At 47.6% G+C, this 57,671-nt stretch carries 49 protein-coding genes, 1 pseudogene and 1 other annotated feature (2 of these 51 cut by a window edge); of the genes and pseudogenes, 11 read left to right on the top strand and 39 right to left on the bottom strand.

Translation table 11 applies throughout. From position 1 onward, the window contains the following. From IEY46_RS26685 to IEY46_RS26675, 3 genes are all read right to left on the bottom strand, one after another. A protein-coding gene (locus IEY46_RS26685; RefSeq protein WP_188996914.1) for a LacI family DNA-binding transcriptional regulator crosses the window boundary here: on the bottom strand, positions 1-651 show its 5' portion. Its footprint begins 411 nt before the window's first position; the window shows 651 of its 1,062 coding nt (coding positions 1-651); its start codon is at positions 649-651; its stop codon lies beyond the left edge, outside the window. A 534-nt stretch (positions 652-1,185) separates the two neighbouring features. Beyond that, positions 1,186-1,524, bottom strand: coding sequence for a VOC family protein (locus IEY46_RS26680; RefSeq protein WP_188996912.1), 339 nt, complete (start codon positions 1,522-1,524; stop codon positions 1,186-1,188). 293 nt (positions 1,525-1,817) lie between these two features. Then, the gene (locus IEY46_RS26675; RefSeq protein WP_268239547.1) at positions 1,818-2,090 is read right to left on the bottom strand and encodes a group II intron maturase-specific domain-containing protein; all 273 of its coding nucleotides are present in this window, start codon (positions 2,088-2,090) and stop codon (positions 1,818-1,820) included. Positions 2,091-2,907: 817 nt separating this feature from the next. Here IEY46_RS26675 and IEY46_RS26670 point away from each other — a divergent pair. The 4 genes and pseudogenes from IEY46_RS26670 (at position 2,908) to IEY46_RS26655 (ending at position 9,117) form a co-directional block, all read left to right on the top strand. Next, positions 2,908-4,281: an extracellular solute-binding protein gene (locus tag IEY46_RS26670; RefSeq protein WP_188996908.1), complete on the top strand. Its 1,374-nt coding sequence runs from the start codon at positions 2,908-2,910 to the stop codon at positions 4,279-4,281. 200 nt (positions 4,282-4,481) lie between these two features. After that, positions 4,482-4,772 (top strand): annotated as a pseudogene (locus IEY46_RS37140) (Ig-like domain-containing protein); the annotation flags it as partial. 162 nt (positions 4,773-4,934) lie between these two features. Further along, a complete protein-coding gene (locus tag IEY46_RS36530) occupies positions 4,935-8,669 on the top strand; it encodes an Ig-like domain-containing protein (RefSeq protein WP_229750560.1) in 3,735 nt (1,244 codons plus the stop codon). A gap of 205 nt (positions 8,670-8,874) precedes the next feature. Next, positions 8,875-9,117: a hypothetical protein gene (locus tag IEY46_RS26655; RefSeq protein WP_188996906.1), complete on the top strand. Its 243-nt coding sequence runs from the start codon at positions 8,875-8,877 to the stop codon at positions 9,115-9,117. 7 nt (positions 9,118-9,124) lie between these two features. On the opposite strand, the gene IEY46_RS26650 is transcribed toward IEY46_RS26655, so the two are convergent. Together IEY46_RS26650 and IEY46_RS26645 are read right to left on the bottom strand one after the other, a co-directional pair. Further along, positions 9,125-9,319 (bottom strand): hypothetical protein, encoded by a 195-nt coding sequence (locus tag IEY46_RS26650; RefSeq protein ID WP_229750559.1) that lies wholly within the window; start codon positions 9,317-9,319, stop codon positions 9,125-9,127. 408 nt (positions 9,320-9,727) lie between these two features. Next, complete coding sequence (locus IEY46_RS26645) at positions 9,728-9,904, bottom strand: hypothetical protein (protein WP_188996902.1); 177 nt, start codon at positions 9,902-9,904, stop codon at positions 9,728-9,730. Between the two features lie 208 nt (positions 9,905-10,112). Here IEY46_RS26645 and IEY46_RS26640 point away from each other — a divergent pair, with 208 nt between their 5' ends. The 4 genes from IEY46_RS26640 to IEY46_RS26625 all read left to right on the top strand — a co-directional run bounded on the left by IEY46_RS26640 (position 10,113) and on the right by IEY46_RS26625 (position 16,178). Next, positions 10,113-12,404 carry a helix-turn-helix domain-containing protein gene (locus tag IEY46_RS26640; protein ID WP_188996900.1) on the top strand — a complete coding sequence of 764 codons (2,292 nt, stop codon included), beginning with the start codon at positions 10,113-10,115 and terminating at the stop codon, positions 12,402-12,404. Positions 12,405-12,681: 277 nt separating this feature from the next. Next, positions 12,682-13,584 carry an ABC transporter permease gene (locus IEY46_RS26635; RefSeq protein WP_188997225.1) on the top strand — a complete coding sequence of 301 codons (903 nt, stop codon included), beginning with the start codon at positions 12,682-12,684 and terminating at the stop codon, positions 13,582-13,584. A gap of 41 nt (positions 13,585-13,625) precedes the next feature. Then, positions 13,626-14,498: a carbohydrate ABC transporter permease gene (locus IEY46_RS26630; protein WP_188996897.1), complete on the top strand. Its 873-nt coding sequence runs from the start codon at positions 13,626-13,628 to the stop codon at positions 14,496-14,498. A gap of 93 nt (positions 14,499-14,591) precedes the next feature. Continuing rightward, positions 14,592-16,178, top strand: a complete 1,587-nt coding sequence (locus IEY46_RS26625; protein WP_188996895.1) for a type 2 periplasmic-binding domain-containing protein — start codon at positions 14,592-14,594, stop codon at positions 16,176-16,178. Between the two features lie 243 nt (positions 16,179-16,421). Here the strand turns inward: IEY46_RS26625 and IEY46_RS26620 are convergent, their stop codons facing one another. The 17 genes from IEY46_RS26620 to IEY46_RS26540 form a co-directional block, all read right to left on the bottom strand. Then, on the bottom strand, positions 16,422-17,120 hold the full coding sequence (locus IEY46_RS26620) for an amino acid ABC transporter permease (protein ID WP_188996893.1): 699 nt from the start codon (positions 17,118-17,120) through the stop codon (positions 16,422-16,424). Positions 17,121-17,153: 33 nt separating this feature from the next. After that, on the bottom strand, positions 17,154-17,855 hold the full coding sequence (locus IEY46_RS26615) for an amino acid ABC transporter permease (protein ID WP_188996891.1): 702 nt from the start codon (positions 17,853-17,855) through the stop codon (positions 17,154-17,156). 25 nt (positions 17,856-17,880) lie between these two features. After that, a complete protein-coding gene (locus IEY46_RS26610; protein ID WP_188996890.1) occupies positions 17,881-18,756 on the bottom strand; it encodes a transporter substrate-binding domain-containing protein in 876 nt (291 codons plus the stop codon). Positions 18,757-18,783: 27 nt separating this feature from the next. Further along, on the bottom strand, positions 18,784-19,536 hold the full coding sequence (locus IEY46_RS26605; protein ID WP_188996889.1) for an amino acid ABC transporter ATP-binding protein: 753 nt from the start codon (positions 19,534-19,536) through the stop codon (positions 18,784-18,786). Positions 19,537-19,586: 50 nt separating this feature from the next. Beyond that, positions 19,587-20,909, bottom strand: a complete 1,323-nt coding sequence (locus IEY46_RS26600) for an LLM class flavin-dependent oxidoreductase (protein WP_188996888.1) — start codon at positions 20,907-20,909, stop codon at positions 19,587-19,589. A 22-nt stretch (positions 20,910-20,931) separates the two neighbouring features. Beyond that, positions 20,932-21,915: an MBL fold metallo-hydrolase gene (locus IEY46_RS26595; RefSeq protein ID WP_188996887.1), complete on the bottom strand. Its 984-nt coding sequence runs from the start codon at positions 21,913-21,915 to the stop codon at positions 20,932-20,934. A gap of 27 nt (positions 21,916-21,942) precedes the next feature. Beyond that, positions 21,943-23,127 carry an aminotransferase-like domain-containing protein gene (locus IEY46_RS26590; RefSeq protein ID WP_188996886.1) on the bottom strand — a complete coding sequence of 395 codons (1,185 nt, stop codon included), beginning with the start codon at positions 23,125-23,127 and terminating at the stop codon, positions 21,943-21,945. 13 nt (positions 23,128-23,140) lie between these two features. After that, positions 23,141-23,413, bottom strand: a complete 273-nt coding sequence (locus IEY46_RS26585) for a YciI family protein (RefSeq protein ID WP_188996884.1) — start codon at positions 23,411-23,413, stop codon at positions 23,141-23,143. A gap of 227 nt (positions 23,414-23,640) precedes the next feature. Further along, positions 23,641-25,872 (bottom strand): helix-turn-helix domain-containing protein, encoded by a 2,232-nt coding sequence (locus tag IEY46_RS26580; protein ID WP_188996883.1) that lies wholly within the window; start codon positions 25,870-25,872, stop codon positions 23,641-23,643. A gap of 209 nt (positions 25,873-26,081) precedes the next feature. Continuing rightward, entirely contained in the window at positions 26,082-26,894 is an 813-nt protein-coding gene (locus IEY46_RS26575; RefSeq protein WP_188996881.1) for a carbohydrate ABC transporter permease, read from the bottom strand. A 14-nt stretch (positions 26,895-26,908) separates the two neighbouring features. Continuing rightward, the gene (locus tag IEY46_RS26570) at positions 26,909-27,805 is read right to left on the bottom strand and encodes a carbohydrate ABC transporter permease (RefSeq protein WP_229750558.1); all 897 of its coding nucleotides are present in this window, start codon (positions 27,803-27,805) and stop codon (positions 26,909-26,911) included. A 26-nt stretch (positions 27,806-27,831) separates the two neighbouring features. After that, complete coding sequence (locus IEY46_RS26565; RefSeq protein WP_188996879.1) at positions 27,832-29,130, bottom strand: ABC transporter substrate-binding protein; 1,299 nt, start codon at positions 29,128-29,130, stop codon at positions 27,832-27,834. A gap of 511 nt (positions 29,131-29,641) precedes the next feature. Then, on the bottom strand, positions 29,642-30,247 hold the full coding sequence (locus tag IEY46_RS26560; protein ID WP_188996877.1) for a sugar O-acetyltransferase: 606 nt from the start codon (positions 30,245-30,247) through the stop codon (positions 29,642-29,644). 276 nt (positions 30,248-30,523) lie between these two features. Further along, positions 30,524-31,348, bottom strand: a complete 825-nt coding sequence (locus IEY46_RS26555) for an ABC transporter permease (RefSeq protein WP_229750557.1) — start codon at positions 31,346-31,348, stop codon at positions 30,524-30,526. Beyond that, a complete protein-coding gene (locus IEY46_RS26550) occupies positions 31,345-32,298 on the bottom strand; it encodes an ATP-binding cassette domain-containing protein (protein ID WP_188996875.1) in 954 nt (317 codons plus the stop codon). The genes IEY46_RS26555 and IEY46_RS26550 overlap by 4 nt, the downstream gene beginning before the upstream one ends. A gap of 77 nt (positions 32,299-32,375) precedes the next feature. Beyond that, positions 32,376-33,197, bottom strand: a complete 822-nt coding sequence (locus IEY46_RS26545) for an NAD(P)H-binding protein (protein WP_188996873.1) — start codon at positions 33,195-33,197, stop codon at positions 32,376-32,378. After that, positions 33,194-34,108: a helix-turn-helix transcriptional regulator gene (locus tag IEY46_RS26540; RefSeq protein ID WP_188996871.1), complete on the bottom strand. Its 915-nt coding sequence runs from the start codon at positions 34,106-34,108 to the stop codon at positions 33,194-33,196. Before IEY46_RS26540 ends, IEY46_RS26545 begins: the two co-directional genes overlap by 4 nt. 308 nt (positions 34,109-34,416) lie before the next feature. Here IEY46_RS26540 and IEY46_RS26535 point away from each other — a divergent pair, with 308 nt between their 5' ends. From IEY46_RS26535 to IEY46_RS26525, 3 genes are all read left to right on the top strand, one after another. Next, positions 34,417-35,115: a response regulator transcription factor gene (locus tag IEY46_RS26535; RefSeq protein ID WP_188996870.1), complete on the top strand. Its 699-nt coding sequence runs from the start codon at positions 34,417-34,419 to the stop codon at positions 35,113-35,115. Next, on the top strand, positions 35,099-36,196 hold the full coding sequence (locus tag IEY46_RS26530; RefSeq protein ID WP_188996868.1) for a sensor histidine kinase: 1,098 nt from the start codon (positions 35,099-35,101) through the stop codon (positions 36,194-36,196). Before IEY46_RS26535 ends, IEY46_RS26530 begins: the two co-directional genes overlap by 17 nt. Positions 36,197-36,257: 61 nt before the next feature. After that, positions 36,258-37,775, top strand: a complete 1,518-nt coding sequence (locus IEY46_RS26525) for a DUF1349 domain-containing protein (RefSeq protein WP_188996867.1) — start codon at positions 36,258-36,260, stop codon at positions 37,773-37,775. Positions 37,776-37,885: 110 nt separating this feature from the next. Here the strand turns inward: IEY46_RS26525 and IEY46_RS26520 are convergent, their stop codons facing one another. From IEY46_RS26520 to IEY46_RS26440, 17 genes are all read right to left on the bottom strand, one after another. Next, complete coding sequence (locus tag IEY46_RS26520) at positions 37,886-38,692, bottom strand: class I SAM-dependent methyltransferase (RefSeq protein WP_188996865.1); 807 nt, start codon at positions 38,690-38,692, stop codon at positions 37,886-37,888. A gap of 65 nt (positions 38,693-38,757) precedes the next feature. Then, positions 38,758-38,983 (bottom strand) — a binding site (T-box leader). Between the two features lie 117 nt (positions 38,984-39,100). Further along, positions 39,101-40,615 carry an MDR family MFS transporter gene (locus IEY46_RS26515; RefSeq protein ID WP_188996863.1) on the bottom strand — a complete coding sequence of 505 codons (1,515 nt, stop codon included), beginning with the start codon at positions 40,613-40,615 and terminating at the stop codon, positions 39,101-39,103. Between the two features lie 117 nt (positions 40,616-40,732). Beyond that, on the bottom strand, positions 40,733-41,158 hold the full coding sequence (locus tag IEY46_RS26510) for a MarR family winged helix-turn-helix transcriptional regulator (protein WP_188996861.1): 426 nt from the start codon (positions 41,156-41,158) through the stop codon (positions 40,733-40,735). A gap of 328 nt (positions 41,159-41,486) precedes the next feature. Next, complete coding sequence (locus IEY46_RS26505) at positions 41,487-42,080, bottom strand: TetR/AcrR family transcriptional regulator (protein ID WP_188996860.1); 594 nt, start codon at positions 42,078-42,080, stop codon at positions 41,487-41,489. A gap of 160 nt (positions 42,081-42,240) precedes the next feature. After that, the gene (locus tag IEY46_RS26500) at positions 42,241-43,212 is read right to left on the bottom strand and encodes an SDR family NAD(P)-dependent oxidoreductase (RefSeq protein ID WP_188996859.1); all 972 of its coding nucleotides are present in this window, start codon (positions 43,210-43,212) and stop codon (positions 42,241-42,243) included. Between the two features lie 525 nt (positions 43,213-43,737). Next, positions 43,738-44,133, bottom strand: a complete 396-nt coding sequence (locus IEY46_RS26495; protein ID WP_188996858.1) for a VOC family protein — start codon at positions 44,131-44,133, stop codon at positions 43,738-43,740. Between the two features lie 90 nt (positions 44,134-44,223). Continuing rightward, positions 44,224-44,844 carry a DUF998 domain-containing protein gene (locus IEY46_RS26490; protein WP_229750556.1) on the bottom strand — a complete coding sequence of 207 codons (621 nt, stop codon included), beginning with the start codon at positions 44,842-44,844 and terminating at the stop codon, positions 44,224-44,226. Between the two features lie 127 nt (positions 44,845-44,971). Further along, positions 44,972-45,301 (bottom strand): ArsR/SmtB family transcription factor, encoded by a 330-nt coding sequence (locus IEY46_RS26485; RefSeq protein WP_188996856.1) that lies wholly within the window; start codon positions 45,299-45,301, stop codon positions 44,972-44,974. Continuing rightward, positions 45,298-45,939, bottom strand: coding sequence for an SRPBCC family protein (locus tag IEY46_RS26480; RefSeq protein ID WP_188996855.1), 642 nt, complete (start codon positions 45,937-45,939; stop codon positions 45,298-45,300). Before IEY46_RS26480 ends, IEY46_RS26485 begins: the two co-directional genes overlap by 4 nt. Before the next feature lie 341 nt (positions 45,940-46,280). After that, a complete protein-coding gene (locus IEY46_RS26475; protein ID WP_188996854.1) occupies positions 46,281-47,288 on the bottom strand; it encodes a Gfo/Idh/MocA family protein in 1,008 nt (335 codons plus the stop codon). A gap of 63 nt (positions 47,289-47,351) precedes the next feature. Further along, positions 47,352-48,341 carry a Gfo/Idh/MocA family protein gene (locus IEY46_RS26470; protein ID WP_188996853.1) on the bottom strand — a complete coding sequence of 330 codons (990 nt, stop codon included), beginning with the start codon at positions 48,339-48,341 and terminating at the stop codon, positions 47,352-47,354. A 1-nt stretch (position 48,342) separates the two neighbouring features. Further along, positions 48,343-49,365 (bottom strand): Gfo/Idh/MocA family protein, encoded by a 1,023-nt coding sequence (locus tag IEY46_RS26465; RefSeq protein WP_188996852.1) that lies wholly within the window; start codon positions 49,363-49,365, stop codon positions 48,343-48,345. Positions 49,366-49,400: 35 nt separating this feature from the next. Beyond that, the gene (locus IEY46_RS26460; protein WP_188996851.1) at positions 49,401-50,264 is read right to left on the bottom strand and encodes a sugar phosphate isomerase/epimerase family protein; all 864 of its coding nucleotides are present in this window, start codon (positions 50,262-50,264) and stop codon (positions 49,401-49,403) included. 32 nt (positions 50,265-50,296) lie between these two features. After that, positions 50,297-54,541, bottom strand: coding sequence for a discoidin domain-containing protein (locus IEY46_RS26455; protein ID WP_188996850.1), 4,245 nt, complete (start codon positions 54,539-54,541; stop codon positions 50,297-50,299). Positions 54,542-54,666: 125 nt separating this feature from the next. Continuing rightward, positions 54,667-55,674: a Gfo/Idh/MocA family protein gene (locus IEY46_RS26450; protein WP_188996849.1), complete on the bottom strand. Its 1,008-nt coding sequence runs from the start codon at positions 55,672-55,674 to the stop codon at positions 54,667-54,669. Between the two features lie 115 nt (positions 55,675-55,789). Then, the gene (locus IEY46_RS26445; protein WP_188996848.1) at positions 55,790-57,475 is read right to left on the bottom strand and encodes an extracellular solute-binding protein; all 1,686 of its coding nucleotides are present in this window, start codon (positions 57,473-57,475) and stop codon (positions 55,790-55,792) included. Between the two features lie 123 nt (positions 57,476-57,598). Continuing rightward, positions 57,599-57,671, bottom strand: partial view of a carbohydrate ABC transporter permease gene (locus tag IEY46_RS26440; protein WP_188996847.1) — the end only. The gene runs 803 nt beyond the window's last position; 73 of the gene's 876 nt are visible here — the last part of the coding sequence; its start codon lies beyond the right edge, outside the window; it ends in the stop codon at positions 57,599-57,601.

The raw sequence follows: 57,671 nt of genomic DNA, 5'->3' as shown, positions 1-57,671 counted from the left end.
GATTCCATATTTAGCAAGCGCCCTTTGAAAGGGAAATAGTCTGGCTTTCTTCGACAGACTCTCGCCAACGAATCCAATTGACTTATGTCCAAGCTCTGCAAGATAAGCGACCATTAATGTAATACCATGTTCATCATCGAACATAATACATTCTTGCCCGATGTCTTCACCTGCGCTGCTAAGAAAAACAATCGGAATATCATTTGTTTCATTTCTTTTGTTAATCACGTTTTTTAATTTTTGATTATATTTACTGACATTCACACCTTCATAGTCAAATCCGTCACCATATATGACTCCGTCCACTGCTCTTCCGATTAGTAGTTCTAGGTTTCCAATCGCCTTAGACGGATCAAAATCAGAAGTGACTACAATTAGCGCATACCCTTTAGCATTAAGCCTGCTCTCCACATGATTAATGACCTGCGCAAAGTAATTGCTCTTAATTTCAGGAATGATTAAGCCAATTAACTTGGTACCTTTACCAGTCAACGCCCTGGCGGATAAATTAGGTGTGTAATTCAATTCTTTTGCAATTGCCTGTATCCGCTCAATGGTCTTCGAACTGATCTTCTTGTTATTCGACAAAGCTCTCGATACTGTTGAAGCGCTTACTCCGGCAATTTTAGCGATTTCATCTAAAGTATACATATGCCACCATTTTTTTACCTTTCACTGTTTATTGGTACGATATCACTCATAATTAAGGCAAGCGCTTGCACAAACAGATTATATAATCATTTTTTTTAGAAGTCAATAACAAATTTAATGCAAATTTCATGAAATAAACCGCTAGGAATCGACTTTTAACATTAAGGCAAGCGATTGCCCTAAATATGGAGGATATTGCATAGATGCGCCATGGTTTCAGACGCATCTTACTTGGAGCGTTTAAACTTCCGTCCTTTTTCTGGCACAAAAAGTGCACCCTCTAGAATCTCATTGGTTAGGGTTTAAACCAATGTCCATTCTAAGGGGTGCACTTCAGTTCCAGCTTGAGCTATTTCATTTGCCGCAACTCAACTTGCCATAGACGCTGCCGTCCGTTGCGGATAGACACAATCAACGCCTTCATATTACCCCTTCCCTTCTGCACGAGCAGCAGTTTATAGTCCACGTATATTTCGTGCATCCGTCAAATTAATGATCATTCCATCCTTATGAAAAGTTTTTTCTTCCCTTTCCCTAACAGAGCACTTCGACAGTAAATCCTCCAGGCGCTATAACATAAAACGTATAGCCATGGGCGTGTTGCGGAGGCTTAACATCATAGCCATCTTCTTTTAGTTGTTGATTGATTTTGTCCACCTGCTCTTCATTTTCCTGAGGAAACCCGATATGGAAGGTTTTTGGATAATGGACCTCGCTCCCCTTCATTAATGTAAGTATGAATCCATCATCATCGAACATTGCCGCAAAGTTATCCTTTCGGCTTCCTGCACATACCATATTAAAATAGATTTCCAAAAACCTGCGAGCAGCCGGAACATCTGTCACCGTCAGATTAAGGTGATTGAGTTTCATTCTTTATTCCACCCTTTCTGCATTTGTTATTGATTAAAAAAAACTGTTCATACTCATTATATAACATTTATGCAAGTGAGAAGGTTCTGGAATAATTGGATTGATATGTATTCACAAAAACTTAATCATCCGTCATATAGCTTTAAGGTTTTAGTTAAATCTTTGGAGTGAAGGAATACGTGATGCATGTACTCTAGAGTAAAGGGCAGAGAAATCTGCCCCTCCTCATCAAACCGTACGTGAGGTTTTCCCTCATACGGCTTTCCGATGTTCGTCATTCATGTGCATGCAGATTACAAGAGCGTCTCGAGTCCATAATGTTTGGCCATGTGCTTCACTTCTTGAAACGAACCCATCCACCTTGCGCGTTGCCTCTTCCTGGCATACCATCTCGTAAGCCTCTGCAAAATGTACCCGTCCAACTTTGCCAGCTTTAATTGGCTGTAGGCCGTGTAGTAATAGTTCCTCCACCCCTGAATCTTGGGATTCAGCCATTCTACCTGTTCGAGAAATGATTTATGCCTCATGTTCGGCGGAGCCAGACGTTCTTTTACTGCCTCCCGGATTCGATCTTCCGCTTTCCGAGCCAGCCATTGTTGGGCTCCTTCCCTCCCGCAGGTTGTGTTGTCCTGCGATTCTTTGGTAGTATGAGCCCCTCGGACTCCCTTCCTGCAGACGGCTCACTTCACCTTCCGGGCTTATAGAGCGCCTCTTTACGGGTTCAAAAAAAACCGTGCAGGGGAGGGTCTCCCCAGTTCACTGCATCCTCTTTCATGCCATGCCGATCCCCATACGCCGGAGGATTCCTCGCTGTCGCTCCAAGTTCCTAACAGCTTCCATGGCCTTCGTCCAGTTTAGCGAGACTCGGCTTCCTCTTTTCCTTCTTGCGAGGCCTTTTTGACGACGCGGCAGGATTCACTTCATGTTACGGCCTGGCATGTTGCTCGCCCTGTCTCTGACAGGTACTTTTGTCGATACGCTTTTGCGCACAGATTTCGCCATACGCAAGTATCCTAGCTACGCGGGGGCTTGGCCCCTCCCGCGACCGGATTTCCACCGGCTAGAAGATGCGTGCCTCTGGGCAAGCCCATACAAAAAAAGCGGCACCTGATCCGGATTTTCCCGATCAGGTGCCGCTTTTTGTAGTTCTTACTACAACTGGGTGTAGCAGCCTGAACCTGCCGGGTGCCATTTGTCGGAGCTTCCCAAGCCGAATCATCGACAGCTAGGCACGATACAGCCAAAAATTCCATAGGCAACATTCGATAAAGACATAAGCCGTCCCCCTGTCCCGCTCCAATACCCCGATTGGCTAAATCCGTGTATCACGTTATAATTTGATTGATTAGCAGAACTTGGTTTAAGCCGCAGGGGGATGGGAATATGAAAAGAGACGATTTCCGTTACGTGGAGATGGCTGGGTTGCTGAGAACCGAAATTATGTCGGGGTATCTGCGACCTGGTCAGTATTTGCTTCCGGAGAAGGAGCTGTGCCAGAAATACGCCATCAGCCGCAATTCCCTGAGGCAAGCGCTCGAGCTGCTGACCGAGGAAGGGCTGTTGGTAAAAATGAGGGGGCGCGGCAATAAGGTGGCGGATCAGCTCCCTGCCGAACCGTATGGGACGAATACGTTGGTGGTGTTGAGTCCCTACCGCTCTGCCTTTGCCGAGGACGCCCTGCCGATCCTGATCTCCCTGTTCAAGCAACAATTCCCGAAAGTAGAAGTGAAATTGCTGTATACCGGCTACTTGATCGAAAACATCATGCATGACCTAACCGGATTGGGACTGAAGCCGGATATCGTGCTCGCCTGGGATCGGCATTTCGCCGAGTTTGAATCGCGGGATTTCGTGCCTGTGGACGATCTGATCTCCGAGCTAAGCGACATTCCCGAGAAATTGATCGGAACCTTCCGTAAGAATGAGCAGCTCTATGCCGTACCCGCCACCTACTCCCCCATCTTCCTGGCCTGCAACCCGAGGCTCTTCGAGTCGGCCGGCATCCATATGCCGATTGAGGGCTGGAGCCTGGAGCAGTTCGTCCAAGCGGCCAAGGAGTTGACCCGCGATGACGACCGGGATGGGATGAACGAAACGTATGGGTTCGGGTTGTCCAGCTCGATTATCCGGTGGCCGGTACTCGCGATGAAATACAGCTACAACAAGCGGTCCCATGCGAACCGCTCAGTCTATTTGCCGGCGGATGGCCTTAGGGATGCCCTAGATTTCATGCGGAATTTAATCTACAAGGAACGCATCTGCCCTGTAACGGAAGTGGGCGATTGGGCTTTCCTGAACGAGCTGTTCGAAGACGGCCAACTCGCGATGATTCTCACCACGACGCTCGCCACCAACATGAAGCGGCAGCAATTCCCGGTTCGAATGCTCCCGCTGCCCAAGCGTTCCGGCGGCTCGAAAGGAAGCTTGCTGATCGCCAACGGACTGATGATCTCCAGATTAAGCCCCAACATGGACTTGGCCAAGCGCTTTCTCCGGTTCGCGGCGGATATCGAATTCCAGAAGCGCATGGCCCGGGAGACCGGGTTCCTCTCGATCTACGACAGCGTGAATCGTGCGGTCTGGTCCCCCTATGAGCGAAACGCGCTCGGGATTCATGCGGATCACCTCGAGGAATCCCACTTCATCTTCGATTTGTTCCCGAACCTGGGGAAGCCTCAGGAAATGGAGCGGAGCATGAAGAAGTTCTGGGCCGGTCTGGAAAGCTCTGAACAGTTGGTGAACCGCTTGTTCCAATGAATCTAAGTACCGAAAAGCCGACCGGCCCGTTGTGCCGCCGGCTTTTATTTTTTTTATTGACAGATGGCGGAAAGGAAATCTAAACTACGAGTATAAGTACCATAGTTGTTCCTATTTTTAATATTATTGTAATCGTTTTCATCAAGTGAAAGGAGGTCAGTCCGCAGAACGGCTAACACCTATTCGAATGGAGGAAAACCATGACCATGCAGGCTTTCAGACCGCGTTTTATTAGGATAAGTGTTCTTATGGCTCTCTTGTTGCTGCTTCAAGCGCTCGTGAGCGGAATTGGAATGGCGGCTACGGACAGTCCGTCCGGCCAGCCATCGATTCCGGTCGGCAATGTGAAGCTCGATAAGGACAAGCTTTCCCTGGTCGTAAGCGAATCCGGCCAATTGACGGCAACGGTGAAGCCGTCCCAGGCTACCAATTCGGAGATTATTTGGTCGAGCAGCGCCCCTTCTATCGCAACCGTTAGCGAGTCCGGGCTCGTCACCGGGATCGCTCCAGGAACGGCGACGATTACGGCAACCTCGGCCGATAGAGCCAAGAAATCAGACCAAGCCCTCGTCACCGTAGTGGCTCCCGCGAACGCGCAATTGCGCATCGATTTCCCAGCCACACCGGGCGTCGGTACATACATGACGGTTCCCATGACAGCGATCGGCTCCGCCGCGACGGCCGCCGGCCCCGTGCACTATGTCGTGGAGAAGCTGTCGGGGCCTGGCGACGTTTTCCTGTCGGCATTGGACGCGAACGGGATGCCCTTCAGTATTCTGAATAGCGGCAGCTACTTGGCCGAAGGCTTCCCGTTGGCCGCCGGCGCCGTCCACAGTACGGAATGGACCGTGAAATTCTCCAAGATAGGCGACTACTTACTCTCCATCCGCCTCGTCGGTGCCCAGGGGCAGCCGTTGTCCAGCTGGGAGAAGCAGCTGTCCGTCACGCCGTCCGTCATGAATCTCGGCCATCAGGTGTTCCAGGACGGCATCTATCGCGGAGCGTTTGGGGTAGAGAACGGCCGCGCGGTCGGGTACACCATCGTCACCGGCAAGCCGGACGCCAAGTTCGTCGTCCTGGACGTGACGACCGAACGCGTCCTGAAGGTGTTCGACCTGCCTGAGGCCGAAGGCGCTTGGGGCATCAAGACCGCGTCCGACGGCAAAGTCTATATCGGCACGTACACGAAAGCCACGTTGTTCCAATATGATCCTGTCACGGACCGCGTCGAGGATATGGGCAGCCCTCAATCCACGATCCCCGGCGCCCTCCTGTATGAGATGGCGGAGGACAAGGACGGGAACCTCTATTACGGCACTTATCCGGACAGCAAGTTGTACAAATTCGATCCCGTCACCAAGCAAACGACCGACCTGGGCTCAATGGTCGCCGACCAGCCCTACTCGCGCAGCATCGCGTACGACGCGGAGCAGAACGCCCTCTTCGTCGGTGTCGGCGGCAGCAAAGCTTCCTTGATCAAATACGATCTCGCCACCGGCAACAAAACGGAGATGCTGCCGGACTCTATCCGCAATCAATACAAACTCACGTATGATATGAACCTGGTCGGGAACAAGCTGTTCCTGAAGATGGACTCGAACTTCGGGCTTATCGTGCTCGACAAGAACACCGGATTGGTCGTGAAGGATTTCGGCACGCTGGCGATCCATTCTCGGGGGATTTCCGAGAAGTCGCCTTACGGCGATATCGTCTACTTGACCTTCGGCGGTATTCTGAAAGCGTATGACCTGCAGACGAACACGATCACCGACTTGACGACGGCGGCCAGCAAGATCGACTTCAAGGCGAATACGATCGGCTGGGGCATCCTGCAGCTGGACGATCCGAACTACCCCGGCTACACGCTCGTCGGCTTCAACGGCAATACGGGCGGCGGGTTCTTCAAATACAACCTGCAGAACAAAGCGCTGCGGATCACGAACGTCCCCTTGCCCAAAGTCGCGATCAAGCTGCATACGCTCGGGCGCGCCACGGACGGCAAAATCTATTCGGCCGGCTTCCTTCCGGGCGGCATGGGCATCTTCAACCCGGTCGACGGCACGTCCAGTAATAATGCGATCGGACAAGTGGAAGGCATGACGGCGCTCGGCTCCAAGATGTATTTCGGGGTCTACCCGGGCGCGAAAATCTACGAATACGACACATCCCAAGCGTGGAAGCTGAACACCAGCGTCGTGAACAAGTTCGAGCTCAAAACGAATTACCAGCAGGACCGGCCTTACGCCATGTTGGGTGTTCCCGAGCTCGACAAAGTGTTGATCGGGACCGTGCCGGACTATGCGATCAGCGGCGGCGCCTTGACCCTCTACGACCCGGCCGCCAACACCTATGAGGTGCACAGGAACATCGTGCCGGATCAGAGCGTTGTCTCGCTCGCCTACAAGGATGGCAAGGTTTATGGCGGCACGTCCTACGCCGGCGGGCTGGGTACGGAATGGCCGTATGCCGACGGCAAGCTGTTCGTGTTCGACATCGCCACCAAGACGATAGAATTAGTGACGGTGCCCATTCCGGGCAAAGGCGCGGTGAACCAGCTGATCGTCGGACCCGACGGGAACATCTGGGGCTTCGCCCAAGGGACCTTCTTCGTCTTCGATCCGGCAACCAAGCAAGTCCTGCGCGAGTACACCCTGGACGCTTTCCCGGAATCCGTCGGCACTTGGCGGGATGCGGAGCTGGAGACGAGCGCGGCCGACGGCCGTGTGTACGGCACGAGCGCGGGAGACAACTTCTTCCGGATCGACATCGTGAACGGGAAGCCGGCCATCACCCTGCTGGCCAAAGGAGCCACCCTGCTCACCCAGGACAACTACGGGAATTTCTATTTCAAGAAAAAAGAAGACGAGGCCAGCCTGTGGCGATATACGATCGAAGACCGGACTATCGCCGCCAATTATCTGACGCTCGACAAGCAGGAAACCGATTTGTACATGGGTGACACGCTGACCGTCACGGCCACCGTCTACCCGACGTTCGCGACACGAAAATCGTTCACCTGGTCCACGAGCAACAACTCTGTCGCCGCGGTGAACGCCTCCGGATTGATCACGCCGATCGCATTGGGAACGGCGACGATCACCGCGACGACCGCGGACGGCAAATTCTCCTCCTCCGTGCTCGTGCACGTGAAGGAGCGGACACAGTCCACCTATGAATTGTCGATCGATACTCCAATCGACGCCGTCACCGAAACCGTGCCGACGGCGCTGCCGGTCCTGATCAAGACGCAGAAGTCCGGCAAGGAGCCGCTGACCGGCGCGTACTATACGCTGGAGAGGACCGGCGGACCTGGGACTGTTGCGTTCCAGTACACGGACGGCGAGGGCGTCGAGACCACCTTCGTGAATCAAGGCGATTATGGGAAGCCTGGCTTAACCCTCCCGGTCCAGGCGCTTGAAGAGAAAAACTGGCGGCTCACATTCTCGGCGGCTGGCAGCTACTCGGTCGCAGTGAAGCTGAAGGATGCCCTAGGGAGTACGCTGGCCGAGGCTAGCCGCAGCTTCACGGTCCAGGCGAAGCCGGCCCGCTCGGTGTACCGGTTCTCTTCCACAGTCACAAGCGTAACGTACAATGTGTACACCAGCTTCCCGGTTACGCTCGACTCCTCTATCGTCAGCTTGGAGGGATACAAGGGCGCGAAAATCGTGATTGAAAACTTGTCCGCCTCGACCGGCAATCTGAAATTCCAACTACAGGACGGCGCGACCAGCTATGCCTTCACGAATGCCGCGCAGATCCGCCCGGCTGGATTCAACCTGTCGCCTCAATACAGGGAGACGATGCCTTGGACCATCCAGGCCGACCAGCCCGGCGCATATAAAATCCACTGGAAGCTACTGACCGCGGACGGCCAGGTAATCGCCCAGAACGACCTGCTGCTGGTCTCGACATATCCTAATGCGGTTCCGTTGCTCAATCCCGGGTTTGAACAACCGCAGGCGAACGACGGCACCGTCCCGGGATGGACCGCCTGGTCCACAACCGCACGTAATGTCATGACTGCCCATGCCGTTACCTATAGTGGAGAGCGTAGCCTGAAATTCATCGACGACAACGCCTCGGCCACCAACGCGATTCAGACGGTGAATGCATCCGGTATTGCCGGCAAGACGTACCAGGCGTCGTTCCTGATGTACAACAAAGAGCCATCGGCCGGGCTGCAGATCTACCTGCAGTTCTACAACAATGCCGGGACGCGGGTCGGCGTTGCCTATGTGGGTGCGAACCCACTGATCGAATGGACGCCGGTCGTCATCTCAGGCGTCGCTCCGGCGGGGACGACGCTGGTCAACCTGATGGCGTATTCCACCTCCGGGGCCAGGATGACGGCGTATCTTGATGACGCCACGTTGAGCTACAAGGATTAAGGCTTCCGGTACGCAAAGCCCTCTAGACATGGGTCCAGAGGGTTTTAGTTTGTGGTATTTTGGGTGGCGTCGCCCGGCGCCCCGTTAGATAATCTAGGCTAGACGGAACGGAAAGGCGGCAAGAATTCCGTTTACAAAAGCTTTAGAAGGATTTAGGAGATTCGTATGAAATAAATATGAGATTTTGATTTTGAGGAGGGTTCCAATGATGAAGTGCGTGTTTAATGGTTTTTGTTGTAGGAATGATGGCAATGGTGTTGTTTTTTCCCTTACCAGTAGGGTCAGCGCTAACGATGACTGCGGGTGCGGCCAAGTAGTAGGTGCGGAGAAGAACAAGATCGTGGCGGACCTGTTGAAAAGCGATGCTTTCAAAGCGAAAAAGCAAGAATTGCTGAAGCAGGTTACAAGTGAGGGTATGTCCCCTGTTAACGGTCTTCTGGAGCGATGAATTACCATTAATCGCGCTTTGCAACGTAGTCCACTTCCTCCATACGCGGTTGCAACCAAAAATACGCTTCATCTACTTTTTCTATTTCTGCCATCAGTAGAGCATCCATTTTCCCGTCCATCTTTGCCCTACTAATCAAAAGCCAAACTTCCACCGATACCCGCACCAACAGTTCCATGCTATTTTTAGGGCCGGTCTCCAATAGAACACTTTTCCATTCTGCTCTTGTCTTAAAGATACTTCATCTGCCCCACCCTCATAGTCTGGATCATCAATTCTTAGATAATCAATGCTGCTTAATAGTATGATATTTACGCTGGCATCCCGGACCTTGCGATGTTATACGAAGGACAGCGGCCACAATAAAAATTGCCCTAGCATGCTGCCGACCCGGCAACTTGTAGGGCAATTTGAAGGAACCCCGCCTCCCTTTTCCCGCTTCCATATCTCCTCCAATGCAACGATATTGGCATGGATATCAGACACAATCAACGCCTTCATATTCCCCCTTCCCTTCTGCACGAGCAACAGTTTATAGGCCATGTATATTTCTTTCATCCGTCAAATTAGTGATCATTCCATCCATATGAAAAGTTTTTCTTCCCTTTGCCTAACAGAGCACTTCGACAGTAAATCCTCCAGGCGCCTTAACATAATCATCATCATCGAACATAGCCGCAAAGTTATCCTTTCGGCTTCCTGCACATACCATATTAAAATAGATTTCCAAAAACCTGCGAGCAGCCGGAACATCTGTCACCGTCAGATTAAGGTGATTGAGTTTCATTCTTTATTCCACCCTTTCTGCATTAGAACCATTCACGTGCTGACACTGCTTATCAAAAAAAACTCCAATATGGTATTATTCTGGTATTACCCCTTATACGTAGACACTCAATTAATCTTTATAAAAACAAGGTATGATAATCTTTAAGCACTTTTAAACTTCACTTTATGCTTTTTTATCCAAAAATGCGGAAAGGTGGTTTTCCGACTTGGACATCCGGGTGAAGTTCGCTAAGCTCCCTTTTCAGAAAAAGCTTTTGCTTTACTCCCTTCTTCTCAGTGTTCTGCCGGTGCTGCTGCTCGGCAGCGCTGCCTCATTTGTCGCTTCCTCCGCTCTGCAGCGCGAGGTGGACGAGAAGCACGAGACGACGCTGCGTCAAATCGAGTTTCAGGTTGACGCTCTTCTGAAGCGGATCGATTATTTATCGATACAAGTTGCAGGAGACCTCGCGATAGAGAAATCGGCAAGACTCGGAATCTCGATGGATGACCGCGAGACATTGGAAGCCACGCTCGATATGGTAGAGACGATCCGAAAGTATCGGTCGTTGTCCGAATTTTCCTTTAACGCTTATCTCGTCTATAACCGTTCCAACACGGTCTATTCCAATAATCTCGGTTTAATCAATAAGACGGAATTTCCCTATTACGATGCTTTGCGCAAGTATGAACCCAGGTTTACGGGCTCTACGCTGCTTCCCTCCCATACCTATCCGAACCAGCCCGCTTTTTTGATCATCCGCCCCGTCGGCAGTTCTTCGACTGTGGACGGAATCCTCTTTTTGGAAATCGATCCGTCCGGGTTCTATGAGCTCCTTGACTCGTTCGAGCCTGAGGCCGGAAGCAGGATGGTTGCGGTCAGCCAGTTGGGTCGTATTGTACTTAGCCAAAACCCCGAGGAAATCGGAACGGCTCTCGCCCGTCCTTTCGCCGAGCGGCTTGAGGATGGTAAACGCAACTCATCCGCGGATCCGGTTCCTTACGGAGACGAGCGATTCCAAGTTTCCATACATCGTTCAGGGTATAACGACTGGACTTACGTGATGATTTCACCTGAGGGGCAATTGACCGCAAAATCAAGCTTGATCCGGAAAGTGACCTGGTTCATGGCAGGCTGTTTAGCGCTTTTTTGGGGATGCATTGCCCTGCTTGCCTCCAAACAGCTGTATAACCCGATACGCGCTTTGCTGCATAAGCTGCCGAACCGGACCCTGACGACGAGGGACGGACTTCAGCAACTGGACGCCTTCATGCAGCAGGTCATGGAAACGAACCGACGTCTTGACAGCGAACTTCGGGAAAAGCTACCCGAGCTTAGGGACAACATGCTGCTGAAGCTGTTGCACGGTGGGATGAACGAAAACGAATACCGTGATAAAACCCGGCATCTCTCCCTTCCGCTGAACGGCGCCATCTTCACCGTTTGCGTATTCGAGGTCGACGTTTATTTGGAATTCCGCAAGAGCTACTTCGGGAAAGACCGCTCTCTAATGATGTACGCCCTGACCAAGCTGGCCAGCGAAATGGCTGAGACCTTGTTCTCTTCCGTTTCCGTCGCGTCTTCTCTCGGTCAAGTCTCACTTATCATCGGAACAGAAAACACGGGAGACCCGTTTATCGAAAAAGTGGAGGAGCTTTGCGGCCGAATCAGACAGAAAGCTAAGGAGCTGTTCCGTTTTACACTGTCAGCGGGCGTAAGCCGGCCCCGCCCCCATATGAGAACCATCCACGAAAGCTATGAGGAAGCGATCGATCTGCTGAGCTTCCGACTGCTGCTTGGCCGCGACTTGACGGTCAGCTTCCGTTCCGCCGAGTCGTTCGACTCCGTCAAACAGTCGACTCGTATCCTGATCAAGCGACAGAAGTCAATCGTCAAATGGATCTCGGAGGGGAACCTGGAATTGGCACAAGCGGAATTTCATGAGATGGTGCGGGAAGTTCCCTCGCAGCTGCCGAGCTTTAAGCCCGTGATAGGAATCTTCACGAATTTAGTCGGAGAAATTGATCATCTGCTTGAGCAACTCGGCTTCGAGCTGGAGCAGCTGTTTCCTGAAAACGTGTACACCAGCATCCACGATGCCGAATCGCTTGATCAGCTAAGCGAATGGTTTACGTCCCAGTTCTTCCCGGCCTTCCGCCTTCATTTTGAACGGCTCACCGTTTCAAACCAGACAAAAATCGTGCAGCAGGTAGTTGAATTCATTCAAAATGGCGTGGAAAGCGAAGTTTCGCTGCAGGAGGCGGCTTCCCGCTTCGGGTTGTCTTCCTCACAGCTGAGCCGCATGTTCAAGGGAGAAATGCAAATAAACTTTATGGATTTCATCATGGAAACGAGAATGTCTAAGGCTAAGGAATGGCTGGTCCATTCCGATCTGCCGATTAAGGACATCGCCTCCAGGCTAAAGTATACGACAACGCAAAATTTTTCCCGAGCATTCAAGCAAACGACAGGCCAGTCTCCCGGCCAATATCGGGATGCCGTCAGACAATCCAATCCATAAGTCGGTCTGCGGGACCGGCTTTTTTTATGTTTTTCTCTCTTTGCCCGCATCCCACCATCCTCCTCCCGGACAAGTTTCATCTTTTGCAATCCGGTATCTTTTTTTGCATGAGGGTTTGAAATAATAGATCGTTTACAAGCCCACTTTTATTCTCCTATGATGGGTTCAATCGAATGCCACGAGCTTTCGGCAACCCAGTAAAAGGAGGTATTCACTTTTGAGAACGATTACAAAGCCGCTTGCGGGTCCGTCATCCGCTCTGACGGGTTCCCGGTGGATGGCCATTCGCCGCAAGCTGTGGAAAAGCCGGACCATGTACCTGTTTGTCCTGCCCGGTACCATTTACTTCATTCTTTACAAATACGTACCTCTTCTGGGATCGGTCATCGCCTTTCAGGATTACAGCCCGTTTCAGGGATTTCTGCACAGCGATTGGATAGGATTCAGTAATTTCAAAAAAATTTTTGACAACCCTGAAGTCGTGCAGGTGCTGATTAATACGCTTACGCTTTCGTTACTGCAGATCGCCTTCGCTTTTCCGGTGCCGATCGTTTTGGCCCTTATGCTCAACGAAGTGAGGCAAGACTGGTTAAAGCGCTTCATTCAATCCCTCGTCTATCTCCCGCACTTTTTATCCTGGGTCGTCGTCATCGGGATCGTCACCATCTTCCTTCGCAGCGACGGCGTCGTGAACAGCTTTCTGCAGCATATTATCGGTTCCCAGCCCATCCAGTTCCTGCAGCAGCCTGTCTTGTTCAAGCCAATTATCGTGTTGGAGATCATTTGGAAGGAATCGGGCTGGGGAACGATCGTCTTTCTGGCTGCGCTTGCCGGGGTCAGCCCCGAGCTGTATGAAGCGGCGATCGTCGATGGAGCGAGCCGCTGGCGCCGCATCTGGCATATCACATTGCCCGGCATCAGAAGCACGGTTATCATCCTGCTTATATTGAGACTTGGGATCGTGCTTGACAATGGCTTCGAGCAAATTTTCCTCATGCTCAATCCGTATGTGATGGAAGTCGGAAATGTGTTGGATACGTATGTGTACGATAAGGGGATTTTGCAGTCGGACTTCAGCTTCGCCACCGCCGTCGGCTTGTTTAAATCTGTAGTCGGTCTGATCCTTGTCATCTCGGCGAATCGGCTGGCGAAGAAGTTCGGCGAGGACGGCATTTATTAAGCTCTTTAGCTCCGGGACAAATGTGAAAGGAGGCTCTCCCCATGCACCATCGAAATTGGCTCGACCGTGCGTCCGACTGGCTGAACGTCACCCTACTTTTGCTCGTCTCGGCGGCTATGATCGTCCCGTTCCTGTACATCTTCTCGGTTTCGTTCTCCTCCATGGAGGAGTTTCTACGTAAAGACTTTATCTTTTGGCCGGACCGCTGGGTCACGGACGCCTATACGTACATTCTTGCAAACGACAAGTTTGTGAAGTCTATCCTGATAACGGTGCTTATCACAGTCCTCGGTACGCTGCTGAACCTGGCCTTCACCTCGACGATGGCGTACGGACTGTCCAAAAAATTTTACGGCCAGCGGATCTTTTTGTTCATGGTTCTGTTCACTTTTTTGTTCAGTGCGGGCATTATCCCCACTTACCTGATCGTGAAGGAAACCGGCCTCCTCAACTCGATCTGGTCGCTGATCATTCCAGTGCTTATAAGCCCTTGGAACCTGATCGTCTTTTCTCAATTTTTCAAAAGCATTCCCGAGGAGTTGAATGAAGCAGCCCTCATCGACGGAGCGAGCGAATTCACGGTATTTAATAAAATTATCCTGCCTCTGTCCAAACCTGCTCTGGCTACATTCGGCTTATTTTATGCCGTCAGCCACTGGAATTCCTACTTTACCGGTATCTTGTATATCAGCAACCCGAATTTGTGGCCGATTCAAGTGCTGCTGCGACAAATCGTAGTGGTAAATGACACATCTACGCTTCAAGTGGAACAAATGGTGAATGTCCAGCCTCCTCCGGCGGAAACGATCCAAATGGCCGCGATTCTGCTTGCAACCATTCCTATTCTGATCGTATATCCGTTTCTGCAAAAGCATTTTGCGAAGGGAGTGATGATCGGTTCGGTTAAGGGCTGAGGGCTCTTCAAAGCATCCGGCCAAACATGATTTTAGCTCGAAGGTGCTGCAGGAAAGAGGGTGGTTGCAATTATTATGCGGAGGTGTTCGAAAATGAAAGGGAAATCATTCATCAGTCTGCTCGCTATTCCCGTATTAGCAGTGTCCGCAGTCGCCTGCTCCGATTCCGGAGGCGATGAAGCGAAAGGTACAACGCAGCCGGCGGAAACAGGTGGGACATCCACGCCGGCGAAGACGCAAGACATCAGCTTCCTCAACTTCGCCTATACCATCTTCCCCGATCCGAACAGCAAAGGGGTCGAGGCTATCAAGCAAAAATTCAACGCCAACATTAAGCCGCAATTTGTCCTTCAATCAGATTTTAACGAAAAATTGAATGTAATCATGGCTTCAGGCGATATGCCGGACGTTGTCGCTATCAAGGACCTTGACGCCAATTACTACAAGTGGGCCAAACAAGGCGCTTTCCTCCCTCTTGACGAATATATCGACAAGTACCCGACGCTGAAGGCGGTTCCCACAACGATTTACGACCAATTCCGCATAAACGGTAAAATCTACAGCGTACCGATGTATTCGCCGACTTACACCTTCTCGGGAACGATCAGGCAGGACTGGCTGGATAACCTGGGACTTAAAATGCCGACCAGCTACAAAGAGCTGCTGGAGGTGGCGGCCGCTTTTACAACCGGGGATCCCGACAAAAACGGCAAAAACGACACGTACGGCTTCGCTCTCGGCCAGGATATTTCTCCGACCCACGCCCAAGGCGCATATTGGAACACCGGCTGGTATCACAAAGACAAGGACGGCAATTACATTCCGGGTATGATCGGCCCCGGACGCAAGGAAGTCATCGAAACCCTGGCTGCAGCCTACAAGCAGGGAGCCGTCACCAAAGACTTCGCCGTGCTCAACTGGGCGCAGACCAATAAAGAATTCTATTCGGGCAAAGCCGGCATCTTTATCGGCACGCCGACCGGGATGGTAGAGGATTATTATCTTGGTCTGCTTCAGGTCAATCCGACCGCTAAAGTCGCGCCGATCCCGTTCTTCATAGCGCCCGACGGCTCCCAGGGCAATCTGAAGGGTAGAGGCTTCTTCGGTCTGACGACGCTGTCCGCCAAGCTGAAGGACGATCCGGACAAAGTCAATAAGATCCTTGAAATTCTGGACTATGGGCGGCAATTCATTCCGGTTAACGAACGCACCGACAAGAACGAGCAATTCGATTGGATCATGGGCGGCAAAGGCGTAGGCTATGATATGGCGGACGGCAAAGCCGTACCGAAAGCGGGACAGGAATCGAGCACGCCCATTCAGTATATGCTTCAACGCCATGAGTTCTGGAAGCCTTGGGCGCCGAGTGACGAAGCGAACCAATACTCGATCGCTTCGTACAATTCGAAAGAGATGCAGGCCTTCATCGCCACCATTGAGGAAATGGAAAAGCAGTATAACAAGACACCTTACGATGACCCCTCCTACCTCGTCTATTCGGAAACGCAGGCGTCCAAGGGCACGGAGCTCAACAAGTATTTGCTTGGGGAGCAAACGAAGATGATTTCCGGTCATCGCCCGATCGCCGAGTGGGATAAAATGGTACAGGAGTGGAAGGACCGCGGCGGCCAACAGCTGATCAAGGAAATCAACGACGGCATTAAAGCAGCGGGCAAGTAACGGCGGAAGCGACGGCGCCGCTTCCGGTATTCGTACCGGTGCAGCGCCGTTTTTGGCAGCCATTCTCGCGAGTGACGTACATTTACCACTGTAACTACCACCGCTTTCAAGCGAAAATGAAACCATGCGCACCGAATATCGGTGCGCATTGGCTGCTTAGCTTTTTTCATCTGTCTACTTGACAGGTATAACCAAATATAGGAGTTTTTTTGATTTACACAATCTGTTCAAGAGCAATACACACTACCCTTTGGAAACAGCGCTGCGTTTCTTCTGATTAGAATAAACCTTTTCTAAATAGGCAAATAACTGTTCAAATGCTAAGATCAATATCCAATAGACAATCGCGATGAGCACATACATCTCCAAGTAACGGTAAGTAGAACCGGCTTCCATCTTTGCAACGGCCATAATATCAATTACTTTTATCGTGAAAGCAAGTGACGTTTGCTTAAACAAAGCAATAAACAAATTTGCAAAATTCGGAATTGCACTTACTAATGCTTGAGGAATAAAAATACGAATCAGCGCTTGCGGCAATGTCATTCCAACCGATAAGGCAGCTTCCATTTGATTATAGTCCACTGTACGAAGTGCAGCATACCATACCTCTGCCTGATAGGCTGCTGTATACAGTGAAAAAATAAGAAGCGCGATAAACATCTTGTTAAACTCGACAGGAAAGAATGTAACTGCAAACGCCTCATTTAAATACGCGAATATTTCGGGTAATCCAAAATAAACGAGGTACATTTGAACAAGCAGTGGAACGCCACGGAAAATCGAAATGTACGCTGTCGCTAATTGTGATAATACAGGTATTTGATAAGAACGAACAATCGATAGAAAAAAGCCAAGAATAAACCCAATGACTGCCGATACCAACACTAACAGCAGCGTTCTTGGTATTGCATCAATAATTAAAGGCAGCTTGCTCAGCATATAATCCCAGTCTAGTAAGATATTAAATCACCCCTATGCCCTTCTAGCCATAATCTTATATTTCCGTTCCGTACGATCTTGATAAAACGCAAGCAATCGGCCAAATAACATCGAACAGAACCAATAGATAAACGATACAGCTATATAGGTTTCAATCAGGGTTATTCCATAATTACGTTGGGTTAATATTTGAGCCTGACCCATTAGATCAACAACACCGACTGTAAACACCAAAGACGATTCTTTAAAAATCGTAATCGCATTATTTCCAATAACCGGAATGGAAATGCGCAGCATTTGTGGAATGATGATTCGCCGCAACGACTGGAAATACGACATTCCGACTGCACTCGCTGCCTCATACTGCGATTTCGGTATGGCTAAATAGGCAGAACGAACCACTTCTGACATAACAGCTCCACAATGCAATCCAAAGGCGATCACCGCAAACGTAAAATTACTCCATGAGTCCGTTTGAATGCCAACTTGCTGCAATAGCTTGGGTAATCCGTAAAAAATTAAAAATAATTGGACAATACCAGGTGTACAGCGCATAAAGGAAATATACACCACTATCAATTGAGAGAGCACCGGGATCCGAAAAATTCGAATCAGGGCTAAAACAAATCCCAGTAAAGTACCCCCAACTAATGCCAATCCCGTAAAGGATAACGTGAGGGGCAGTTTGGGAAGGAGATTCCAAAACGCATCTATGAATGCTGCCAAATTAAACAACTGGTTGCCCCTCCGCTTCTAAAAATTATTTAAATTGATATTGCGAATTTACGTCTTCAAGAGATTGGAACATGTTCACCTTGAAATATTTTTCAGAAAGTGCCGGCAATGTACCGTCTTCAACCATTGCTTTTGTTACTTCGTCAAACCGTGCTGCCAGATCTTTTTTCTCTTTGTTATATAAGACCCAAATCGGTTCTTTTGTTATATAAGCGGCACTTTTCAAAGGTAATTTCAATTGCGCATTTACATTGTCAAATACGGTTGTGTTTGTTAAAAATGCATCATATTTACCGCTAGCCACCCATTGTACAGACTCTGCATCTGTTACGGCATCGATATCTTCAACAATAATGGGATTGTCGGCATTTTTAGTGTTGTAATCGACGACCAATGTGCGCAATCCAGTGGATGGGCTCATCGGCGTTAATTTCTTCCCTTTCATATCATCCAGGCTATGAATATCATCACGATCATCCTTCACAATCAGAGCGTTCAATGAATAACCGTATTCTACATCACTGAACAAATATTTTGCTTCGCGCTCCGGGTTGCGGTAGTAGAAGTTTGCTGCGAAATCGTATTTACCGGACTCAACACCAACAAGCATCGCTTCACGGGCGATTTCTTCATATTCGAACTGATATTCTTCCAACCGCTCATCCAATAATTTCAAATACTCCACCGTGTATCCTTCCATCTCATTCTTGTCATTCAAATAACTAAATGGTGGATTTGGCACTGCATTACGCGCTACTTTAAGCACAGTTACCTTTGCGGCATCAGCTTCGCCGCCGCCTGTTGAAGGCGCACCGCCATTGTCGTTGTTCGCGTTCGAGCCGCATGCCGTTAACGCCATAACCGATGCTAAAATAATTGCTGCCATAGATAGCTTTTTCATCTCTCTACTCCCTTTTCTACTGTTGAATTAGATATCATAAGACCATCCTGATATGCGACTGCTAATAAACTCTTTTGTTCGCTGCTGCTGAGGGTTAGAGAAAAGCTCCTTCGGTTCAGCTTGTTCTACAATATGCCCTTTTTCCATGAAAACCACATGGGTGGAAATATCCCGGGCGAAACTCAATTCGTGCGTAACGATAATCATCGTTACACCTTCTTGAGCTATTTTCCGAATCACATTCAGCACTTCTCCAACTAATTCCGGGTCTAATGCAGACGTGGGTTCATCAAACAAAATAACTTCCGGATCTAAAGCGAGTGCTCTCGCGATACCGACACGTTGTTGTTGTCCGCCGGATAATTGAGATGGATAATGATCTGCTTTGTTTGCCAATCCAACCTTTTCAAGCAGAGCCAAGCTTTTTGCTTTTGCTTCCTCTTTTTTCATTTTCTTAACAACAAGCAAACCTTCCATCACATTTTCCAGTGTGTTTTTGTTGGCAAATAAGTTATACGACTGAAATACCATCGCTGTTTTTCTACGCAGCCGCAAAATATCTTTACGGAGTAACTTCTCGGTATTGACCGATAAATCCCCGATTCTAATCGTTCCCTGATTGGGTCTCTCCAACAAATTAATACATCTTAACAGTGTTGTTTTCCCTGATCCGCTTGGACCGAGAATGGAAATGACATCACCGCGATTGACCTGTAGCGAAATTCCTTTCAACACTTCCTCCGAACCGAACTTTTTATGGATATTTTCTAACTGAAGCATTTCTTCTCACCCCCCATTCTCTCGATGCTCAATCGATATCAGCGATCCTATCAAGATTTCGCATAACGATTTGGAACAAAATCCAGTCCCAGGTTCCCACGCAATGTTGTAGATTCATACTCTTCTCTAAACAATCCCCGCTCACGCAGGATCGGTAATACAAGGTCAATGAACTCACGCGTTCCTTCACTATATGGAGGCCATACGAAGAAACCGTCACATGCTCTGCCCTCAAACCATTTCTGCATGCGGTCTGCGATTTGTTCAGGCGTCCCTACAAACTCGGATTTTGGCGTGCCATAACGGAAAGCAGCTTGCCGAAGTGTCAGGCCATATTCCTTTGCTGCTTTTTTAATCCGATTGGCCATATAGCTGTATCCTTCATTTCCTTCATCCTGCAAGTCAGGGAACGGCGCATCTGGATCGAATTTAAACAGATCCACATTTTTAAAGAACAACTTAATCTCCGTTAACGCCTCTTCATAGGTGATATAAGAAAGAACTTCTTCAAATTTCGCCTGAGCCTCTTCTTCTGTTCGGCCGATTACCGGATTCAAGCCGGCAAAGATGAGAATATCGTCTTCATCCCGGCCCACTTTTACAACACGCGCCTTTAAATCTTCAAAAAATGTATTTGCTTCTTCGTACGAAATTGGAATGGTATATACACCTTCCGCATACTCGGCCGCAAATTTCTTGCCTGCTTCAGACTGACCTGCCTGAAAAATCACGGGTTGTCCTTGTGGAGAACGATTGATGTTTAGTGGACCACGAACCTTGAAAAACTCGCCTTCATAGTTCAACGTGTGTAATTTATCTTTATCGTAAAAGACATTGTTTTCTTTGTCATACACGAACGCATCATCTTCCCATGAATCCCATAACCCTTGTACAACATCCAGATATTCTTGAGCACGTTGATATCGTTCCGCATGACCGTAGTGTGCATCACGGCTATAATTTAATGATGCTCCGCTTAATGCTGTAGATACAACGTTCCAACCCGCACGTCCACCACTAATTTTATCGATGGACATAAATTGGCGCGCAGCGTTGAATGGCTCTGAATAGGAAGTCGATAGTGTTGCGACCAGACCGATATTTTTTGTAATGGAAGCCAGTGCAGCAAGCAAAGTTAATGGCTCAAATTGATTCACTGACTTTGGGGCACTGTGCTCATCAAAGTACAAGCGGTCCGAGAAGAATACGAAATCAAATTTGGCTGCTTCTGCTTCTTGAACTTGACGGATATGTTCTGCAAAATTTACATTGCCGTCCGACGGTACGTCGGGATGTCGCCAAGATGTACGATAATGTCCGATACCGAATACACGGGCACCTAACTTCATTTGTTTATTACGTTTATTAGCCATGTTTAATCCTCCATCCTTCACATCACAATTGCACGCCTCTATATTTCACAATTCCATTTTGTTCCGTTTGTTCGATCAATCCTTCAGACCATGCATAACGAACCCGGGATATGGTTTCTGTAAAATGGAATCGTTTTTGAATCAATGCAGATATAGGTTCAAATACGCCGTAATAAGCTTCGTATGCTGTTTTCCATTCATCCGTTGTAAATTGATCTGCCACTTTTTGTTGACGCTCCGCATTTAATTGCTCAAGCTGCTCTAACCGCTCACTGAAATGTGCAAATGGTTGATGATGACCAGGGTACGCGAATTGTACGGAATACGGCTTTAATTTATCTAACGATTGAATAAAACTATGAATGGGACTAGGATCAAACTCGTCTGACACATAACATGTATCTGGCAAGCTGTCCGGCATCACTTGATCGCCGACAAAGATCACTTCTAAATCTTTACTGTAAAATGCATTGTGACCGGCAGCATGACCCGGAATACTCAGCACCTCGAACGTTGTGTCTCCGATTCGAATCGTTTCACCTTCATCCAATGTAGTCAGAGCCGCCTGTGGAAGGACCTGCTGCATATTGCCTTTCAAATGTTCTGCCAACTGCTCTAACAAGACTTCTGGAAGTCCGTTCTTCTGATAGGTTTCCAGGAAATAAGAAACAAGCGGTCTGCCTTCTCCCCATAACCCTTCAATTTGTTTTTTCGCAATGGTCGATACATAGACAGGCGCATCGGATTGTTGTTGAAACCAGCCAGCAAGACCATAATGATCCGGATGATGATGCGTTACAAGTATTTTACGAATTTGATCGAATGTAAATCCGATCTCCTCGCTAAGTTCATGCCATAAAGCAATAATTGCTTCTGTATTAAATCCAGGATCGATTAATGTGTATCCATCCCCATCCGGCAGCAAATAACTGTTCATCCAAGGAGGGTTGCCCATTGGGAGACGAATTTGATAAATCCCATGAGGATGCAACGTATAATGGCTCATAATATCCTCCGCCTCCAATCGTAGTCACTAGTTTAATTGTTGGTACGCTTCATATAGACGCTGGATTCCCACTACAATTCTTTCCTTGGAGCAATAAGTGAAACACAATCGAATGGTATTTCTTCCTTCGCGATTCGCATAAAAAGCACTGCCATTCAACACACTAACACCATGCTGTTCTGCAATCTGAGTCAGTTGAACGACATCCGTCGGTTGTGTGAAACGAACACTCAAGAAAAATCCGCCCTGTGGTATTTCGACTTCTATAAGATCTCCAAATGTGTTTACAAGGGCATGCACCATCGTATCTCGCTGATCCTTGTAATGCGCATTAACACCATCCAAATACGATTGGAAATCGTTGTTCTGCAAATAGGTGGATACGATCTCTTGCATGTAAGGATTCGTTTGCGATCCACTCATAAACTGCTGCACAAATTTCAGTAATGCCGGAGGAACGACCGCCCATCCCAGACGAACGCCAGGACCGATTATTTTAGAGAACGTACCAATATGAATCACATGATCTGGAGCAAATGTATGAATGGCAGGGACAAACTTGTTGGTATAATTCAACTCAAGATACGCATCGTCTTCCAATATATAAAATCCATATTTTTTCGCCAAAGCGGCCAATTGTTTTCTGCGTTCAACAGACAAGGAAACTCCTGTTGGATTCTGATAGTTCGGCATCACATACAACAATTTAGGCAATGCCTCGCCTGCTTGCACTCTTCTCTCCAATTCCACTTGCAAAGGTTCGATCAATATACCGTTCGAATCGATTTCAAATGGTCGAATTGTAGAGGCGCCCGCAAGATTAAACATACGAATGGCACCAAAGAAACTGGGGTCTTCTACCCAAACTTCATCCTCTACGTTACATAGAATACGTGCCATAACTTCAATCGCATGCGCAGCACCAATCGTAATTTTGATTTGTTCAACGGGCACCTGGATCCCGATTTTTTCAAGGCGCCCGCTTACCCAGCTTGGCAAATATGAAATTGCCGGGCCACCGAAATAATGAAGTGCGCTCCTTCCTTGCTCGAAAGTAGCTTGTCTTGCCGCCTCGGCGAGCTCTTGAATCGGAAACAGATCTGAATAGGGATACCCAAAGGATAAATGGACTTGATCCGGATTATCATTTTTCGTGCCACCCATTGTTCTGGAACTTTGTAAAAAACGATTATACGTAAAAGATTCGATCATGTTTATCGCTCTCCTAAATTTCAGGTCCCCATTTCGCTACCCATTCATGAACGTTAAATTCACGAACACCATGTATGGCAAAAGGAGAACGAGATAAAATGTCTTCAACCTCAGCTTGAGACTCGCCACGGAATATAATCAATCCTAAGGAACCATCCGCGAATTTGCCGTTTGCGATAACGGTTCCTTGATCACGTAAATCATCCAGATATTTCATATGATCCGAAAAATATTGATCTTTTTTTGAATTGTCCAACTCAGTTACTAATACCGCAAAGTATGCCACTTCTCATCTCTCCTATATAACTATTAATCGCATCTATTTACTCGGAATAAATGTTATTATAGTCCAGGCCAATCCCTTTTGCAATATAATTCGTGAAATTTCGACATTGTGTCTGTTGCTTCAAACGATAAAGCGCAGTAAAAAAGACGTTGGGTTATTTTCGCCGTAAGCAAACAGCCCTCATCATGGCAACATGGTGGGGGCTGTTTGACGCTTACGGAGCAACCTTACTTCCCGAAGTTGCGCGGGGTCACGTTCTCATATTTTTTGAACACCCGGATAAAATTAATGTCGCTGGAGTAGCCTACGCTTCCGGCAATCTCCTTAAGCGTGAGCTGCGGGTTATGGAGCAGCTTCTTCGCTGCTTCAATCCGGACTTTGTTAATGTATTCGGATAGACCGTAACCGGCGTGCTTCTTGAAGAGCCTTGATAATTGGGTATGATTCATATGGATTTGTTCCGCCATGAGATACAGACTGAGATCGGGGTCGGAATAATTCGCGATGATGAATTCCTTCAGGGAGATGATAAGCTTCTCCGAATCGGATGTCTCAGAAGATTCCGCCGCCCTCAGCGTATTAACAATATTTATAGATTCCGCTTTTAGTTTTTTCAAGGATTTAGCCGCCAGCAGTGTCTCGATCCCGATGTCCTCAGGAATAGATTTGCCGCGCTGCTGCAGCTCTTCAAGTGCATCTGCCATGAAATAGATGAAGGCATGTTTACGGCTATTGACCCATTCGGGCTGGTCCGAGGAATTGAAATATTCGGCGAATATTTCCTTTATGTGCTCCTCCGCACGATTATAGTCTTTGGCTCTAAGGAGCTGATCCAGCTTCGTAAGAACGGACGTATAGGGACGAAGCGCACCAACTCGTTGCTTCTCAATGTCGGAGTAGCGGCAAATTTGTGATTCGTCATTGTCGAATGCATGCTCAAGAGCCTCTACTGCTTCGTGGTAGGATAACGTCAATCGATCATAGTCATAAATGCTGCCGATGCCGGCTTTCGATCCCTCTTTAAATTTCTCGGGCAAACGATCCAACACGCTGCGAATTTCAGCAGGCAAATCCCTATCGGCATCCAGCTCGCACGGCAGATTGAGAACGATTACAATATTACCGTGTATCGCGCATACATCGAACTGAAGGTCGGCAGCCTGCGGTATGGCTTCCTCAACGATGGATGTCAAGCTTTCAATCTGCCATGTGGCTCCCTGCGAACGATCGACGGTCTCTATGTCGATGATAATAACGGCAAAGAAAGGCAAAGGGAGTTTATGAATGAATAAGGCTCTAAACATCGTCTTGGCGTCGTCTTCTAGCTCTTCTCCCTTCAGTACCTTAATCAGGAGGGATTGTTTCACCAATCGCTTCTGCTTCTCCAATTCGTCAACGATTTCGCTCTTTTCGCTGATCATCGATTTGAGGTAAGAAGTGACGTAGGTGTACTCATCGGTATTTCTCTTGGCACCCTTACTGATCGACTTGACCGCTTCAAGGATAGAATAATTGTTCTTCTTGCTGATGAAATAAGACAGAAACCCGCCGAGAATCAGGCAAATCAGCAAGCCGATCAGGCTGATGGCACGGAAAATCGCCGACGACGTTAACACTTCGTTCTTCATATTCACAACCATATATGTAATATGCCCGAATCTCGACGGGGTTTGGGTCACCAGATAGTCATTGAAGCTGCCCGGAATCTCCCCGCCCAAGCTAAAGTTATTAATTGCTGATAAAATATCTTCTTCCCCAAAGGAGGAGAAAACAGGCTCGCCTATACGGGCCAGTGCTGTCAGCTTCGGGCTTACGCTTATTTTGACGGAGGCGAGAATTTTCTCAATTTCTGCTTCATTGATCACCACGAACAGGGTCGCCTTAGGTTTCCCTCCAATGCCAATAGGCGAAGTATGCTTCAGCAGCATTAGTCCGTCATTGGAACTTCTTATCATATCAAACTGCCGGTTGCCCGCATCTGATATGAGCGAGGTCCATTCCTGCAGCGATATTTTACCTTTGAAGTCGGACAAATAATAATAGGGCTGCGCATCGAACAATCCGCTGCTGCTGACGATACACCCCAAATCAGGATAGCTGATGAACACGTCCTTGATCAACGGATTCGCGATCTTGTAGGTTTGTAATTCCCGCGTTAATGGATAAGCAAATTTGCGGTGGGTGTTGCCCGGAGCCGAAAGATTCATGAGATGGATATGATTGGAATTGACGCCCAGTTGATTTACGATATTCTCCACTTCGCTCAGCCGCATGTCCACGGTCGCTTGCAACAGGTTTGTTGATCCTTTGTAATAGTTCAACGTTTCCTTCTCCAGGTAGTTGAAAGAGAGGGTATTAAAGCCCAGGTTAATCAGGAGAATAACGGCAAGCACAGAAAGAATCGAAAAAAACCACGTGTAGACTACGCTTAATTTGCGGCCGGGTTTTGGGATTTCCACCATCATGGCTCCTTACTCAAAAAGTACTTAGCGGAGTCGGGATGCAATCTCCGCAATATAATGTCGTATTTATAACCTTTTAATTGCTGCCGCAATAATAATAATAATAATAATAAGCCCATAGATTTTCAATTCGCGCGGCGATAAAAGGTTCTATATGATCCGAAGCGGGGATTGGCGTCAGAACTAATCCCCGTTCGTATAGGTGGCTATCCTTTGATACCGCTGAATGCGATTCCTTCAACGAATTGCTTCTGCATGAACATGTAGAATATGAATGGCGGGAGAAAGGTCAGCGTTGCGCCCGCAGTGACAAGGCCGTAGTTCGTCGCATAGCTGCCTTGCAGCGTCGAGAGGGCAAGCGTTAGCGTCTGCTTCGCAGAATCGGTGATGATAATAAGCGGCCAGATGAAATCGTTCCATGTGGTAATAAAAGTAAAGACAGCAAGTGATACAAGCACCGGCTTCGCAAGCGGAATTACGATGGTGGTGAAGATCTTCAGTTCCTTGCAGCCGTCGATTTTGGCAGCTTCTATTAATTCGTCAGGTATTCCGTCTTTCATGAATTGCCGGCATAGAAAGACGCCGAAAGCATTGATAACAGGCAGGAACAAGGCGATCAAGTTGTTAAGCAGATGAAGCTCCCTCATGATCATAAACGTCGGAATCAAAGTCACCTGCGCAGGAACGATCATCGTGGCAATATACACCCAGAATATCGCTTCCTTCCCAGGGAATGATTTCTTCGCGAAAGCATATCCCGCGAGCGAGCTGATGATCGTATTGAAGACACAAGCAGCCGTAACAACAAAGAGGCTGTTCCAGAAATAGTCGAGGAAGCTGTAATTTCTGAAGATCGTTATATAATTCTGAAAGTCCATCTCCTTGAAGTCAAAGGAGAAGTCCAGCACGTAGGTATGACGGAAAGAGGTGAGCAGCATGTAGATGAATGGCGCGACGCTTACGAGAACCAGGCCCGCGAACAAAGCGTTAATGGATGTGACGGAAATCCTATTAGTCATAATTGATACACCTCCTAAGCCCTTTCGTTAAGCAGACGCTTCTGGATGACGGAAACCAAGATGACGATAGCAAAGAGCAGGAAGGAAATGGCGGATGCGTATCCCATGTTATATTGTCTGAAAGCGGTGTTGTATATCGTCATCACAAGGGTAACCGTAGAGGTGCCTGGGCCTCCGCCAGTCATGACATATACGAGGTCAAACACCTGGAAGGACCAGATCGTACCCAGGGTGACGACGAGATAAGTAATATTGCGAAGGCTCGGTATCGTGATATAGAAAAATTTCTGAATACGATTCGCTCCGTCGACTTCCGCAGCCTCGTAATGGCTTCTGGGGATATCCATAAGCCCTGCGTAATAAATGATGAGGAAGTAACCGACGTTCTTCCAGATTGTGACGATGCAGACGCTGATCAGGGAGGTGGATTTGCCGCCCAGCCAGTTGATGGGTGAAACCCCGAATATGGATAAGAATGTGTTGATAAAACCTATTTCAGCGTTAAACATCATTCTCCATAGAACGCCGACGATAATCATAGATGAAATGACGGGAATAAAAGTGGAGCTCTTCACGAAATTTTTCCATCGGCCCTTCGTATGTCCAGCGAAAACGGCGGCAATGAGCAGCGCAAGGAAGGTCTGGACAGGCACCGTGATGAGCGTATAGACGATCGTGTTCATAATAGATGCCTTCACGAAAGGATCGGAGAACATTCTCGTAAAATTAGCCATGCCTACAAAATGGTAAGGCTGGAGCAAGTTAAACTCCGTAAAGCTGAAGAATGCCGTCATCAGGATTGGCAGGACATAGAAGGTCAAGATGAGCAAGAAGCTCGGCAAGATAAACAGGTATCCCGTATACGCCGTATTACGGCTTCCGGATTGAAGCCCCCATGATGTTTTTTCCATAGATCAAACCTCTATTCTTTCCGTGTCTATTCATTGAGAAGGGAGTTCGCGTAAGCTTCCGTATCTTTAAGAGCCTTCTCGGGAGTAGATTGGCCAATCATGACCAACTGAATATTTTTCAATAAATAGTCGTAAATCTTGGAGGTCATCCTCGCAACAGGCAGTGTTCTAAACGCCGACTTGTCATTCTCGTACAGGGATTTGAAGAGCGGGTTGTCATGGAACTCTTCATCCTTGGCTATCGGCGGGAAAGAAGCCATCTTGTGAAACTCCGTCATGGTATCGCCCTTCAGCATGTGCAGCATAAGCTTATAAGCCAATTCCTTGTTCTTCGAGGATTTTGTAAGGATGAGCATATCCGTTGCGATAAAGGTGCCTGCTGCTTGATCGGTCAGGCTTGTAATAAAACCCCATTTGATGCCCTGCTTCTCGATCTGGCTGGCGAACGAAGTACCTTCCATAATAAACGCACTTTTGCCGCTTAGGAAATATTGGTCAGCATCATCGTGGTTCATGGAAGTGACGGAATCAGGCATGGATTTGTCGACGTTCTTCATGTCGTTAATGAATTTGAGCGCTTTAATGCCGGCTTCGCTGTTGAAGGCGACGGATTTCCCATCGCTGGATATAATCTCTCCGCCTGCCTGCCATAGATAAGGGAAGAACCCAATATTAAGAGCGCGCGACGCTTGATCGCCCCATGGCATGACATAGCCGTATTTGTCACCGTCAGTAAGCGTTTTCGCGGCAGTGCGGAATTCCTCCCAGGTCTTCGGTACTTGGACGCCTTTTGCATCCAGAATATCTTTGTTGTAATACAGAACCCGAGCATTGCCTACGACAATCGGCAGTCCATACTGTTTACCCGTCATGACTCCATGATTGAGGTAATAGAAATTGTCACGCTCCGCATCCGTTATCATCCTGTCGAGGGGCTCAAGGGCGCCCATATTGACATAATCGTAGATCATTTCGTTATACATATAACCGACATCGGGGCCGTTGCCGGATGAAATACCCGTGAGGTATTTCTCCTCATATTTCTCCCAAGGAACGATCTCGATCTGGAGGTCCACATTGTTCTCTTTGGCGAAAGAAGCTGTTGCTGTCGTCCAGAATTCTTTATCCAGCGTATCTCCAGTTCCGAAAGGAGGCATCCATAGCACCAGCTTGCTCGGTTTATCCGGTGTTGAGGAAGCTTCTGCTTCTGCGTTCGATGGCGTGGTGGCGTTACTGTTCTGCGCGTTGTTCTTAACGTTCGCGGAGCTACAGCCTGCCAAGATTATCATGGCGGCTAAGCTTAGGGTTAACAATTTCTTTTTCAAGTGTGTCCCACCTCGAATATTTATTTGGACTTTATATTGCGGCTGGCCAGCCGAGTCACATTCATTTAACCACGGCGGTCCTGGCATGTATATAAACCTTTTTTGAGTGCACTAACAAGAATTGACGAAGCGCCGATCAACCGCAAATAGCTTGAAGTTCGCAGCGATTCCCGTTCAGTACATGTTGCAAATGTTGCAGCAGGAGGGGCTTCCGGTTCAGTAGTAAGCGAAAGTAATTGAGTCTCGAAAAGGGGAAAATGAGGAGGTATACGGAGTGACCCCAATACTTCATTTACCCCTCCCCCTCATAGTCTGGATCATCAATTCTTAGATAGTAAATAAGGTTATCCTGCGCACCGATAAGCATGTGCGGGATAACCTCAAGTTAGCGAATATCAGATTAGATCGGGAAGCTGAAGCAGGCGTTGCACGATGGTTTCAGCCTCGGCTCTCGTCAGCTTGCTTGCGATTGATCGTACAGATGAAACGTTACGGTTGCGTGCTGACACTCTTACTTAAAATTAATTCTTCTGTCTTTGTAATAGTATTCCTTGTCATGATCGTTAATTTCCCGTAATACACGGCAGGGATTTCCAACAGCAACCACATTGGCAGGAACATCCTTCGTTACGACGCTGCCTGCGCCGATAACGGTATTCTCACCAATTTTAACTCCTGGAACAATAATAACCCCTGCACCAATCCAAACATTTCTACCTATATGAACTGGTAGATTGAATTGCATCACTATTTCGCGAAGATCGGGAACAATGGGATGGCCTGCGGTCGCGACCGTTACATTTGGACCAAACATCGTGTGGTCTCCGACATAAATGTGGGTGTCATCAACCATTGTCAGATTAAAGTTAGCATAAATACCACTACCGAAATGTACATGCTTGCCGCCCCAGTTTGCATGAAACGGCGGCTCGATATAGCAGTTATCACCAATTTCAGCGAACATTTCCTTCATAAGCTTATTACGTTTTTCGACCTCGGACGGGCGGGTTGCGTTAAAATCATATAGTCTCTCAAGGCATTTGCCCTGCTCAATCATCAGTTCTTTATCGGCGCAGTTATATAATTCACCAGCATGCATCTTTTCATATAGTGACATCTTTTCAATCCTCCAATAAATTCACTACTTATCTTTAAATTATATAATCAATTATTTCTAGACACAATGGAATGATAAGTCCAGTCAGCTTGGGTGAGCATTTTTGCCAGCGGCGAGGGAAACTTCGGCAGGACGCGTTTACTGCCAGCCAGTCGCTGCGCCTTGTGGCTTCGTATTCGAGCGAGGTCCACCCTTCTGAGCCGATGTCCTCAAGCTAATTTTAATCCTCCAATTTGATGGAACGATCAAATGAATTAAAATCATTCGTTTGTAAAGTTAACGATTATTTTTAGTCAGATACAAATACAACGTTAATGGGGCAAAAACGACGATCAACAGCAGGCAAACACCCAGCCCTGCAGCAATGTCTGTTGTACTTGCCGTACCATTCATGAGTCCTCGTACAGTCGTAACCGCAATACTGATTGGATTGATATCCACGATGAACCCAATCCATTTGGGCATCGTAGATGAGTCTACCAGAATATTGCTCGCAAACATGAGAGGATACACCAACATCATGCTTGATCCCGATACCGTCTCAGGTCGTTTGGCCAAGATACCAATCATTGAAAAAATCCAGCTCACACTAAAGGCGAAAAAAATAATAAACAAGATGGCTATTATCGTGCCCTTGATCCCATCCTCCGGACTGAAACCGAGTAACAACCCTGTTCCACTAGCTACGAGCAAGGCGATTATATATCTTAATCCATCAGTCAATAATGGCCCGAGCACGGAGGCCGGCTGCCAAAAAGGCATCGTTCGAAAACGGTTGTATACCCCTTTCGAAATGTCCTGGCATAGAGTTGTCCCGCTATAGACGGTCATAGGAACAACCGTAAGAACGAGGATGCCCGGCAGCAGAAATTGAATGTATGCCTCGGGGGAACCCGCAATGGCACCACCGAACAAAAAATTAAAAATAAGCAGCATCATGACAGGTGTAAGAATGGCATCCATTGCAAATCCAAAAAGATTGTTTCTCGTATTTTGCCATGTTCTCCATATGAAGATGGTTGTCGATGTCAAGGAATTTGGACTGCGTGGCGCGGACCCTTGTAACAACATCGATTGATTTAGGATAGGGCTGCTGTTCATTGAACGACCTCCTTCTTCTGTTTAGAGGCAGTTATAGCCAAGAATACTTCGTCCAAGCTTGGCTCACTTAGCGAAAAGTAGTCAATCGGAACTTTATTGCTCACGAGCGTATGAATGGCTTGGCTTGCGAGGATGGCTTCTTGCACAGGTATATTAAAATCAAGCGGATCATGTCCTTGAAATCCGGTCAATTGATGATGATCGGCTAACAAGCGGTTGATGGTTGCTTCATTTGTCTGTTCTGCCAATCGAATCGCCAAAGTCTTGCCACCAATGGATGCCTTCAATTGAGAGGGCGTCCCTTCGGAAACAATGTTTCCTTTATCGATGACAGCGATTCTGTCAGCCAACTGATCGGCTTCCTCCAGGTATTGGGTTGTCAACAACACCGTCGTTCCCTGCTTCAAAAGCGTTCGAACCACTTCCCATACCCCCATACGACTTTGAGGGTCCAAACCGGTTGTAGGTTCATCCAGAAAAATAATATCTGGCTGTGTAACCATGCTGGCGGCAATATCCAAGCGTCTGCGCATGCCTCCGGAATAGTTCTGAACCATACGATCTTTAGCATCCGAGAGCCCGAACGATTGAATCAGTTGTTCCGCTATAGAACGTGCTTCTTTCGGAGAAAAGCCATACAGCCTGGCAATCAGAATTAAATTTTGAATCCCTGACAACCCTTCATCAAGGGCAGCGAACTGCCCGGTCAGGCTTATTCTCTTTCTCACTTCTTTGGGATGTTTCACCACATCATAACCAGCTACAAGCGCTGTTCCTCCATCAGGCTTAAGAAGTGTGGACAGCATGTCTATAGTTGTTGTTTTTCCAGCGCCGTTAGGGCCAAGCAGGGCAAATAGTTCTCCTTTTTTGACTTTCAAATGAATACCTTTGACCACCTCTTGATCATTAAACGATTTTCGGAGGCCATTGATTTCAATCGCATAAGACATTTTTTGACATCCCCTTATCCCCTTGATAAAAGAATGCCCTGGTTAGAACCAAGGCACCTTGTGTGAAATTTTAAGCCTTATAAAAACTCATTTTTATGTTCAAATACCCATTCCGCGAGTGTTCTTGCAGGACGTCCTGTCACTTGCTCCACAGTGGGGACGACCGTGTGTCCGATTTCGGGTGGATTTTTGCCCATAAGGACAAAAAAGTCGATATCCCCTTCTTCGTAGCCCTGATCTCTCCAGCTTTGTCTCGCTTGCTCCTCCGTCAGTTCATCAAATTGAACCTCCTTGCCGATCCCTTCACTAATCGTCCGGACCGCTTCTCTACGCGATAAAGACTGCGGACCTGTAAGAATATAACTTTGTCCGTGATGACCATTCTCCGTTAGAGCCGTGACAGCGACGGCGGCAATGTCTCCCTCGTGAACCCTGGCACTCGGCGCGTCTCCGAAAGCTTCTCGAACAATCCCCTCCGAACGAATCGAATCCCGCCAGTCGATAAGGATATTGGCCATAAATTCTCCCGGTTTTACAAGTGTCCATTCCATCCCGCTATTTTTAAGCGCTTCCTCAACAGGTCCCTCTTCATAACCAACCAATACGGCGACCCGTTTAACACCGGCTTGCTCCGCCAATTCAACCACTTTGGGCTGAGTTTGGAGTGTCGCATTAGCCTCATCGCTGGAAACGATTAAGAACAACCCGTTAACGCCTTCCAATGCGGTTTGCAGCGTGTCTGGCTCATTCAGATCCCCTGCCACGACCTCAACACCCTCCGGTAAATTCGCTTTTGCCGGATTGCGCGACACTGCTCTCACCTGTTCCCCTTTTTGCACAAGTTGATCCACAACATGTCTTCCTACCGTTCCTGTAGCACCTGTTACTAGTATTGTCATTTGATTATTCCGCCTCCCATTTGCGTATATAGCTTTTGTATTTCTTTGATTTTTTCTAATAAATCATGCTTCAACTCGTCAGGTGAAATGATAGTCACCTTTGAACCGTAACTTAGAATAATGGAAATCGCATATTCTTGTGAGTAGAAAACCGTGTGCACGTCAATATAATCCCCATGATCCGTACACGCTCCCTGAAACTGCTCGAACACTCGAGGCTGGGCCGTTAAATCAAAACGAAGATGGGCATGTACGCCTTGAGTCTCTTCCTCAACCGGAGGAGAGTATATTTCTCTAAGTTGAAAATGGTCGTCTAACACTTCCAGTTTGTTGATCCTAGACACCCGAAAGAAGCGTTTCGCTTGATGCGATAAGCAATATCCCTCCAAATACCATGCCCCACGCTCCCAATACAACTTAATTGGCTCCACCTTTCTTTGAGATAAGGTGCCTGTTGCGCTTGTGTAAGAAAATGCAACGACTCGGTTCCGATTGATCGCATGAAGGAGCGGATGAACAATCTCCTTCTCGTGTTCAGATGTACTCATATCAAATATGATTTTATCGTGATATCCCCCATTCAATAGAGCAGGCTGCAGACTGGAAAGCTTCTGCATTAATAAGACGGACTGGCCTCCCATGGCTCCTTCCATGCCCTTAAGGAGATTGTAGATGACCGAAAAATCATCAACAGAGAAGTGCTGTTTCGTTAAGAAGAAACCGTTCATCAGTTCAAAACCGCCGTCAGTACCCGTAAATGAAGCAACGGGTATGCCCGCTTGATTGATCAGATCTACATCACGATAAATCGTACGATTGGAAACCTCGAATCTGGCTGCTAATTCCGTTGCCGTCACTCTTCTTCTTGTTAGCAGCTCCATCGTAATTCCGAGCATGCGATCCAGTTTCATCTTTTCACTCCTCTCCTTCCACGATTTATCGGCCTATCTGTTTCAAAGCATAACATTTGAATCCTGACATCATGTATGTCAGGATTCAAAACCAAAATTAATAAATCCACCGATTGAATTCTCCGCTTTACCATTTCAAACAACCAAAACAACCTTATATATCCTTAGATGTCACCTCTGAGAAGGCTCTTCCAAAATGGTTTTTCCATCGACTCCATCTCCTTCTGTTACAATCATTTAACCTTTATTTAACTTCTTCATGTGTATAATAATTCGTAATACTAGTAAAACGAAAGGATGTGGGGGGCATGAGAATTTTAGTTGTAGAGGATGAAGCGCGCATGCGAAAAGCCCTGTGCAATGGATTAAAAAAATATGGTTATGCGGTTGACGCTGCTGTTGATGGCGAAAAAGCTTTGGAACTTGTCGAAATAAATACATATGATGCGGTTATACTCGACTTGAATTTGCCGAAAATAGACGGGATCGAGGTTCTCAAGGGAATCCGATCCATGAACCTTGAGCTTCGTATTTTGATTTTATCGGCAAGAGCGGCAGTGGAAGACAAAATTATGGGATTGGATACCGGGTCCAATGATTATCTGGCAAAGCCATTTCATTTCAAAGAACTGGATGCCCGTCTCCGTTCGCTGTTGCGAAGAGATTTTATTCAAAAAGATACCATTCTTACATATGGCGATATCAAAATCGATACTGCTCTTAGGAGCGTCACGGTAAGAAATCACAAGATTGAGCTAACCAAGAAGGAATATTCCATTCTGGAATACCTCTTTATGCATAAAGACAGGATCGTCGGTACCGAGGAACTTATTGAGCATATATGGGACGAAAACAAGGCAGATCTTTTTTCCAATTCCTTCAAGGTACAACTTAATTCTTTGAAAAAAAAGCTTGTACCCTATACCGGTGATAAGGAACTGATTAAAAACACGAGAGGTTTCGGGTACTCGCTCGCGAAGGAGTATGCAGATGAAACGGTTCAATAAGATTACGCTGCGATTAAGGCTGACGATATTAACCACCCTTACTCTCGCAGGCGTTTGTTTTCTGTTGACGCTATCTCAAGTGATCACCTACTCTGAATCTGTGCCGGCTCCCCTTTTGAATGCCGATGTAAATTCCCGAGTACAGGTTGCGCCGGAACAACCTATTTCTGAAAAACAAAATAATTTCATTGCTGCCAGTTTCGTTTACATGGTCGCCATGATTGCACTAGGTACAGGCGCCTCCTATTACATGTCCGGCAGAGCGTTAAAACCGGTTGCTCATTTAAGCGAAAGCATCAAGAATATCGACGAAAACAAGCTGTTTCAGCCGCTGACAGGCTTTGATACGAATGACGAAGTGGCACAGCTCGCAACATCTTTCAACCATATGATAATGAAATTGGAAAAATCATTCAATCATCAGAAGCGGTTCGCGGCCAATGCCGCCCATGAGCTCAACACGCCGCTCGCTAGCATCATTGCCAACATTGAGGTCTTGCAGATGGAGGAATATCCTGCCGTTCTGGAGTACAAAGAGGTTATGGAAGATACCTTGGCAGAAGCGCAGAGAATGAGTCTCCTGGTATATGACCTGTTGAAGATGAACAGTACGTTGAATGCGGACCATTATGAACGGTTTGAAGCGAAAGCGATGTTTGACGATATTATTGAGGCTGTATCGGAAAGCAGCAGCGAAAAAAACATCCTCATTGAAAACAACATCTCAGGCATTATGCTTTCAGGTGATAAGGCGCTTTTGCAAAGAGCGTTCTTTAATCTCGTTCAGAATGCTGTGAAATATAATAAAATGGATGGAGAAGTCTTGATTACGGCAGTTATGAACGATGATTCCGTGATCGTCCAAATCGAGGATACCGGCATAGGAATTGCGGAGGAAGAACATGAAAATATTTTCGAACCCTTCTATAGAATTGACAACTCCCGTTCAAGGGAATTGGGAGGCAGCGGACTTGGATTATCCATTGTAAAAACCATCATCGACAAACACAGCGGGAAAATTTTCGTTAAGAGTGAATTTGGAATTTTTTCAAAAATAACTGTTGTACTGCCAAAAAAATAACCGGCATTTAACCTCCCGCGAGATATTATATGATCATATCAAAAATCAACGGAGGTTAACGATGGTTATAAAAAATGAGGCACCTACTAAAGTCAACAGTTTTGCGCAGTTATTGCTTGCAGAGTGGACTATATTCCGAAAAAAACGCGGCTTGAAGATCGGTATGGTTGCTGCGGCATTACTCATCATTTTGTTTGGGCTGCTGCCCTCGATTACCAGTTCGAATGGGGGTGACCCTCCTCCCGTTCTGGAGGGGCCAAATGGTGAAGCGGTGACCGATAAATTCTATTTTGTGCATCAGCCGCTGACAGGAGATGGCAGCATCACGGTACGCCTGACTTCGATGACAGGCCGGATCAAGGAACCTCCGGCTCCCGGAACGATCGGGCCTGGCCCCGAGCCCGTGCCTGGGATGGTTCCATGGGCGAAGGCCGGTGTCATGATCAAAGACGGTATTCGCCAAGGCGCGCCTTATGCGGCGGTGATGAGCACTGCCGAGCATGGTGTACGAATGCAGCACAACTTCACCCATGACATAGATGGACAGCCGAGTGGCGTTATGGAGAATTCTCCCCGCTGGCTGCGCCTCACCCGAGAGGGGGACACGATGATCGGCTACGAGTCTTCTGATGGCAAACAGTGGATCAAGGTCGGCACGGTTCAGATGGATCTGCCGGACACCATCCAGATCGGGATGTTTGCCGCTTCACCTGGTGATCTCAGGTTCAACGGCAACGGATATGCAGTCCGCTTTAGTGAGGTTTCGGCAGTCTTCGATCAGGTCAACCTCCAAGGTCCTTGGAGCCGCGACGATGTGGGCGTCACTATGGAACCCGATGGCAAGACTCCGCATCATCCTGGCGGGGTGGAGGAGTCCGATGGACGGTTCACAGTGACTGGAGTTGGTGACATTGCACCGCAGACAGGTGATGATGGTAGCTGGCGAATTGAGCGCTCCCTTACTGGTGTGTTGTTTGGGCTGATCGTAGTGATTATTGTAGCGGTACGGTTTGCTGCCGCTGAATATCGCCGAGACCAAGTCCGGGTGCTTGTAGCAAAGGCTGTCGTGACAGGTACGGTCACTTTTATCGCGGGGCTGGCTGCCGCCATCGTTACCGTTCTACTGTGCAAGCCAGTTCTCCTCTCAAACGGTATCCAAACCCTGCCCGTAACGCTGTTAACCGAGTTGCGTGTAATAGTGGGTACCGCTGCATTGCTCGCCGCTGCTGCTGTATTTGCACTCGCTCTTGTTGTCTTGTTCCGGCGTCGTGTTCCGGCGGTAATTGTTAGCTTTTCGCTGGTTGTGCTCCCCCTGATCCTCACGTTTACCAACGTCATCACTGTGGACTTGTCTCAGTGGCTCTTGCGGCTTACCCCGGCTGCCGGATTCGCGATCCAGCAGAGCATTCCGGAGTACCTGCATGTTATCGGTCCTTATATACCGAATTCGGGTTATTATCCGTTAGCACCATGGGTCGGCTTAGCTGTGCTCTGTGGTTACAGTGCTCTAGCTCTCGGTCTGGCCATCTTCAAACTGCATGGCAGAGATCAAATTAGGCAGGAACTGAGTATGAAGTGATCGAGATCAGCCAATTTTAGATTTAATTGAAGGCGTCACAATTGTCCCAGCCAGCCATTCGATTCTCCTGCCATATCCCTTTACGGAGTCGATGTACGTTTCGGGTTCGATTATTTCCTTCTGCCGATATACAGCAAATGAGACGATATTCCCAAGACGGAGGGGTCCTTAGCGAGTTCAATAAGTAAGTTCATCAGACTCTGCGACTCGCCTTTTTCTTCCCAAGACTGCCTTTGTTCATTACTTATCAATCCACCAATACTAGACGAACCAATCAAATCAACTGTTTCAAACCCTTGGCTTTCCATAAAGGGCTTAATATCATTGATGTTGAAGTAATATGCTCCTGTAAATCGTCCCTTATCTACGTGATTGAAAATCCCAGTATCGCGAAACTCTTTTATTGAATCCATAGTGTCATTGGGCTTCCAGTGCTTTGGATATTGCAAGGAAGTTATTGTCATTCTCATCTTACTTTGAAAAGCGACAAAAATGATGCCACCCTTTTTTGTAACGCGGAACAACTCTCTAACGGCATTTATCCGTTCTTCATCCCTTTGTAAGTGATAAAGAGGTCCTAACATCAAAGTAGCATCAAACACCTCATTGGGTAATCCGTCCAAATTTATAGCATTTAGCACATGAAAGCCATTGAAGTGTTCCGATAAGCCCAGTTCGCTTGCCTTCTCCTTAGCCATTTCAACTAGTCTAGGTGTTAAATCAGAAAGAGTTACATTAAATCCCAGCTTCGCTAACTCCATTGAATACTTCCCGGGTCCTGCCCCATTGTCTAATACATAACCATGGGGAGGTAAATATTTTTTAATGTAATGACAGTTAATGATAAACTCTAACGGTTCCCTGTCCAGCCTGCCCCACTCGTCAAAACGGGAATAATAATCAATAACGTTTTCCATCTGATAACACCTGCCTTAAAATGTATTGTTTTGTTCAAAAGTAAAATAAAAAAACCTATTGCCTACAAAGAGGCGACAGGTTTTCCTTCGCGGTACCACTCTTTTTGATTCGTTTGTTTCGGTAAATAAACGAATCACCTTAGAACCTAATTACGGAGGTTAACCGTTAAGGCCTACTGGATTCTGCCTTACCGCTCATGGGTGAGTTGGGGAGTCTATTGACTGTCTCGCACTGGAACGACAGTTCTCTGAACAAAAGAAATCCTTAATACTCCCAATCATTGCGTTTAACGTATAATTGTTTTAACCCAGTATATCGTTTCTAAATAATTCCTGTCAATATAAGTACCTAGTACCTCGCCACGTCCATGACCTTATCCGTTGAATCAATTTATACGGAAACGTCCATTAATGAAAACTGATTTTTTGGGATTCGTCCGGACGCTCACGGCTTATCCAAAAGGCAAACAAGAATGTGCATATCGCCGGGATGATGGCCCACATGAAGGTACCCGTGATAGAATTGGAAAGTGATTCGGAAAGTTGATGCAACATTGCGTCAGGTATTGCTGTGCGTGTTTCCGCAGCCAACACAGCAGCCGGGTCCCGTAACAAATCGCCCGATATCGCTTGGACTTCTTGCACGGATAACGATTGAAGTTGATTCTCGAACAAGTTTCTTTGTAATATGCCAAAGAAGCTAATACCAAGTGTCATGCCAAGCGAACGTAAAAAAGAAACTGTCGAGCTGGCCACACCTCTCTGGTGATGTTCGAAGGGATGAAGCGCTGCAATGGTCAGAACAGAGAAAGAGGAACCCATCCCCAGCCCGGTCACAATCATAAAAGCAGTCAACGCGACTTTCGTTGAGTTAGGAGATAAAGAGCTCAATAAAGCGATGCCGATTACAAATACGATCCCCGAAGCGATCATAATTGTCCGATAACTGAATTGCGAAGTTAAATGCCCTCCGAGTAAAGCCGCCACAACAGCACCCAACATCAGTGGCATTAGAATTAAGCCAGAATTTGATGCGGTTGCTCCCAGCACACCTTGAACAAAAATAGGCAGATATATCGTACAAATAATGAAAGTACCGCTGTAAAAGAACGCGACAAATGTACTACCGGCAAACAAACGGTTCTTGAACATACGAAATGGAATAATGGGTTCTTCCGCCTTTGCCTCTGCGAACAGAAACGCAATAAACAAAACCACAAATACGGCAAACAATCCGACAATCACACCTGAATTCCATAAAAACTTATGCCCTCCCAGTTCCAGGACTAACATCAAGCACACAATCGCTGGAATAAGTGTGAAGGTACCCAGCCAATCGATTTTTTTCTTCTCATATATTTTTGACTCTCGATAAAACCATGCAATAAATACAAAAGCAATGATGCCAATGGGGAGATTAATGTAGAAAATACCTTCCCAACCGAAGTACTCGGTAATATATCCCCCTAACAGGGGTCCAGCCAGCGTAGCCAATCCAAAAACTGAACCAAAAAGACCGACTATCTTCCCCCGCTTCTCCGATGGAAATACATCAAAGATGATCGTATGAGCTATTGGAATCATCGCACTGGCGCCAATTCCTTGTATCGCGCGATAGATACTAAGCTCGATAATAGAGCCCGCCATACCGCACAAAGCGGAACCAACAATAAACAAAATCAATCCCAATTGAAAAAAACGTTTCCTCCCATACATATCCGAAAACTTGCCGAACAGCGGCATTCCAGCCATTTCTGCGACAATATAAGCTGAGGTAAGCCAAACAAACTGTTCGAAACCTCCGAGGTCGGATACGATGGTTCCCATCGCGGTGGCAACAATCGTATTATCCATGCCTGACATTAACACACTTAGCAATAATCCAGCGACAACAAAACCCAACTTACTGTTCGTTTTCTCCATATTCTTCATTTCCTTTCCAGGGATTAATTAATCTCGACTATTTTATAGTTTAGAATCTAAACTAATTCGCATAATAGTATATAGTTTATATGCTAAACTAAATGGCAGACACAAAACTTAGTCGTTCATAAAATCAATCAGTTTTGTAAGTCCTTTTTCAAAAGACCGAAGTTCCTCCTTATTCAGTTCGGCGCTGATCCACTCATCAAACCGTCGTACATTCACTTCTTCATGTTCCAAAAAAGCGACTTCCCCCTTCTCCATTAATGTGACCGTTACACTTCTTGAATCTTGAGGATGTGGATCACGGCGGACCAGTTTCTTCGATTCCAGACGTTCTACAATCTGAGTCACCGCTCCTTTGGTCACTCCAAGCCGATCAGCCAGTTCGCTCATCAGAACCCCATTCCCGCAGCCTATGGCATCAATCGTATGAATTTCACTTGGCGTCAAAGCGCCTGCTGATCCGAACATGCGCGGCTGGCGTTCTCTTTTTCTGATCTGGTGAACTAAACGGCCCAGAAGAGCGCTTGTTTTAGTCATTTAGAATCCCATCCTTTATAAAAGAAAGTTATTGTCACTCGTACAGTTTTTAGTTTAGCAACTAAACTTAAAGCAGTCAAGAAAGTCCTGGATAAATTCTACAGAGTTCTTTCCTAATAGAACGATTATCATTCTAGTGGTTCAGAACTATCAATATTAAGCACTCCTTCGTAAATGTTATCGTCATCGGAGATTTCGTCGATCAGATTGCGCTCCATCAAACAAATTGATGATCCGTTTCCCGCTTAAGCTTGATCACTTCTTCTACGATGAAGCTCGCGTTACACTGCAGTTCTTCTAGCCTGGTGGCAGCCATATACTTGGGAATTTATACCGTAATAATCTTCATTAATTGATCAACCTCTTGCAGCCAATATCCCTCATCCATAGGCACGTCTTGCAACATCAGGCCAATAATAACGGTAAAATAAAGAAACAACAGCCTGTAGGGATCTCCTTCGCTAAACTCGCCTATTTGCTGCCCTTTGATAAATATAGGGATAAGCCGATCGATTGTATCCTTGGGGTTGTATTGCTCCATTATCCGCTTCGCGCTTTCGGGAACACCTTCCGATTTCTGTGCATGCTGAAGGAGCAAAAAGTAAGGTTTGTGACTGGCATCGAGCATTTTTTTCGTAAATGTTCTCATGAGTTCTGCCGGCGTACCCGGGAGATTCTGTACTTCTTCAATGGCTTTCTGGGATTCTTCCATCGCTTCTCGGACAAGTTCCGTGAAAATCTCTTCTTTGGAACTGAAATAACGGTAGGAAAGCCCTTGGCTAATGCCGGCTTCTTCCGCAATCATGCTCATTTTCGTTCCGTCGATTCCTTGGCGGGCGAATACTGTAAGCGCCGCGCGCTTGATTTGTTCTCTGCGTTCGTCGTGTACATGTTCGATTTGACGTCCTTTTTCTCGCTTCAACGAAAGACCACTCTCCAAATTTCAGATCTATTCCAATGACTTTCTACATTGTACACTTATCTTCCTCAATAAACAGCGTGTTAGATAATATCCTGATATTCGATTTTCCGGATCGCTGACAAATCTCGACCTTGGTGGGCTTAACGAGCATAGTAAGCATTTACATGACCGGTGTTTTGCCTGCATGGACATGCTTGCTCTCCTGATGATTGTTCAACGGGGATGTCTCCGAAGGCCGGACCTGCTCTTCGCTTATCCGCCATAATCGATTCGCCATATCATTGTTTCTGGCAGACTCTGACGGGGTTTCGATTCGCATATCTTTATAGTAAAGGCCATTCTGGCTTGATACTTCTGCCGAGTCGGCCAACCATACTAACGTTTCGGCACCTTTCTCCGGGGTGCGCGAGAACAAATTCATCACGGCCATCTGCGCACGGGCTATCGCGCCGTTGTGTTGGTTAAAGTTGGTGGCCACCAGCCCTGGATCATAACAGTAAGCCGCAACTCCGGTTCCCTTCAATCTGTCCGCTAATTCCGCAGTAAACAACACGTTGGCAAGCTTCGTCTCGGCGTATCGGAATTGGTTGCCGCCCATGACAACCATAGGGAAGCTATAAAGGCGCTTGGCGCTCGGATCGTCAAAGTTGATCCCTTTCTTGGCCAACTTGTGGCCGTGGGATGCGGTGGTAATGATGCGGGCATGTTCGCTTTCTTTCAGGCGGTCCAGCAGTAGCGTTGTTAGCAAGAACGGAGCCAAATGATTCACGGCCCAGGTCATTTCCAAACCATCGACTGTGAGCTGCCGGGTTACGTACAAGGCGCCTGCATTGTTGATTAAGATGTCGATTCTCGGACAACGGGCCAGAATGTCGGCAGCCACTTGACGGACGGACAGCTGGGATGACATATCCGCCAGAAAAATATCCACCGTAGTTTTGCCTTGGGTTAGGGCTACGATTTGATTCGCGACTTCATTCGCTTTGACTGGATTCCGCGCAACGATTCCCAGATTTGCGCCTCTTATGGCGAGTGCTTTCGCCGCTGCCAGCCCAATGCCGCTGGTTGCCCCGGTAATTACAACGTATTTGCCTTGAATAGACCAATTTGCGATTGTTTGATTTCTCTTCATGATATTTACCTCTTTCTTTTTTATGTTTTGTGAATGAACCGTTCATTCATTTTATTTCAATTTGTGGTAATCGTCAACCATAATTTTTCGCTTCGAGATTTCTGCAACGTGAACTATAACTTGAGTTGAGGAAAGTTAACAGCTAAGCTGTCAAAAAGGGATAATAACATCGTCTATCATACCGGCCAAGAAGATTTTGTCATCGATATATTGTTGGCAAATGGTCATTGATCTTCAACGTATGGAAATGTATCCGGCTTCCATAATTACGACTAAAATGGGGACGCGAAATGACTCGCGTCCCCATTTTGGTCCCCAACTCCCCTAACCACTCACTCAAAACCATTATAAATCAAGAAACAAACGGTCTAATCATTCCTGCAACAAGACCTGAGAAGACAAGGTCCCGCCGCGACCCCGCGTCTGTTTGTTCGGCTGCGCGCCGGAGCGTGGGTATACTCATCGTTTCGGCGCGCAGAATGCCCTGACCCTCTCTGAACTTGAGATGTTCGACACAACCGCTAATTAGATCAGGTTAAGCTGCCATGAAACGCCGTAACGGTCATTCAGCCAACCGAATTTTTTGCTGAACCCATAATTGCCCAGCGGCATAAGAGCCGGTCTATCTTCTTTGAGTTTCTCAAAGAGCACATTGATTTCTTCCTCCGTACTGCAAGCAGCATAGATGGAGAACGAAGGTGTAAAGGTAAAATTATGTTTCACATTACTGTCAATGCACATAAATTCCTGCCCTTTTAGTGTAAAAGTAGCCTGCATCACGGTCCCTTCTTTACCGGCTTCATTCGCACCATAACGAATAATGCTTGTAATTTTAGAATCCTCGATGAGTGATGTGTAAAAGTTCATTGCTTCTTCTGCCTTGCCATCTTGAAACATTAAGAAAGGTATCACCTTTTCCATAGTAAATCTTCCTCCTTATAATTTCGATTCAAAATTGCATCGATTCCACAAATACACCAGCTTTTCGTTTAATGATCGAGAGCCTATCAGTCACATGCTCCGGGCAGCCAGCGCCGTAAGCCATATCCAGCCCAATGCCACCGCTACATATAATGCTATTGAACTCCACGCTGCACCCATGTCCGCAATGCTTGCAACAATCGCAACAAAAAAGTAGCCGCCTGTACAGGCCGAAAAGGCAGCCCATCCGCGAAGCTTGGCGGCCGCAAAATACCAAGCACACATGAAGCTAGCAATGATCAAAGCCAAGAAGCCAAACTGTCCAAAAATAAAGTGGAGCATGCTGTGCCAGCTTATCGTCTCCGGATATACATCAGGAGTGCCAGGCGGAAATCCTAACGACGGGTCGGTGGCGAATACACCGCCGCCGATCACGCAAACCCCATAGATACCAATGAACAGCGCACCGCGTCTCCAACGCTTGTCCCCCTTGACCGTCCGACTCAGCCCAATCGCGCCAAGAACCACTAAGAAACCGGTCAAAATGAAATTGGTTATTTGGATCCACCCAAGATCGCCTGTGCTCATAAGACTGAGTGGATGTCGGGTCATATCGAAGCCTTCTCGGAACAAGATCTGGGCCAAGCCGACGATGATATAAATCGGCCCGGCAATGACGGCGCACACTAGTAACCTTTTGTTCAGGGTCATTAGCTACATCTCCTCTTACACTCGACTACTGGAACCGATTCAGGTTCCGGTCGTTTTGCCGCAGTCGTAGTTGAGCTGCCTTGTGATTCCGGACTTGTAGACCTTTCGTCCGAAAGACGACGCGCCTTCAACTTTTCCGCATCTTTTTGCCCCTTGCGATCTCGGTTTCGAGTGCGCTGAGCTTTGGTTCCCAGAAGGAGCGAAAACGATTGAGCCACTCGTCGACCTCCTGCATCGGCTGGGCGTCCAGCGAATAGATGCGGCGCTGCTCATCGACCATTACGCGGGCGAACCCGTTCTCCCGCAGAACCCGGAGATGCTGGGAAACGGCGGCTTGGGTAATGCCGAACTCGTGCTGGATGACCTCGACAATATCGCCGGAACGCCGCTCGCTCTCGGCGAGCAGCACCAAGATGCGGCGCCGTACCGGATCGCCAAGAACGTCGAAGGCGTTCATTCCGCCTCCTGCGATCCGCTGCCCGTGTAGAAGGCCGTAACCCGCTTCGCCGCCTCCTCAGCATGGGATGAATTCTCACCGGCTGCAACAGCCGCACGCCGCCAAGCCTCGCTGGAGTCGGCCATGAAAGACTTTCCTTCGCTGGAGGCGCTAAAAGCGTTCTCATCTATACGTTCCGTATCGCCCGCCGAGAAGTGGAACGCCAGCCCCACCAAGCTTAGATCCCAGCCGACACCAACCGCGCCAGGCCCAAACGTCTTCCAGTGGTCGTCGATCGGGCAAATGTGGGACAACGTCAGGCGTGATCGGTCTTCCCCTTCGGCGGCCAAGCGCAGCTCGACCCAGCTCATGCCGCCTCCGAATTCCCAGGTCACGGAGAAATAATGCGGCGGCTCACATTCGGTAATTACGCCGCCTGCGTTATTCTGGATCTGATACCGGCCTCCGAGCTTCAATTCACCGCTGACAGGCGCAAACCAGCGAGGCAAGCGCTCCGGATTGGTCATCGCATCCCAAAGGTCGTCCGGCGTCGTGTCGTAAGAGCGCTCCAGCGTAACGTTGCGAGCGGGCTTCCCCTCTCGTTCGAGATTCGACACTGTGCGGGTTACCTCTCCCAAGCAAGATTCTAGATTGAACATTGGCTCACCTCCATTCACAAATTAGCGTTATACAAGTCTATTGTTATACAAGTTAACGCTTATATAAAGAGTAGCTTGTACTATGGGTTTTGTCAAGGGATCAGCCTATGTGAATTTGCATGGTCAACTGACCCGATTAAGAGATAACTTGAAACTTCTTCTTGTTTCAAGCCGCTCTTTCTTTACTGGAACAGGTGAATGGGGCATATATATCTTCCTGACCTAAACATACGGAATAGCCCCCACCTAACGGCGGGAGCGGGCTTGACGTATGCTGTTTATGTCTTATTCATTCGGCAATCGGCTGGTCTAAGTTTGTCAGGAGTTCAAGTCCAACCTTCTTATGATTCAACGAGATAAAGTGCTGAGCGATCCGCCTCTATTGTCGCAGCGCTGGCCTTGAGTATATCTTTGTGGCTAATCATTGAGATGCTGCTTGTTCCACGCGCTCTTGCAATAAAATCCTCGGTCAGGTTGCCTTGAACCAGTTTCAGAGTGCAGGATTCCAGCTTTTTGTTATGGGAAACAACAAGAAGCAGTTCATCCCGAGATACTAGCGGATCTCCGGACTGCCTGACTTCAGCTTTTCCTTTGGTACCGACTACAAAAATACGGGAGTCCCCCCAAGACCAACTTTTGTCGGGTGTGTGCCAGTCGGCATACAAATTCCCGACGATGTTGCCCTCCATAAGGACTTGAATACTTGCCATGTCAAAAAAATCCGGATATTCAGGCAGGATACGTTTGACCGCGAAACCTTGGCAAGTCTTCAGTTCTTTCCCGGTCAACCATCGGAGCAAATCAAAATCGTGAACCAACAAATCGATAATGATACTGCCGCATTGCTTTCTTGAAAAATGCCATTGAGGTCTTGTTAGCGGGTTTAATCGATGTGGTTTTTGAATGGCTATATGAACAATCTCCCCTAGTTCTCCGCTTTCTATTTTATCTTTGAGGCTTTGCAGGGACCGGCTAAAGCGCGAGGTAAGCATCATCCCGATTTGGATTTTTTCCCGGCGGATCACCTTCTCCAGTCGTTCTAGACCGATAGGGTCGGTTACCGCGGGTTTATCGATGAGAATATGCTTTCCTCTTTGTTCACACTTTTCAATAATGTCGATTTTTTCATTATTGATGGCAGCAGAGCCGACGAATTCAACTGATGGCCCCAGACAAGCTTCAATATCGGTGACTAGTGGAATTGAAAATTCTTTTGAAATGCTGCCGGCAAGCTCATGATTTCGGGGTTCATAGATCCCGGTACACGTATGACCTAATTTAATCATGTCGAGGATGAACATTTGGATATGGGGATGCTCACAGCCGATGATAGAAAAATGACCGTTCATGAACAGATTCGCTCCTTTTGGGAAGGGGATGAGTTTTATAACTTTTCGACGGACCAACCGATCTCAGCCGCACCTTGGCTGTTGCACCTGCACCGCAATACGTTCTTCTGCTGACCGATTTGCCGCAAGTGTAACCGCAAGGGTGTGCATCCCCTCATTGTAATTACTTAAAATCAAGGATTGGGAGCCGGATGCCACTGCCTCAATAAATGATTTGCTCTGTTCGTAATAGACATCCATCTTGGATGTTCGGGTCACATTCTGCCGTTCATCCATAATCTGCAAAGTTGCGCCATTGTTGCTGAGATGGACGAAGAAATCGTGTCCAAACAGTTTAACATCTGATGCTGAATGATAAGGGGATTGGCATGACTCGGTAATACTGCCGATTGTTCCTTGCTCCATTATGAAAGAGATAGCGCCGGCATCGTAGATCGTCCCTTCCGGATTTACCCGATCAAAGGACATACGTCCGAATTTGGCATGGACCTCTAAGAATTCTCCGGCAATATAACGGATCATATCCACCTGGTGCGTGACGGCATCAACCAGATGCCCGCCCGACATATTCAACTGGTGCCACCATTTGGCGGGATGGGACCCGCCAAAGCGATACGCTTGAATGAGATGCGCTTGCCGCCCTAACAAATAGTTTCTGGCTTCCTGCACCGTATCAAGATATCGGAGGCAGTAACCGACGGAGTGAATGACACCTGATTCACGGATGATCCCCTCCTTCCTTCGAACGGTCTCCATATCCAAACCCAGCGGTTTCTCGACTAACAAATGTATGCCGCGACGGGCAGCGATTTCATCCAGATCCTCTCTGGCGAATTGCGGAGTACAGATAATTACGGCATCAATAACATCAGGATCCAATACTTCTTCCGCGCTGTTCAACACTGCGGCTCCAGTGCTTTCCGCGACTCTCGCAGCATTCTCCCGATTGACGTCGTAGACGCAAACGATCTCAACACCTTCGATTTGCTGCAATCCCTTAATATGGTATTGGGCAATTCCCCCGACACCGATGAACCCGATTTTTACGCTCATGTCAGAACCCCCGCTGTTGAACTTTAATGCTTCGACCGCTTGCAATAGCCTCGTCAATTGCAAAACAGGTTTCCATCGATTGCAAGGCATCAAAAAAATCGCAGTCCGATTTGGTCTTAAGGCGCATGGACACCATGAAATTATCTATCTCGTCAGCAAACGGATGATGAGATACATCTCCACTGTCCGGTAAAAGTGTCGGTATCGTTGCATACTCGGTCTGTCCCGGAAGCTTATGGCTGTAAATCTGATTGTTCAGAATCGTCCCTTTTTCACCAAGCAGGTGCACATTAAACTTATATGGCGTTCTACACTCCAGGGAGGAAGACACCTTCCCGATGCCACCGTTCTTAAGCTTGAAGATGGCAATGGCATTAGGATCGAACTCGTATTCGGAATCTGCCCAAGTGCGGCAGCTGTATGCCGATACCTCCTCGATATCGCCTGCAAAATACCGAACGGCATCCACCGCATGGCATCCTGCCGACAACATACTGCTGCCACCGAGTTTGCTGCTCTTGCTCCAACTGTACTGCAGATATTGCGGGCCGATATGGTGCCAATAATCGACCTGAGCCATGAACACACGACCGATGGCATTGTCTTCGATAAGTGCCTTCGTATTTCGGAACGACGGATTCCAGCGCAAGACAAACCCAACGACCGTATGAACTGGATTGGAGTGAATGGCTTCCGCCATCGTCCACAGCGCTTCACGGTCCATAGCCATAGGCTTCTCGAGCACGATATGCTTCCCATGACGTGCGGCCAACACCGTCTGCTCCGCTCGAACGTCCGGTTTGGAGCATAGCACGACGGCATCAACATTCGGATCCTGTACAACGTCTTCATAACGGCTGAAGACTCGGGCATCGATTGACAATTCGCTCAACCTCTTCTTCGCATGCTCCGTATCTTGGCTCACAACTCCGTATACATCTGCATCTAAACGAGCATCAATCGCTTTTAAATACTCCCCAGCTACCCAGCCGGTACCCGCAACAACGAATTGTAGATTCGACATGTATATTCCTCCATTTAAACAACAGTTGAGTTTAATTAAATTTCATTCCAAATGCGAAGTGCGTTCTCGAACGCGATCTTCGTTCCACTGCGACATTCTTCCAATCCTTCAAACTCAATCGAAATATAACCGTCATATTTCGATGCTTTAATAATACGAAGCACCTCCCACATATCAATGTCCCCCTGCCCAACGATCGCTCCCCGCAGATAATTTCCCGCAATCGTCTTAAACCAACCTTCCCCAGGATTCCGATACGAGGGTCTGAGGTAAAAATCCTTGAGATGAATCATCGAAGCCAGACCGATATTCCGTTTGACCGCTGTCGCCGAGTTCTCATCGGCGCACATGAAATTGCCTATATCAAGCGTTGTTCTGAAATTGGGGCGATTCGTCGCTGCAACCAAGCTCTGCACTCTTTCGCTTCCCTGCACATAATAACCGTGATTCTCTACGCTAGTCGTTATCCCGTATTGAGCGGCATAATCGGCAATTATCGCACATGCATCTGCCAAACCGGGCAAATCCTTGTAGAATTGAACAATAGACGATTCGCCGATCGGTCGTACAGCCACATCGTGCCGCATACGCTTCGCGCCTAATTGATTGGCGATATCGACCTCTCTCATAACCCTCGTAATTTCCCTATCACGACCTGCATGATCTTCTGTTATAAAATTGGCCGTAATAGCATAATTGGAAATCTCAATGCCCGATTGCTGTGCTTGGGAGCGAATCGCCTCAACCCTCTCAGGATGATCGATCAGCTCATTACCGTCGGGAACAATTTCTACATGCCGGGCACCTTGCTTGGCAGCCCATTCAACCACATCCGGCAAAGTCATTTCCTTTGCTCTAATCAACCGGGATAAACAATAGGAGCTAATTCCAAGCTTCATTAACCTCGCACCTCACATAGAAACATACTTGCTTACCAGATCTTCAATTCGTCCGTGTTGAAATCTCCATGGATGGAATAAAGTGTGATTCTATCCGCGTCCGTATTAGCGGGCAGCATGTAAGTAAACTGAGACGTCCCGTCGAGGAAAACCTCAGCCTTCCCATTCACGACATAGACCTGAATTTCATGCCATTTATAGTCGTTTATGATGACTTTTTGGTTACCCCATGCATTCGTATTGTCCAAGGCGTCAATCCCGTTCTTCTCCATGCCCAGTTGAAGCAAATGGGCACCGTCATATACTCTCAGAACACTGGTACCATAGGTCGGTGTATAGTGATTTACTTTCACTCTCCATTTCAGCGTGTATACGCCAGGAATACTCTTGTCGGTCCTATACACGTATTGCGAGAGACCGTCTGTAGAGTAAATGTTGACTTGACCTGATGGCGTAATGACTGGGTTGGACGATTTGGTCCAGCCTGTCAAGCTGTCCCAGGGTTCATCCAGCACATAGGCGGCAGCACTTACGGTTGCCAGAGCATTCGGCGTGTCCCAATTCAATCTTGCAACCATCGTTCTCCCGGAATAAAGCTCGGCGGTAGCCAAAAATGAAGTCTCCTGAGTTGCATTGGTCACAGAAAAACCTGAGCCCATAGGTTGACCGTCGCCGTTCATATTAATTAAAATACGCTCTGTACCTCTAATAATTCTCTGAGTGGCAGTGTCAAACTTCGCTATCCAGATCGGCGCGCGATTCCGATACACCGCAGTGTTGTCAGGATCGGTGCTATGCCTCGTATAGGTCAGGTATAAATCATTGCTGTGTGTGATCCATCTGATTTGGGTGTTGCTCGCACCTGTCACCGGCGTGCCATCGTCCCATGCCAAATCCACAGGCGTGCTCCAATTAGATAAATCGGTACTTATAGCCGTCTTATTCGGGTAACCCGGATTATCTCTGATTGCCAGATAATAAGTATTGCCGGATTTCGTTAAGTGGGCCTCTCCACCGCCTCGTCCACCGTCGCCGTCTAATAATCCGGTTCCGTAAATCTCCTCACTCTGACTCACATACGTTAGCGTTGTCCCGTCAAACGTGAGCTTGGCGATCCGGATACTGTTATACGTTTCGTTAGGCGCATCCTGGGCCGCTCTGATTGGCCAATAAATATCTCCATTGTCGGCGATATAAGGGATAGCTCCTCCGGATACGGCAAAGGTAGCCGGATAGTCCATGATATAAAAGTCGCTGCTGAACGTATCCGTTGCCGGATCGTAGTAGGCATACCCTGGATACTGACCCATCTGTGTGTCGCTGTCATAGGTTGCAATGACACCGAGTATAATCACCTTGCCGCTCGCCTCATGATATACCGGTATCGGGTTGACTAGTATTCCGGGAAATCCATTCGGCATCATCCGCCTTTGATACGGGAGCATGGTTCTCTCTGACCAGGTATCTCCCAGATCGTCGCTGACAGAATACGCCAAGGCAAATACGCTGTCGCTCTTATCCATTAAATCAGATACAAGAATGAGATCAGGTACCGATGTGCCGTTCGGAATTGCAACGATTCCATTCGTGACCCATTTCTCCTTGCTCTCTGCTGACCAGACCAACTTATTGTCTATCGAAGTATCCGCTGTCATGATTTTAAACCCTGATGCAGCCGCATAGCCTGCCGCATTGGTGTTACGGACGAACAGCCGAATTTTTGAAGTGGATCCATTAATAGATTGTATTTGCCATTGAGCCGTTTCCGAATTTATATAGGGAAACATATCAACAAATGCCGTACCGTTCCATTGCTGCACCTTCCACTCTGTTGCTTGACTGTCTCCGGCGTTGTCTTCCAGAAACCGCGCTTCAGTCAGTGCTCGTTCAACTCCGAAATCATATTCAACATACCCTTCCGAATTCGAGGTGTATGCTTCGCTCGTTACCGAATTCCCTTCCCATAATGCGTTGATATTCGTCCAGCCGCTGTCCGCAGATTTCGTTGCTCCATCGGCTATATTCTTCTGCGGAATAGGCGCCATTACTTGAAACTCCGTAGCTGCAGGATGTCCTCCTGGATTCGTATTTCGGACATACAGACGAATTTTATTCGTCGACACATCAAAGGTTTGAAGCTGCCCGCGAGTTGTATCCGAGTTTACGTAAGGAAATAGATCAACAAATGCGGATCCATCCCATTGCTGAACCTTCCAGTCGGTGGCCTGCCTGTCTCCGCTGTTGCTTTCATAGAAACGAGCCTGCTTAATTGTCCTGACCGAACCGAAATCATATTCAACATAGCTCTCCGGATTATCCAGGTCTACCGCTTCGGAAGCTGTGTTGCCGTCCCACAAATTCCCCGCATCTGTCCAATTGCTGTAAGCCTGCTCATGGGCCTTCACACTTTGTTGCAAGGGGCTGAGAAGCATGGAATAGCTAAGATCGCTGTATAACGTGTGAATCTTGATATAGCGCGCAGTTACTCCATTGAAACTAAAATGATGCACAAGCTTTCCATTTTCCGTATTGGAACTGAAGGTGACGTTCGGGATTAAAGTATACGTGATATTATCATTACTCATGTATAATTCATAATTAGCACCGGAGCCTCTCGCGTTATTATCATAATCCCACAGATCGACTTCGTTCACCCTTCTGGAGCTGTGAAAATCAATACCGACGCTTCTATACTTATAATCAAACGCTAAAGCTGAATTGAAACCCCAATTGCCAATTACACCGGTAGTTGGGCTTGTATCCTCATTTAAATAACCAACTGTCGCCTTCAAACCTAGCCAGCCCTTATCATTGCTTCTTAGCGCCTTGACACTTTGCGCAAGCGGGTGGAGAAGAAAGGTATAGGCGGCATCGCAGTATAAGGTATGGATCTTTATATATCGGGCGGTTACATTGTTGAAGCTAAAATGATGGACAAGCTTACCGTTTTGTATACTGGTACTGAACAGGAAGTCCGATATTGGCGTGTAAGTGATATTATCATTGCTTTTATATAATGCATATGTCTCAGCCGAGCCCCTCCCGCTATTGTCGGTGTCCTGCAGGGCAACTTCGCTTATGAGTGTTGAGCTCTGCAGATCAATACCCACGCTTCTATTCTGGTAATCGAACGCCACGGGGGAACTGAAGCCCCAGTTGCCAATCGCCCCGCTTGCCGGGCTCGTATCATTGTTCAAATAGCCTACCGTTGTTCTGAGATTTGTAAATCTGCTGTAGATTTTCCCAAGTGCTGTAACGCTTTGTTGAAGGGGATGAAGAAGGAAGGTATAGGCGGCATCGCTGTAAAAGGTATGGATCTTTATATATCGGGCAGTTACATCGTTGAAGCTTAAGTGGTGGACAAGCTTGCCGTCTTCGGTGCTGGCGCTGAACAGGAAATCGGATATAGGCGTGTAAGTAATATTATCATCGCTTTCATACAACGCATAAGTCGTTGCCGAGCCCCTCCCGCTGTTGTCTGTATCCCGCAGGGAAATCTTGTTTATGCGGATAGAGCTTTGCAGATCGATTCCCACACTCCTGTTCTGGTAATCCAATGCGACTGGCGAACTGAATCCCCAGTTGCCGATCGCTCCGCTCTCGGGACTTGTATCCCCATTCAAATAACCGACTACAGCATTCAACTCTTCTAAATGAATTTCATCTTGCGTTATCGTAGACTGATCCGCAATATTGGTCAGCAGAGAAATGTCCGAAACATCCTGAACTTCTTCCTCTGACAGCGCCCGGTTATAAAGCGCAACCCTCTCAATCCCTCCGGAGTAGTACGACTCTGATCCCGAATCATCTACATGTTTCCCAATCCACATTCCATTTAAGGCAGTAACATCTGCGAAGTAAGCGGATGAGGCGTCGGAATGATTCAGTACTCCGTCCACGTACAGATTTGTTCCGGAACTGTCTACCGTAATGACGGCAACATGCCAATAACCGTCATTATAGGATCCCGTCGAGGCAATGGACGTTAATTCATTCCCGTTCTGAACCACCTCGAAACGTAATGTGCCGGTTTCCAAGGATAACCGAATATGACTTGAGTCAACTGATGTATCGGATGCGCTAATCAACGTCTTGCTCGTCGCGCTTAAATCCCCGGATTTAAAGCGTACCAGCACCGAACCTTGCGATAAGCTTGAAACAGAGCCTAGATCGCCTGACTTGTCCGTGAAATCACTTGTCCCGTTATATGTCTTGTTCAGTACATACTCCTGCACGACGTCACTAGGTACGATGCGGGCATGAGCTTGTAGCATCATGTTGGGACTGATCCCTATCAGAGATACCAAGATCGCTAAAGTCAGCTTACATATTCTTGATGACCGCAACCCTTTCATACTCATAATTAATTCCCTCCAGAAGAATAAATATGATTATAATTGGCTTACATAATAACTTGCTTGCCGCTGCGCTGTGATTCATACGTTCCAAGAATAATGGCCAAGGAGTGCCTTCCATCTTCCCCGGTCACGATAGGACGAAGCTGATCTCGTACAGCCAATGCCATATCGCGAATCTGAATACAATGACCGTCGGGAAAAATATTAAAGGGTGACAATGCCGGCATTTCAATTGAGGATCCCATAACATCCAAGGTTGTAATTTCATCCCCTGTCAAGATAACCGTCCCATACTCACCGTGAATGACGATACGATGATCCGGCTGCTTGTACGCCGTTGTCGTCGCTTCAATCGAACCGAGCGCTCCGCTCTTGAATTGCAGAGCGGTAACAGCCGTATCCTCCACTTCAATCTGGCGCAGCACATTTCGAGCATAGCCTTGCAGCGATTCAACAGGCCCGGCCAGCCATTGCAGCAGGTCAACCGTATGAATGCCCTGATTCATCATCGCTCCCCCGCCGTCCATCGCCCAGGTCCCTCTCCAGCCCGCACTGTCGTAATACTTCTGATCGCGGTAAAATTTCACATAACCCGAGCAAAGGCTTAGACGTCCAAGACGCCCTTCCTCTATTATTCGTTTGACATAACTGGCGGCCGGAGACATCCGTCGCGGAAAGATAGTGGCAAGCTTGACCTCATGTTTGGCACAAGCTTGTATCATAGCATCGACATCCGAGAGGCGGATCGCTAACGGTTTCTCGCATACGACGTGTTTACCTGCTTCGGCAGCCAGTATCGTCTGTTCCGGATGGAATCCGCTTGGGGTACAGATGCAGACGACATCAATATCGTCTCTAGCGAGTAATTCCTTATAGTCGTTGTAGGCATCGACGCCATATTTGTCGGCATGTTTTCCGGCTAATTCAGCATTGGCATCGCAAACGGCTATGAGCTCAGCTTCATCGGCCCTCTCGATTGCTATGAAGTGGCTGGCAGATATCGCTCCGCATCCAACGACTGCGAATCCTACTTTGTTGCTATTCCGTGTCATGTGTCCGTTCCCTTCAACATTCAATTTCCTTCTTGGCGAGCATCGTTTCTGTGCATGCCCCATGCGAGCATATCAGTGACATATGTCGCGATATGCTCGCATAAGGCAACTAAACTTATTTTCCCGGCGTATACCAGTCGCTGGTATGAACAACGGTATCCTTATTATCCGCGTACCACTTCTGGTAGAATTCATCCACCTTTCCTCCACCGGCCTTTTCCCATGCTGACTTAACATCTGAGAGTGCTTTATCTATGGGATAAGAAGCGCCTCCTACGACGGCCTTCGACCAAATATCAAGTATGGCTTTTGACCCGTTAGAATTGTTCAGGAGCAAATCCTGAGGTAAAGGTGGCAAGGAGTTTTGATCGATATCATAGAAAATCGGTCGTTCCAGGCTTAAATAGGCCTCATCTGCCTCTTTAACAATCTCGGCGAATTCTTTATCAAGCGGTTTAGACATATCAAGCTGGGAGATATACTTGGCACAATCGCCCTCTGAGATCGGGGAGGATAACATTCGATAATCCGCCGTCCAGGAAACCTCGTTGGTCGATATCGGTTGAATCGGTGCAGAACATCCATTGGCACCGACCTTAAAGTGAGTGCCCTCAATCCCGTATTTCAACGTTTTGCCTGTCGATTCCTTCACAAGAAAGTCAACGTATTTAATAATGGCTTCCGGATCCTTCGCAGTTGCATTCACAACTGTCGTTATGAAGAGAGGCGGATTAATGGCCGGACTGAACTGTCCAAATTGGCTTTCGGGCAATGGAATAGCAATGATTTCACCGTCTGGATTGTTCTTCTTGAACGACTCAAAAACTTTGTAGCCTAATACATTAGCTCCACCATTGGCACCAAAGAAACCGAGCTTGCCATTAACAAAATCCTGTTGCGCTTTTTCACCATTGTTGTCTGTCAAGAAATCCTTATCGACAAGTCCATCGTCGTACAGTCGTTTCTTGAATGCATTGCTGGCAGCAGCCCTATCCCATTGATGGATATAGTTGCCGTCATTGATGCCAAACTCGGAGTAACCGAACATGGAACCGATGATTTGACCTCCTACGCTGCTTAGCTGCATACCGAAGGTATCCTTCTTCCCGTTACCGTCCGGATCTTGCTCGGTAAAGGCTTTGATGACGTTATACATTTCCTCCGTCGTCTTTGGAACCTCCAGATTCAGCTTCTTCAACCAATCGCCGCGCACATAGAGCGCCACATTGGTGTCCAGATTGGTGACGTAGCCAAGTCCGTACAATTTGCCATCGTCTTTCAATCCAAGCTTCTTCAATGCCGGGTATTGCTCCAGCAGCTTCTTGTATTCCGTGCTGTATTTGTCGATAACCTCATCAAGCGGCATTAATTGTTTTTGCGAATATAACTGATTCTTGAATCCGGCACTATATTCAAACATGAGATCGGGAGCCCCGCCGGAAGCTAACAGGACGTTCAACTGCTTCTCCGATTCGGCACGAGGTACAGAGATAAATTTGACATCTGTCGGTCCGTTCTCATTAAGCCATTCTGTCCATCGGTTCTTGACAGGCGTTCCTTCTTCAGCCGGAATGTTTCCTCTGTCATAGATGGATGCCGTTATGGATCCGCGTTTCACCTCTGTTGGTGCAGGCTGCTCTGAAGACGCTGGTTGTTCTGAAGACGCCTTTTGTGTAGCCGCTGAATTGTCTGCGGGATCATTCGTCTTGCTGCACGCAACCAATAATAGGCCTGCAGACAGCACCATAGCCATTCCTAATATGAAGCTCTTAAGATATTTGCGTTTGTTTGATACGATCATTTTCCCGAAACCCTCCCGATTAGTATTCATCTCAAACGATAACAGCCTTCCTGCTGCAATACATAGATCTCGCACCACCTCCCTTTCCAACATGACAATAAGCTTGTGCGGCTCTTTGCTTGATCAGCCTTTGATTGCCCCAATCATAACTCCCTTGATAAAATATTTTTGCAAAAAAGGGTATATAATCAGCATG

The sequence above is a fragment of the Paenibacillus nasutitermitis genome, assembly GCF_014641075.1.
Taxonomy (GTDB): Bacteria; Bacillota; Bacilli; order Paenibacillales; family Paenibacillaceae; genus Paenibacillus_Z; species Paenibacillus_Z nasutitermitis.
Note: the sequence above shows the minus strand (reverse complement) of the source record. Positions and strands in the feature narration are given on the sequence as shown.

Coding starts and splice junctions, on each gene's coding strand:
- IEY46_RS26595 (WP_188996887.1), bottom strand. CDS start 21,915: ATGAGCCATTATACGTTGCATCCTCATGGGATTTATCAAATTCGTCTC.
- IEY46_RS26490 (WP_229750556.1), bottom strand. CDS start 44,844: ATGACCCTGAACAAAAGGTTACTAGTGTGCGCCGTCATTGCCGGGCCG.
- IEY46_RS26540 (WP_188996871.1), bottom strand. CDS start 34,108: ATGAAACTGGATCGCATGCTCGGAATTACGATGGAGCTGCTAACAAGA.
- IEY46_RS26575 (WP_188996881.1), bottom strand. CDS start 26,894: ATGACTAATAGGATTTCCGTCACATCCATTAACGCTTTGTTCGCGGGC.
- IEY46_RS36530 (WP_229750560.1), top strand. CDS start 4,935: ATGACAGCGATCGGCTCCGCCGCGACGGCCGCCGGCCCCGTGCACTAT.
- IEY46_RS26605 (WP_188996889.1), bottom strand. CDS start 19,536: ATGCTTCAGTTAGAAAATATCCATAAAAAGTTCGGTTCGGAGGAAGTG.
- IEY46_RS26530 (WP_188996868.1), top strand. CDS start 35,099: ATGAAACGGTTCAATAAGATTACGCTGCGATTAAGGCTGACGATATTA.
- IEY46_RS26520 (WP_188996865.1), bottom strand. CDS start 38,692: ATGGAAAACGTTATTGATTATTATTCCCGTTTTGACGAGTGGGGCAGG.
- IEY46_RS26545 (WP_188996873.1), bottom strand. CDS start 33,197: ATGACAATACTAGTAACAGGTGCTACAGGAACGGTAGGAAGACATGTT.
- IEY46_RS26555 (WP_229750557.1), bottom strand. CDS start 31,348: ATGAACAGCAGCCCTATCCTAAATCAATCGATGTTGTTACAAGGGTCC.
- IEY46_RS26645 (WP_188996902.1), bottom strand. CDS start 9,904: ATGAAACTCAATCACCTTAATCTGACGGTGACAGATGTTCCGGCTGCT.
- IEY46_RS26485 (WP_188996856.1), bottom strand. CDS start 45,301: ATGAACGCCTTCGACGTTCTTGGCGATCCGGTACGGCGCCGCATCTTG.
- IEY46_RS26625 (WP_188996895.1), top strand. CDS start 14,592: ATGAAAGGGAAATCATTCATCAGTCTGCTCGCTATTCCCGTATTAGCA.
- IEY46_RS26450 (WP_188996849.1), bottom strand. CDS start 55,674: ATGACACGGAATAGCAACAAAGTAGGATTCGCAGTCGTTGGATGCGGA.
- IEY46_RS26445 (WP_188996848.1), bottom strand. CDS start 57,475: ATGATCGTATCAAACAAACGCAAATATCTTAAGAGCTTCATATTAGGA.
- IEY46_RS26460 (WP_188996851.1), bottom strand. CDS start 50,264: ATGAAGCTTGGAATTAGCTCCTATTGTTTATCCCGGTTGATTAGAGCA.
- IEY46_RS26600 (WP_188996888.1), bottom strand. CDS start 20,909: ATGGCTAATAAACGTAATAAACAAATGAAGTTAGGTGCCCGTGTATTC.
- IEY46_RS26480 (WP_188996855.1), bottom strand. CDS start 45,939: ATGTTCAATCTAGAATCTTGCTTGGGAGAGGTAACCCGCACAGTGTCG.
- IEY46_RS26670 (WP_188996908.1), top strand. CDS start 2,908: ATGAAAAGAGACGATTTCCGTTACGTGGAGATGGCTGGGTTGCTGAGA.
- IEY46_RS26455 (WP_188996850.1), bottom strand. CDS start 54,541: ATGATGCTACAAGCTCATGCCCGCATCGTACCTAGTGACGTCGTGCAG.
- IEY46_RS26680 (WP_188996912.1), bottom strand. CDS start 1,524: ATGAAACTCAATCACCTTAATCTGACGGTGACAGATGTTCCGGCTGCT.
- IEY46_RS26610 (WP_188996890.1), bottom strand. CDS start 18,756: ATGAAAAAGCTATCTATGGCAGCAATTATTTTAGCATCGGTTATGGCG.
- IEY46_RS26550 (WP_188996875.1), bottom strand. CDS start 32,298: ATGTCTTATGCGATTGAAATCAATGGCCTCCGAAAATCGTTTAATGAT.
- IEY46_RS26535 (WP_188996870.1), top strand. CDS start 34,417: ATGAGAATTTTAGTTGTAGAGGATGAAGCGCGCATGCGAAAAGCCCTG.
- IEY46_RS26515 (WP_188996863.1), bottom strand. CDS start 40,615: ATGGAGAAAACGAACAGTAAGTTGGGTTTTGTTGTCGCTGGATTATTG.
- IEY46_RS26560 (WP_188996877.1), bottom strand. CDS start 30,247: ATGTCACTATATGAAAAGATGCATGCTGGTGAATTATATAACTGCGCC.
- IEY46_RS26465 (WP_188996852.1), bottom strand. CDS start 49,365: ATGTCGAATCTACAATTCGTTGTTGCGGGTACCGGCTGGGTAGCTGGG.
- IEY46_RS26500 (WP_188996859.1), bottom strand. CDS start 43,212: ATGAAGAGAAATCAAACAATCGCAAATTGGTCTATTCAAGGCAAATAC.
- IEY46_RS26590 (WP_188996886.1), bottom strand. CDS start 23,127: ATGATCGAATCTTTTACGTATAATCGTTTTTTACAAAGTTCCAGAACA.
- IEY46_RS26470 (WP_188996853.1), bottom strand. CDS start 48,341: ATGAGCGTAAAAATCGGGTTCATCGGTGTCGGGGGAATTGCCCAATAC.
- IEY46_RS26620 (WP_188996893.1), bottom strand. CDS start 17,120: ATGCTGAGCAAGCTGCCTTTAATTATTGATGCAATACCAAGAACGCTG.
- IEY46_RS26630 (WP_188996897.1), top strand. CDS start 13,626: ATGCACCATCGAAATTGGCTCGACCGTGCGTCCGACTGGCTGAACGTC.
- IEY46_RS26510 (WP_188996861.1), bottom strand. CDS start 41,158: ATGACTAAAACAAGCGCTCTTCTGGGCCGTTTAGTTCACCAGATCAGA.
- IEY46_RS26635 (WP_188997225.1), top strand. CDS start 12,682: ATGGCCATTCGCCGCAAGCTGTGGAAAAGCCGGACCATGTACCTGTTT.
- IEY46_RS26570 (WP_229750558.1), bottom strand. CDS start 27,805: ATGGAAAAAACATCATGGGGGCTTCAATCCGGAAGCCGTAATACGGCG.
- IEY46_RS26525 (WP_188996867.1), top strand. CDS start 36,258: ATGGTTATAAAAAATGAGGCACCTACTAAAGTCAACAGTTTTGCGCAG.
- IEY46_RS26655 (WP_188996906.1), top strand. CDS start 8,875: ATGATGAAGTGCGTGTTTAATGGTTTTTGTTGTAGGAATGATGGCAAT.
- IEY46_RS26495 (WP_188996858.1), bottom strand. CDS start 44,133: ATGGAAAAGGTGATACCTTTCTTAATGTTTCAAGATGGCAAGGCAGAA.
- IEY46_RS26475 (WP_188996854.1), bottom strand. CDS start 47,288: ATGAACGGTCATTTTTCTATCATCGGCTGTGAGCATCCCCATATCCAA.